Source organism: Streptomyces sp. NPDC101776 (genome assembly GCF_044766845.1).
GTDB lineage: Bacteria > Actinomycetota > Actinomycetes > Streptomycetales > Streptomycetaceae > Streptomyces.
Genome location: NZ_JBIWMV010000002.1, coordinates 508,622 through 566,292, shown reverse-complemented (window position 1 = coordinate 566,292; position 57,671 = coordinate 508,622). Strand labels below are relative to the sequence as shown.

The window sequence follows — 57,671 nt, the reverse complement described above, 5'->3', positions numbered from 1 at the left end:
CGGGCGGCGGACGTCAAGGCGGACGGCCTGAAGGTCTACCACCTCAGCAACGCCGACACGGGCGCCCATGTCTATGTCCTGCGCAACGACGGTACGGAGCAGGTCACGTCGACGCTGCCGACCGCCACCGACGACATCGAGGTCACCGTCCCGGCCCAGGACGCCCGCCTCCTCGTCACCCAACTCGCCCTGGGCGGGCGCAAGTTGAGGTATTCGACCGTCTCCCCGATGATGTCCCTGACCACCGGCCGCCAGGACCTCGCCGTGTTCGCCGGGGCGCGCGGAGAGATGGCCCACGTGGTGCTGGACTGCCCGGAGGAACCGGTGGTGACCCGGCTCGACGACCAGGCCGCCTGGGTGTGGGACCGCGGTCTCCTGCACGTCACCGTCCCGCTCGGCATCGGCGGCCTGACCCGGGTCCTCGTCCAGGCCGGGGGCGTCGACAACCCCCTCCTGCTGATGTTCGCCGACGAGGCCACGTCCGTACGCCTGTGGCCGTACGAGACCGGAGCGGGCACCGCGCTGGTCTACGGCCCGGCGCTGCTGCGCGAGGCCACGATCAGCGGGACGACCGCCCAGCTCACCGGCGACACCATCGGCGAGACCGGCCTCGAGGTGTGGGGCCCGCGCGGCCTCACCGACATGACCTGGAACGGGCGGGCCGTGCCCGCGACCGTCACCACCGCGGGCAGCCTGCGCTCGAACCCGGACGCGCTGCTGCCGGGGGTGCCCGCGGTACCGCTCCCCGCGCTCGACGGCTGGCGCCGGAAGGTGGAGAACCAGGAGGCCGCGGTCGCCTTCGACGACTCCAAGTGGACGGCGGCGAACAGGACTTCGACGTTCAGCACCACGGCCGTACCCACCGGGCAGCCGGTGCTCTTCGCGGACGACTACGGCTTCCACTACGGCGACGTCTGGTACCGGGGCCGCTTCACCACGAGCACCACCGACAGCGCGGAATCGGTGACCCTCGCCTACAGCACCGGCACCCAGGGGCTGCTGATGGCCTGGCTCGACGGGGTGCCGCTGGGCACGCACCGGATGCCGGTACCGACCACCAGCAGTGTGCGGCAGGGCAGTTGGACCGCGAAGGCGACCTTCACCGTCCCGGAGAAGCAGCGCGCGTCCGGCGCGCACGTCCTGTCCGTCCTGGTCCGGCGGATGCAGCACGACCAGGACGGCAAGGCCCTCGACACCCACAAGGTGGCGCGCGGCCTGACCGCGGCGACCTTCAAGGGCGCCTCCCCGAAGGTGAGTTGGCGCATCCAGGGCGCGGCGGCACCGGACCCGGTGCGCGGACCGCAGAACAACGGCGGCCTGTACGGCGAACGCGAGGGCTGGCATCTGCCGGACTTCCCCGACTCCGGCTGGGAGGCCGTCACCCTCCCCCGCGCCGACAAGCGGCAGGGCGTGGCCTGGTACCGGACCACCTTCAAGCTCGCCGTGGACAGCGGTATCGACGCCTCGATCGGCCTGGTCCTCGACGACGACGCGACGCGCGCCTACCGCGTCCAGATCTTCCTGAACGGCTGGAACATGGGCCAGTACATCAACGACGTGGGCCCCCAGCACACCTTCGCCCTGCCGAACGGCATCCTCCGCACCCGGGGCACCAACACCCTCGCGCTGGCCGTCCTGTCCGACGGCACCACACCGGCGGGCCCGAAGGACGTACGCCTGACGCTGCTGGGGAGCGCGGCCGGAGGAGTACCGGTCTCGCCGGTGGCCTCCCCCGGCCGCTGACCACCTCAGGCCAGCCGGATCACGTTCCAGGACAGCGGCTCCAGTACGGCGGTCAGGGTGCCGTCCTGGAGGGCGGTGCCCTCGACCGGGTGCGGGGCCACCCGCTCCGGGTCCGCCAGGGTGTTGCGGGCGTCCGGGTCGGCGTCCGCGAGCGCGCTGTGCTCGACGACCGAGGTCAGGTCCAGGCCGTTCAGGGCGACTTGGAGCGGGAGGGACTCGGTGCGGCTGCGGTTGACGGCGAACACCGTGACCGAGCCGTCCTCGCCGCGCACGGCGGTGGCGTGCAGCAGGTCGGTCTCGCCGTACTGCTTCGTCTCGTGCTTCGGGGAGTCCACGCGGACGTCCAGGACCTGGCCGCGGCCGTACTGGGAAGCCTGGGCGAAGGGGAAGAAGGTCGTCTGCCGCCAGGCCGGGCCGCCCGGTTCGGTCATGATCGGGGCGATGACGTTGACGAGCTGGGCAAGGCAGGCGACGGTGACGCGGTCCGCGTGCCGGAGCAGGGCGATCATGAGCGAGCCGAAGACGACCGCGTCCATGACGCTGTAGCTGTCCTCCAGCAGGCGCGGGGCCTCCGGCCAGTCGGCCGGGTCCGCGTTCTTCGTGTGCTCCTCCCAGTCCGCCGTGTACCAGACGTTCCACTCGTCGAAGGAGAGGTTGATCCTCTTCTTCGACTTGAGGCGGGCGCCCACGTGGTCGGCGGTCGCGACCACGTTGTCGATGAAGGACTCCATGTCGACGGCGGAGGCGATGAAGGAGTCGAGGTCGCCGTCGAGCGGCTGGTAGTAGGCGTGCAGCGAGATGTAGTCGACCAGGTCGTAGGTCTCCTGGAGGACCGTCGCCTCCCACTCGGCGAAGGTCGGCATGGCCTGCGCGGAGGAGCCGCAGGCGACGAGTTCGACGTCGGCGTCGATCTGGCGCATCGCGCGGGCCGTCTCGGCGGCGATCCTGCCGTACTCCTCGGCGGTCTTGTGGCCGGTCTGCCAGGGGCCGTCCATCTCGTTGCCGAGACACCAGACCCTGATGCCGAAGGGGTCCTTGTCGCCGTGCGCGATCCGCTGCTCCGCGAGGGCGGTGCCGGCGGGGTGGTTGGCGTACTCCTGGAGTTCGAGGGCCTCGGCTACGCCCCGGGTGCCGAGGTTGATCGCCATCATCGGCTCCGCCTGGGGGCCGACCTTCTTGAGGAACGCGATGTACTCGGAGAGGCCGAAGCGGTTCGTCTCCGTCGAGCGCCAGGCGAGGTCGAGGCGGCGGGGGCGGTCCTCGGCGGGGCCCACCGAGTCCTCCCACTTGTAGCCGGAGACGAAGTTGCCGCCGGGGTAGCGGATGGCTGTGACGCCGAGTTCGCGGACGAGGTCGAGGACGTCCGTGCGGAGGCCTTCGGCGTCCGCGGTGGGGTGGTCGGGTTCGAAAATGCCGGTGTAGACGCAGCGGCCGAGGTGTTCCACGAACGAGCCGAAGAGGCGGGGGTTGACTTCGCCGATCGTGAAGGCCGGGTCGAGAGTGAAGCGGGCGGTGCTCATGTGCGCCTTTCGGGGGGAGTGGCTTGTGTTTCGTTGGCGAGTGCGGGTGCGCTGTGGCTGGTCGCGCAGTTCCCCGCGCCCCTAAAACAAAAACCTCAGGCGGCCGTGTTGTTCGAAATACCGTATATCGCTCGCATCCTCGAACAAGACCCTAAAAAGTCACCGCGCTCGCGTCAATGGGTTGGCCACTGTGCACGTTTCATTCTCGGGGGCGATTTCCGGACACAGCGGTCGTTCCCGGTCCCACAACGGCCATCGAACGACATGACGTCGGCAGTTGTGGGCGCGTAACCTCGGACCGGCTGTGCAGCGGACGGCGGGAAGGGGGAGCGTACGACGTGGTGACGACCTTCCTCGGCGAGATGTACACGTCGTTCGTGTGGATCCCCACCACGGTCCTCGCCGCCGCCCTCGCGCTGAAGCTGCCGGCGATCATCCGGCTGTGGCGGGACCCGCTGCTGCGGGCGGTCGGGGGGCTGTTGCTGCTCGCCTGCGTGCTGTTCGTGTTCGTGACGCCCTCGGTCATCGGCTGGACCAACCGGGTCACCGGAGTGCCCAACTTCTCGGCGCCGTGGGTGTATTCGCTGCTCATGGCGTTCAGCGGGGCCGGGTTACTGCTCCTGGTGGCCTGGCGCAACGGACTGTCCGACCGTTCGAACGCGACCCGGCGCGCCAGACGCTGGGTCATCTCCGTCCACTCGGGCGTGATCGTGGCGCTGTGGGTGCTGTTCGCCCTCGCCGACGTGCCCGTGGAGCGGGTGCGGGACCTGGACACGTACTACGCGAACACGCCATTCATGCGCGAGGAGATCCTGCTCTATCTGCTCGCGCACACCGCGGCCGTGCTGATCACCGTGCGGCTCATCTGGAACTGGGTGCGCGCGGACGGACTGCACGGCTGGCTGCGCTGGGGACTGATGTTCCTGGGCGCCGGTTACGCAGCGGACCTCGTCTACGATCTCGCCAAACTCACGGCGGTGACGGCCCGTTGGACCGGCCACGACCTCGACGCGCTCAGCACGGACCTCGCCCCGTGCGCGGCCTGCCTCGCCGCCGTCCTGACCGCCGTCGGTTTCATCCTGCCGCACACCGGCCAGTACCTGCACGACCGGCTGCGCGTCCGCCTCGCCCACCACCGCCTGCGGCCGCTCTACGTCCTGATGCGCACCGTCGACGGCGACGGCGTCCCCTTCGTGCTGTGCGCCGCACCCGAACTGCGCCTGACCCGACGGGAGACGTACATCCGCGACGTCCTCCTCCCCCTCGCCCGCCACCTCGACGAGGACCTCCGCACCCGCGCTCAACTCGCCGCCCTCCGGCTCGGCTGCACACCGTCCCGCGCGAAGGCCCTCGCGGCGGCGGTGGCGATCCTGGACGCCGTCGACTCCGCGGGCCTCCCCCCGCGGCACGACACCAGGACCGGCCACCCCGACACCGCCGACCTCCTCCAGGAGATCGGCCCCGTCTCCCGGGCCCTGCGCCACCACGACACGATCGCCGCGATACGCGCGATGGTGCGGGGCGGAGGGACGGGGGCCGGTGCGGCGGAGCGGGCCGGTACCGCCCGCGCCAACCCGGCGGGTGGCTGAGTCGGCGAATGTCCTGGCATATTGCAGCGGTGCGCACGAAGAAGGAGATGCGCCGGTTCGCCGGTACCCTCATCGACCCCATGCGCGTCCCGGTCCCCGCCGATCCCGAGGCCCTGTTCGACGCGCTGGTCGACTCCGTCACGCGCTGGCGGGGGCGTGAGGTCGTGGTCCGCCGCGAGGTGTTCCCGCCGCACACCGCCAGCGGGCTGTGGCTGGAGGGCGACACCTACGACGTCATCGTCATCGACAAACGGGCCGCCGCCTGGCACCAGATCGTCATCTTCTGCCACGAGGTGTGGCACATGCACCAGCGCACCGCCGACCCCTCCCCCACACCCGGCCCGGCCGCCGACGGCAGCCCCCGACCCGTCGCCGCCCGCACCGACTTCAGCCTCGCAGACGAACAAGAGGCGGACAGGTTCGGCATGTTGATGAGCGGACGGCTGCGGCCGTGGCTGGAGGCCGCGGCGGCCGTGGACTCCGCGCACGACCCCGCCGTAGCCGACGACGGGACGCAGGACGGGCTCGCCGGGCGTATCGGAGCCGCCCTCAACTATCGCGGGAACAGACAATGAGCGGCCTGATCAACTACCTGAGCTGCGGCCTGTTGTGGCTGGGCGTGCTCGTGAAGGCCCCGGATCTCCTACGCCACTGGCGCGACCCCTATCTCCGGGTCATCTGTGTGCTCCTCGGCCTGGCCGGGGCCTGCTTCTTCCTCGGGGCGCCGCCCACCGTCGGCGCGATCAACCACTTCAGCGGCGTCACGAACCTGGCCGCCCCGCTGACGTACGCGTCGATCACCGCGTACAGCGCCTCCTCCCAGGTCCTGATCGTCTACTGGCGGGGCGGACCGCACGTCCACCGCACCGCCCGCCGCTGGATCGTGGCGTACACGATCATCCTCATCGGCATCGCCGTGATGTTCGCGCTCGGGCACACCCCGGTGGAGCGCCGCACGGACCTGGACACCTACTACGCGAGGACGCCGTTCATCTCCGAGATGATCGTGCTGTACCTGTCCGGGCACCTCGCCGCCGTCAGTGTCACCACGGTGTCGGCGCTGCGCTGGGCCCGGCAGGTGCGCGGCTGGCTGCGCGCGGGGCTGATCACGCTGGGCGTCGGTTCGCTGTGCGGCGCCGGGTACAGCGTGACCAAGTTCGCGGCGGTGATCGCCAGTTGGTGCGGACAGGACTGGACGAAGCTCGGTACGACGGTCTCGCCGGCCGCCGCCGGACTGGGCGCGGTGCTGATCGTCGTCGGGGTGCTGATCCCGCTCGGCGGCCCCCGGCTGACCCAGTGGTGGCAGGCGAGACGGACCTACGCCCGGCTCGAACCGCTGGAGCACGAGCTGGACGAACTCCTCACCCGCCGTGCGCTACGGCTGCCCCGGCCGCGCTGGTCCTCGCCCGCGACCCGGCTGGTGTGGCGGCAGACCAGCATCCACAACGCGCTCGGCCACCTCGACGCGTTCTTCGACCGGGCCCTGTACGAGCGGACCTCGGAGGCCACGGCGCGCACGACGGGCGACCCGGAGCGGGCCGAGGCAACCGCGTGGGCGGCGGTCGTCGCCGCGGCCGTGGTCGAGGAGCGGAGCCGTGACACCGAGGAAGCGGAACACGCGAGGGATCCGCGCCTCACGCCCGCCGACGGACCGGGCCGGCTCCCCGACCGGGCCCCCGGCACCGCCCTCCTCCCGTACATCGCGGACGCGCTGACCCGGTCCCCGCTCGTCACCGCCGCCCGGGTCCGCACCGGGACGACGGAAGGGAGTTCACGGGCATGAGCCTCATGGTGTATCTCGCCGCCGCCGTCTTCGGACTGTCCTGCACCGTCCTGCTGCGCCGGCCGCTGAGCGTCCCGCGCGACCCGCTGACCGTGTCCACCTGCGCGGCGATCGTCCTCGGCGCCCTGGGCCTGGTCTGCGCCGCGCCGCCGACCCTGAGCGCGGTCAACGGCCTGACCGGCATCCCGAACTTCGGCGCCCCGCTCACCTACGGGATGATCTCCGCGTACAGCTGCTCCCTGCTGATCCTGCTGTTCCAGTGGCGGGGCGGCTCCCCCGCCTGCATCCGCCGCATGGTGCTGCGCGGCATCGCCGCCTACGCCGCGCTGATCGTCACCATCGTCGTACTGTTCGCGCTGGCAGACCCGACCACCGAGCGGCTCACCGACCTCGACACGTACTACGCCAACACGCCCTACATGCGCGAGATGATCGTGCTCTATCTGCTCGGGCACAGCGCGGCCACCCTCGCGATGTGCGCCGTGTGCGTCTCCTGGGCCCGGGAGGTCACCGGCCTGCTGCGGACCGGGCTGCAACTGATCCTGATCGGCACCCTGTTGGACGTGGTCGGCTTCCAGCTCACCAAGTACACGGCGGTGGTGGCCCGTTGGACCGGTCACAACCTCGACTTCCTGTCCACCGGGGTCGCCCCGCCGATGGCCTCGCTGGCCGCCCTGACCTGCTCCGCCGGCTTCGCCCTGCCCCGGCTGCTGCCCACGGCCCACACGCACTGGCGCTACCTCGACGACCTGCGCAGACTGGGCCCGCTGTGGTCGGAGGTCCGCTTCGCGTCCATCGCCCCGAAGCCGCCCAGCGCGCTCTGGCAGCTCCCCCGGATGCGGCTGCACTGGCGGGAAGTGTCCATCCACGACGGCCTGTTGGCGCTCGCCCCGTACTTCGACGACCGGCTGCGCGAACGCACCCGGGACACCGCCCTGCACGAGGGCCGCTCCGCGCACGAGGCCCGGGTGGTCGCCGAGGCCGCGATGGTGGCCGACGCCGCCCGCCGCGCCGCCGCCCGCGAGGAACCCTTCGACACCCCGAGCACCTACCGGCTCTACGCCACGGAGGTCTCCGACACCTGCGGTCTGGTCGAGTTGGCGCGGGCGCTGACCCGGTCCCGGCTCGCCGCGGCCGAACCGCGCGGTACGGTGAAGGCCACCCCCCGTTGAGCCAACCCCTGTTGACCGCTGCCCGGCCCAACACCCTTGCTTCCCGGCCGACTTGAGGAGCCCCATGTCGCGCAGAGCTGTCGTCGTCGGTGCCGGACTGGCCGGCGTACTGGCCGCGGCCGCGTTGTCCGCGCACGCGGACGAGGTGATCGTGCTGGACCGGGACGAGCTGCCCGCCGGGCCGGAGCACCGCAAGGGTCTCCCGCAGGGACGCCACGCGCATCTGCTGATGTCCGGCGGCCTGGCCGCGATGGAGGACCTCGTCCCCGGCGTGAGCGTGCGCGGCCGACTGCTGGACGCGGGCGCCCACGAGATATCCCTCAACTCGGGCATGGTCGCGCTGACCCCGGAGGGCTGGCTGCGCCGCTGGCGGCACCCCGGCCCGCGCATGCTCACGTGCAGCCGCGCCCTGCTGGACTGGGTGGTGCGCGAGGCGGTCCTGGCCGGCACGAAGACGGAGATCCGCAGGGCCCAGGCTCTCCAACTCCTCGGCGACGCCCGGCAGATCACCGGCGTCCGCATCTCGACGGAGACTGGAGAAGCGGACCTCGACGCCGACTTCGTGGTCGACGCGAGCGGCCGAGGCTCCCGGATCACGCACTGGCTGGAAGCGCTGGGCGTGACCGGCGTCGAGGAACGAACGGTCGACTCCGGCCTGGTCAACGCGACCCGTGTCTACCGCCGTCCCGAGGGCGCCGAGCACTTCCCCCTCACGATCCTCCAGGCGAACCCGTACGTGTCCCGGCCGGGCCGCGCGGGGATGGTCCTGCCCATCGAGGGCGACCGCTGGATGGTCAGCCTCGCCGGCACCCGAGGCGCCGAACCGCCCGCCGACCCGGACGGCTTCGCCCAGTACATGCGCGACCTCCCGGACCCCATCCTCGCCCGCCTGGTCTCCGGCGCCGAACCCCTCACCGACGTACACACCAGCCACAGCACGCACAACTCCCGCCGCTACCTGGAAAAGATCCGGGACTGGCCCGAGGGCCTGGTCGTCCTCGGCGACGCCCTCGCCACCTTCAACCCGGCCTACGGACAAGGCATGTCGGTGGCGGCTCTCGGCGCCCGGATCCTCTCCCGCGAACTGGACGAAGAGGGCTTCACCGCCCCTGCCCTCGCCACCAAGGTCCAGCACGGAGTCGCCACCCCGGTGGAGGGCGCCTGGGCGATGGCGGTGGGCCAGGACATCTGGTACCCCGCGACAAAGGGCCCCGCCCCCACGACGGCCGACCGCCTGATCACCGGTTACTCCCGCCGCCTGTTGAAGGCAGCGACCGGTTCCTACCCCGCGGCGGCGGCGTTGGCGAGGGTAACCAGCATGGAGGCAGACGCATCGACCCTGATGCACCCCGGCCCCCTGCTCTCAGCCCTCAACGGCCCACTCCTGCCGCCGCTTTCGGGCCCACCACTGACACCGGCGGAGAGAGAAACACTGGAGGCCTTGGGCAGCGCAGGGGGCTGAACTCCCTTAGGCGCGCGGGGCGGTATCAATTTGCGGGACCGGTGTTTTAGGGCGCGGGGCTGCCGACTTGATCCCTACGCGAGCCGGATCGCTTTTAGGGGCGCGGGGAACTGCGCGCCCAGCCACAACGCACCCGCACCCGAAACTCAACCCTCACCCCCCAAATGCGGCCTGCGCCAACCCCTTCCCCGCCCCCGGCACCACCAACAGCGACCCGGCAACAGGATGCGGCGACGAAAGCCCCACCCGAGCAGTAGTCACGTACAGGTCACTCAAATCCGCGCCCCCGAACGCGCACGCGGTGACAAGCGAAGTCGGCAAGGACACCACCCGCTCCAACTCACCGTCCGGCGTATACCTCCGCACGGCACTCCCACCCCACAACGCCACCCACACACACCCATCGGCATCGACGGTCAGCCCATCAGGAAACCCCGCCCCCGCCTCGACCTCAGCGAAGCGCCTCCGCTTGGACACCCGCCCGTCCGCGTACTCGAACACATCGATCCGCCGCGTAGGAGAGTCGATGTAGTACATGAGCGAGCCGTCCGGACTCCACCCCGTCCCGTTGCTCACCGCCACGTCGTCAAGGATCAGCCGCACAGACCCGTCCCCGGCGACCCGCGACAACGTCCCCCCGCACGCCGCCTCGTCGTACCGCATGGTCCCCACCCACAACGCCCCGTCGGGCGCGACGGCCGCGTCATTGGCCCGCCGCCCGGCAACAGGCTCCCGGTGCAACCACCGGAACTCCCCATCGGGATCGACAAGACCGACCCCGTCCCGGAGATTGAGAACCAGCCCCCCACCCACCCGAGGCTTCGCCGCGCCCACATGCTGATCGGTCACCCGCACCGTACGAACGCCGGACACGGGATCGTACGTATGCACCCGGGACCCGAGGATGTCGATCCAGATCAGCCGCCCGGCCGCCGCGTCCCACGTCGGCCCCTCCCCGAGCGTCGCCTCCGCCCGTACCGCCACCTCGTACGTCATCCCACACTCCGATGTCCGAGCCGCTCCGACAGTTCGGCGGCACCCTTCACGGCGAGCTGCTCCAGTTCGTCCCGGCGCCCGTCGCTCCAGCGGATCATGGGGACGGAGATGGACAGCGCGGCGACGACCTGTCCGGCCCGGTCACGGACCGGCGCGGCCACACACGACACGTCCGGATTCGACTCCCGGCTCTCGACCGCGACCCCCCGCTCCCGGATCTCGGCGAGCGCCTCCCGCAGCGCGCCCGGCTCGACGATGCTGTTCGGTGTCATCGCGACCAGCGACGCCCCGGCCGGGATACGCGCGGACAGCTCCGGCTCGGGAAGCGAGGCCAGCAGCATCTTGCCCACGGAGGTGCAGTGCGCGGGCAGCCGACGGCCCGCCGCCGACACCATGCGCACCGCGTGCGTGGAGTCGACCTTGGCGATGTAGATCACGTCGGTGCCTTCGAGGATGGCCACGTGCACGGTCTCGTCGCAGGTCTCGGCGACGGACCGGGCGACCTGCTGCCCCTCGGCGGCGAGGTCGAGCTGCTCGGCGTACCTGCTCCCGAGCTGGTACGGACGGACTCCGAGCCGGTAGCGTCCGGGTTGACCGGGCACGGGCACGATGTACGACCGGGCGGAGAGCGTGGTGACCAGTTCGTGCACGGTCGTGCGCGGCAGTTGCAGCTTGCGCACGATGTCGGGGGCGGAGAGGGTCCCGTCCCCGTCGAGGAAGAGCTCAAGAATGTCGAGAGCCCGGGTCACGGCAGGTACGAGGCGTCCCACACCGGCCCCCTTCTTAGAGTGGTATCGACTGGCGTGTTCGAAATTTCAACTGACGATCGGGATAACGAACACAGGCTAGCCATAGAGGGTTGCACGGGCAATGGTCGCGTGACCACGCGACTACCGACCGGCCCTGGGATCGCCCAGTTCACCACGCAACCGCCGCGCGCGCAGCACGAGTTCGAGCTCGAACCGGCGGTCCGGATGGTCGATCTCGTCCCCCCACAGTTCCCGGATCTGCCGCAGGCGGTACCGCACGGTCTGCGGATGCACCCCGAGCCGCGCGGCCACCTCCGGCGCCCCGCCGCGCGTCTCCAGCCACGCCAGCAGGGTCTCCGAGAGCCGCCGCCCGTGCGTCGGCCCGCAGTGCTCCAGCGGCGCCAGACACCGCAGCGCGAGATCGTCGATCAGCTCCTCCGGCTGGAGCAGGACCAGCGCCTCGGTGTGCTCGGTGCAGTACAGAACACCCCCGCCCGGCAACAGCCCCCGCTCCATCAGCCCTACGGCGGCCTCGGCCCAGCGCGCCGACTTCACCGCGTCGGCCAACGGCACCGGCGGCCCGATCGCCCCGGCCCAGCCGGTCAGCGCCCGGTGCAGCAGCTCGGGCCGCCCGGCGGCATCCGGTTCGGGGACGACCATGCGGGGCTGCTCGTACTCCATGTCGAGCAGCACCTCCTGCCCCACGGCGGGGGCGACCGCCTCGCGGGCCGGGCGCAGCAGGACACCCACGGAGACCTTGTCGGGCAGCGGCCAGCCGATCCGGGCGGCACGTTCCGCGAGGGCCTCGGCGGGGTCGCCGCGATGGTGCTCGGCGAGGAGGAGTTCCATGAGCCGCCGCTGGAGACGCAGCCGCTCCCCCGCCTGCCGGGCGGCGGCCTCCGCGTACCCGCGCACGGACTGGTCGACCAGCCCGTCCAGATACTCGTAGCCCGCGTCGACGAGCTCGTACATCGCGGGTGGCGGGATCTCCACGCGCTGACCGATCTCGGCCAGCCGGCGCCAGGCGAGCCGTACGCCCATCCGGTAGATCGCCTGGAGTGCGTCGAGGCTGCGGCCGTGCAGGCCCTCACCGCGCCCGAACTCCTGGAAGACGCCCGGCGGTACGGTCGGACGGCCCTCGGCGGTCTCCAGGTGCTGGACGAACACCTCGATGGCGCGGCGAATGCCGACCAGGGCCATGGGTTCGCCCGACTCGTCCTCGACCAGCGGCAGTTGGGGGTGCTCGCGACGGATCTCGCGCAGGATCTCCTCGGCGAGCGCGGGCGCCTCGGCCATGGCGATCGCCGCGAACTCCCGCACCTGGAGGCGCGGTACGTCGTGCCACGCCGAGCGGGCCGTCACGGTCGCCGGGCGGGCCATCGCCGGATGGGCGGCCACGGGGTCAACTCCCTTGGCCCGCTTGCTCGTACGTGACCAGCGGCGTGTTCGGCTGTTCGGGTCCGGCGTCGAGCAGCGCGACGATGCCGAGCGCGGCGCCGACGGCGAGGGCGGCGGCCAGGGCGATGGTGAGCGCGGCGGCGAGCAGTCTGGACATGGCGGGGTCGGCCTCTCTGTCCTGAGGTCCAGGACGCGACTTCCGTCCTGAGGTCCGTGCGCCAGCCCCTGCCCGTCGGCCCAGTGTCGGCAGACATTGACACTCCGTCAAGGGGCGCCTACGGTTCCCGGCCCAAGAGCGGCCCGAACTCCGAAACCAACCCTCACTGGAGTGTCCGGATGCGCCGTACAGCCTCTCCATTTTCCTTGATCCTGCTGGGAATTGGCACGTTTCTGCTGGTCCTGGCGCCGCTGCTGGCGTGGTACGTCGAGCCGCGGGCCGCCGTCACCCCGATCGACATCGACACGACCGCCGTCTACCGGGGCACCGGAAGCTACTTCGACACCGGCGAGTTGCGGACGGTCGACGACCAGCGGATCACCGTGACCCAGCAGGTGCGCGGCGAGGTCGCGGACAGCGAGAGGAGCGGGGCGGCGGTCTGGGACGTCACCACGACCGTCGACACCGACAAGTCCCTGCCGGCCGCCGATCCGCACGACGCGCTGGAGTTCTTCCCCAACCGCTGGGTCACGGACCGTAGAACCAACAAGCCGGTGCACTGCTGCCACGAGAACCCGTACTTCGAGGGCGACGCCTTCCTGAAGTTCCCGTTCGACGTGCGGAAACAGCCCTACCAGTGGTGGGACAACTCCCTTGGCGCGACGGTTACTTTGCGCTACTCCGGGACCAAGAAGGTGCAGGGCTACTCGGGTTACGTCTTCAAGGGCACCGTCCCGCCCACGAAGATCGGCACCCGCCTGGTCCCCGGCAGCCTCGTCGACCAGCCGAAGTCCCCGCAGATACTGGCCGAGGAGTGGTACTCCAACCACGGCATCGAGCTGATCGTCGACCAGCGCACCGGCCGGGTGATCTACGCCCGGACCGGCCCCCGGCGCACCCTCCGCGCCCCCGACCACGCCTACGACGCGGTCCTCCTCCTGGACGCCGACAAGCTCGCCTTCACCACCGCCACGCAGCGGGAACAGGTGAAACTGGCGAAGCGGGAGAGCGGTCAACTGCGCCTGGTGGGGTGGTCGTTGCCGATCGGTGCCGCTGTGGCCGGATTCGTCCTCGCCGTGGTGGGTGGCGCTCTGGTGCTACGCGGCCGTCGGCGCCCGGAATCCACCATCTCGTCCGAGTATCCGCCCACGATGTGACGTGACGTCAGTTCTAACAACCCCGGAAATTGTCATGTGGGTGAGTAGCCGTCGGGAACGGCGGGGCGAAAACTGTCCAACCCACCCCGGGCACAGCCCGCCCACAGAACTCCGCACCGTGTCCCGCCCGTTCCCGCCCCCCACCCCGCAGAACCTCGTAGAACCCAGCAGAGTTCCGCCAGAGTTCCGCACCCTGAGACGAGTTGGAGCACCCATGCCCCAGCACGTGCCCCATCCGCTGCGCGCCGCGTTTCCCCAGGTCGCGCAGCACCCCCCGGCGCCGGTGCCGCAACCTCGCCGGATCGTCTTCCTCGCCCACCGGGACCTCGACAATCCCCAGGCCGGCGGCTCCGAACTCCTCGTGGACAGACTCGCCGACGGCCTGACCCGGCTCGGTCACCAGGTGACCCTGTTGTGCGGGGGCCCGGCCTCGTACCGCGACTACCGCGTGATCTCCGCCGGCGGTGCCTACGGTCACTTTCTGCGGGCCCGCACCGCGTTCGCCCAACAGGTCGGCGACTGCGATCTGTTGGTCGAGGTGTGCAACGGGATGCCGTACTTCGCACCCGTGTGGCATCGCGGGCCGACCCTGTGTCTGGTCAACCATGTCCACACGGATCTGTGGAAGATGCGGTTCGGCGGGCCGATGGCGCCGGCCGCGCGGATCGGCAGACGGCTGGAGCAGTGGGCGTTGACCGGGGCGCAGCGTCGTGGCCTGTTGGTCGCGGTCTCTCCGTCCACCGCGCGGGCGTTGCGGGGGATCGGGGTGGAGCGGTCGCGGATTCGGGTCGTCCACAACGGGGTTGAGGAGCCGGGGCCTCTCGTCGCGCGTTCGGTGGAGCCGTTGTTCGTCGTGGTGGGGCGGCTTGTCGAGTACAAGCGGGTCGAGCTGTTGCTGCGGTTGTGGGAGCGGGTACGTCCCGTGGTTGGCGGGCGGTTGATGGTCGTGGGTGATGGGCCTGAGCGGGAGCGGTTGGAGCGGCTTGCCGGTCCCGGGGTCTCGTTCACCGGGCATGTTTCTGAAGCGCGTAAGCATGAACTTCTCTGTGCTGCCTGGCTGTTGCTGCATCCGTCCGCGTTGGAGGGGTGGGGGCTCGTGGTGACGGAGGCCGCTGCTCGGGAGACTCCTGCGGTTGCGTTCGACGTACCCGGGTTGCGTGACTCTGTTGTCGACGGCGAGACGGGGGTGCTGGCCTGTGGTGAGTCGTCCTTCGCGGCGGCGTGGTGTGCGCTTTCGCTGTCCGCGTATCGCCGTGAGGTGATGGGCAAGGCTGCGCGTGATCTTGCGGGGCGTTATCGGTGGGATCGGACGGTCAGACAGTTTCGATCGGTGGCCGGGGAGGCGGTGAGGGGTTGGGGGGCGTTGTGAGTTGGCTGCGGGTGCGTGGGGGCTGGTCGCGCCCTGCGGCGGAGCCGCATATCGATACAGCCCCGCGCCCCTTGAGAGGCGCGTCACCTCATCGGAGTTTCAAGGACCCGTCCTTCCGTCGATCCCTTGCCCTCTTTCGTGGCTTTCTGCGTGAGCAGGTCGACCCGGAGTTTTGCTACTCACTGCTCGCCCGCGATGCCGCCGATCAGGTCGAGGCCTACGACGGGCCTGTCACCGGCCGCACGGTGGTGGACGTTGGTGGTGGCAATGGGTACTTCACCGAGGAGTTTCGGCGGCGGGGAGCCCACGCTTATCTCTTTGAGCCGGAGGTAAGGGAGTTGGGGCCGAAACCGCCCGACGGGTCCGTCATCGCGGACGGGTATTTGCTCCCTCTCTCCGACGGGGTCGCGGACGTGACCTTCTCCTCCAACGTCCTTGAGCACGTGGCCGATCCGCAGACGTTTCTCAGCGAGTTGGCCCGGGTGACCCGGCCCGGTGGGCTGATCTATGTGTCGTTCACCAACTGGCTGTCCCCGTGGGGCGGTCATGAGTGGGCGCCCTGGCACTACCTCGGCGCCGAACGGGCCCGCGCCCGCTACCAGCGACGTACCGGCAGACCGGCCAAGCACACCCTCGGCGAGAATCTGTTCGCCGTGCACATCGGCGTCACCTTGCGGCAGGTCCGTGCTCGCGACGACGTGACGGTTGTCGCGGCGCGGTCCCGCTACTGGCCCTTCCTCGACCGCGCCGTCGTCAAGGCGCCCGGGATAAGGGAGTTGGCCACCTGGAACCTCCTCCTCATTCTCCGGCGGTGTCCACCATGACGGCGACCACGGTCCAGGTTCCGCCTCCGGCGGCCGATCCCACCAGCACGACCCTTGCCGGTCCCCCGGAGGGGCCGAGGTCATGGCGTTGGCCGCTGGGGTTCTGGGTCGTGGTGTTCGTGCTGTTGCTGGCCGTGCATCCGGGGCGGCAGACCTTCGACACCAAGCTCGGCGTCACGGTGGATCCCGGCCAATTCCTGTCCGACCTGGGTCAGTTGTGGCACGACCGGGGTTCGTTCGGGGGTATCCAGGACCAGTACGCGGGCTACCTCTGGCCGATGCTGCCGTTCTACTGGCCGGCCCACGCCGTGCACCTGCCGGTGTGGCTGGCGGAACGGCTGTGGCTGTCGCTCGTCGTCTCGGTCGCCTTCTGGGGCGCGCTGCGGCTGGCCGAGCGGCTGCGGGTCGGGAGTTCCGCGTCCCGGCTGCTCGCCGCCGTCGCCTACGCGTTGTGGCCGGTGTTCACGATCGTCATAGGGTCCACGTCCGCCGCCGCGCTCCCCGGCGCCTTCCTCCCCTGGGTGCTGCTGCCGCTGACCAACGAGCGGTACGCGGCCCGCGTGGCCGCCCTGCGCTCGGCGCTGATCGTCCCCTTCATGGGCGGGGTCAACGCGGCGGCGACCCTCGCGTCCCTGCTCCCGGTGGGCCTGTATCTGCTCTCCCGGCCGCCCGGGCCACGGCAGCGCAAGCTGCTCGCCTGGTGGGTGCCGGGGGTCGTTCTGGCCACGGCATGGTGGTGGATCCCGCTGCTGATGCTCGGGGTCTACGGCGAGAACTTCCTTCCCTACGTGGAGACTTCGCAGACCACGACGGACACCATGGCGGCGACGGAGGGCCTGCGCGGAGCCGGTGACTGGGTCGCCTATCTGCATCTCGGGGAGGCCTGGATACCGGCCGGCTGGACGGTCGCCTCCTCGGTGATCGTGATCGTCTGCTCGGCACTCGCGGCGGGGCTGGGTCTCGCCGGGCTGGCCCGTCGGGACATGCCGGAGCGGCGCTGGCTGGTGCTGATCGGGGTGTCGGTCGCGCTGATCCTGTTCGCCGGGTACGGCGGCTCGTTCGGGGCGCCCTTCCATGGGGTGGTGCAGGACTGGCTGAACGGCCCGCTCGTCCCCTTCCGCAACATCTACAAGTTCCAGGCGGGCCTGGCCCTCGCGCTCGTCCTGGGTCTGGCCCATCTGGTGGGCGTGGCCGCCGAGTCGCGGGGTGCCCGCCCGGTCCGGGGGCGCCGGCTCGCCCCGCTGATCGCGGTGGTCCTCGTGCTGCCCGGGCTGTCCTGGCCGTATCTCAACGGGTCGATCCTGAACCCGGGTTCGTTCCAGCAGCTCCCCAAGTACTGGCAGACCACGGCCGATTGGCTGCACACGTACTCCCCCGACTCGCGGGCCCTGGTCGTCCCGGCGACCGCGCACGGCATCTACACCTGGGGCTCCCCCATCGACGAGCCCCTCGACGTCCTCGCCGACTCCCGCTGGGCGGAACGTGACTACGTCCCGATGGGCACCCCCGGCAACCGGCGCGCGATGGACGCGGTGGAGCAGGCGCTGGCCGCCGGCGGCGAAGTCCCCGGTCTGGCCGACTACTTGAGTCGAGCGGGGGTCTATTTCGTCGTCGTCCGCAACGACCTGGACCCCGACCAGATCGGCTATGTCCCTACGACCACCGTCAAGCGCACCCTCGAACAGTCCGGCTACCAGCGGGTGACCGGCCTCGGCCCGGTCATGACGGGCGGCCGGATCGCCAATGACACCCCGCTCCAGGTCGAGGGCCTCTACCCGCGCCAACGGGCGGTGGAGATCTACGAGCCGACGAGCAAGGACGTCCCACGCCCCGGCCAGGCAGGTCTGACGCCGGTGGCCGACACGGCGGTGGTCTCCGGCGGGCCGGAGTCCCTGCTGCCCCTCGCGACCGAACTCCGCGGCAGGGCAACGGTGTTGACGGGCGACAACCACCCGGGGCTGGGCTCCCCGCCACTCCGGATCCTCGGCGACGGACTGCGCCGCGCGGACACCCGGTTCGGCCTGGTCGACGCCAACACCTCGTACACGTACACCCCCGACGAACGCAACGCGCCGGACGCGGTCCAGGACGCGGGCAGGAAACCGAAACAGATCCTCCCGACCAAGGGCATCGCCCATCAGACGGTGGCCGAGCTGCGCGGTGCCCGCTCGGTGACGGCCTCCTCCAGCGGCAACTGGCTGTTCTATCTGCCCCAGTTCGACCCGGCGAACGCCTTCGACGGCAACCCGGACACCGCGTGGGCGGAGGGCGCGGCGGGCTCACCGAACGGGCAGTGGCTGCGCATCGGCTTCGCGGGCGGGTCGTACGACATGCCCGGCTCGTTCAAGGTCACCCCGCTCCCGCAGGAGAGCGTGCGGGCTGCGCCGACCGAGGTGAGGGTGGAGACGGCGAAGGGCTCGGCGACCAGCTACCTCCAGCCGAACGGCAGGTCCCAGACGATCAAGTCGCCTTCCGGTGCGACGAGTTGGATGAAGCTGACGATCGTCGACTCGGTGGCCCGCCGTACCGGCCTCACCGGCGCGGGCTTCTCCGAGATCGCCCTGCCGCACGTCCAGGTCACCCGCCTCCTGAAACTCCCCACCGACGCGAGCGCCTCCTCCGACGCGCCGGCCGAGATCATCTCCCTGCACCGCGCGGCCGACCCGACGGGCCTCTCCCCGACCGGCACGGAGGCGGGCCTGCACCGCACGTTCTCGACGTCGGCGGCGGGGACGTACGAGATGAAGGCGACGGCCGTGGCCACCCCCGGAGAGGAGTTGGACAAGCTCCTCTACGAGGTGGCCCCCGCCCAGCAGCACCGCATCACGGCGACGGCGGACTCCACGGCGGCGCTGGGCACGGGCCTCTCCGCCCGCAACCTGACGGACGGCGACCTGACGACGGGCTGGGTCGCGGGCGACCGCCCCACGATCCACCTGACCTGGACCGGCGAACAGGCAGTGGGGGAAGTGGTGTTGGCCCCCGCGGGCGGCCTGTCGACCCGCGCGACCGAGGTCGACATCGCCTCACCCGACGGCTCGACGATCGCCGGCGTGGACGAGAACGGCGTGGCCCGCTTCGACCCGATCACTACGGACCGCCTGGACATCACGATCACGAAGACGGCCCCACTCACCCTCCACAACCCTCTCGCCGACGAGAACCTCCAACTCCCCGTGGGCCTCACCGAGGCCTACATCCCGGCCCTGGACCAGTACCGCACCCCCCAGCCGGACCCGTCCCTCACCTTCACGCTGGCCTGCGGAAAGGGCCCGGTGGTGGCGGTGGACGGCGAGCTGTACCGAACGAGCGTGCAGGGGACGGTACGGGACCTGACGGAACGGCGAGCGGTGGAAGTGACGCTCTGCCAGGAGGGCAGGGCGGACCCGGCATTGGAACTGACGTCGGGCACGCACCGGGTGGAGGCGGGAGACGCCGGCCCCCTGGAACTCACGGACGTGACCCTGACCCGAGGAACGATCACCGAACCCACCCCCGCGTCCCGCCAGTTGACGATCCAGGACTGGCTGGGCGACCGCCGAGAGGTGACGGCGGGATCGGGCGCGGCCTCGTACCTCACGACGTACGAGAACTACAACGACGGCTGGAAAGCCACCCTGAACGGCAAGGAGTTGTCCCCGGTCCGCCTGGACGGCTGGCAACAGGGCTGGCGCATCCCGGCGGGCGCAGGCGGCACGATCAAGCTCAGCTACACCCCGGCGACGACCTACGAGGCCGGCCTCATCGGCAGCGGAGCGGCCCTGGCCGCCCTTCTGGCCCTGGCGATCTGGCGCCGCCGAGAGCCCAATCCCGACGAGTACCAACCACCCCCACCCCTGCCCGGCTTCTGGCTGGGCACGGTGGCGCTGACGCTGGTGGGAGTGGTGATCGCGGGCTGGTTCGCCCTACTGGTCCCGGCGCTGGCCCTGTTGGCCTACCGCCGCCACGCCCTCCTGGTCCCGATCGCGTTCGTGGCGTTGGCGGGCGCGGGGATCACAGCGGCGACGGGAGCGGGCACCCCGGTGGGCGCGGGCGAGGGCGCGTTCAGCCGCACCGCCCAACTCCTCGCGCTGATCGGCTTGTTCGCAGGACTTGTGAGCACACACGAGTGGAGCACCCCTTCAGGGGCGCGGGGAACGGCGCGACCAGCCCCCGCCGGACCCGCAGCCGGCAACAACCGGATCCCCCACGGCGAACCCCCGCTAGGGGCGCGGGGAACTGCGCGACCAGCCCCCACCGGCCCGCACCCAAGGAACTACCCCCAATGACCGCACTCGACCAACCCCGCTCCCCAACCCGCATCCCCTTCCCCACAGTCGACGAAATCGCCCGCCACTGCCACCAATCCACCGAACCGGAAACCGTCCACATCGAGGTCCACCTCCCGGGCCCCGTAAACCCCGAACGCCTCCGCACCGCATTCACCGAGGCCCTGCACCACCACCCTCGCATCCTCATGCGAGAGGCCCCCGGCCCCTGGTACCGCCGCCGCTACGAATGGGAGTTGACCACCACCGCGGACATAGACCCGCTCGCCTTCCCACCCCCCACCCAAGACGCCCTCAAACAGGCCCGCACCCGCTCCCTCACCCACACCCCACCCTTGACCGCATCCCCACCCATCCGCCTGGAAGCCATCCAACTCCCCACCGGAACCGCCCTGATCCTCACCGTCAACCACACCGCACTCGACGGCCCCGCCTGCCTCCGTATCCTCGCCACCGCAGCGGAGCTGTACGGGGGCCACCCCAACACCCCGACCGCCCCACCGACCCGCCCCCCGGACAGCCCCGAACCCCCCACGGAAACCCCCTCCGTATGGACCCCACCCGCCCGAGTAGCCCCCGGCACCCCCGACCCGACCCCCGGAGGGAACGGCCTTCTCCTCACCGAACTCCCCGTCCCCCACCGCCCCAAGGGCTCCCCGTACACGGTGAACGACCAGCTCATGGTCACGACGGCCCTGATGATCGTCCACTGGAACCGCGAACACGGCGCACGCCCCCGCCCGATGCGCATCACGATGCCCGTGGACGACCGCCCCCGAGGCACGGACATGCCGATAGGCAACGGCACGAGACTCGTGGAAGTCACCTTCGCCCCCGAGGAGTTGACCACCGGAGCCGAACCCGACCGCATGGCCGAACTGCTCCACCGCACAGCGATCCGGACCCGCGCCCTCAAGTCCCTCTCCCGTCCCCAACTGGGCCATGGCGCCACCCTGTTGACGGCCCCCGTCGTCCCCGTGACCTGGCGCGGCACCCTCACCCGGGGCCTCCGCAGAGCCGCCGCCCCCTGGACCTCGACCACGCTTCTGAGCAACATCGGCCGTATCCCGTACACCCTGGACTTCGGCAGCGCCGCCGGCCGCGCGCACGCCGTGTGGTTCTCGGCCCCCGCCCGGATGCCCCGCGGCCTCACCGTGACGACCGCCTCCACCGCGGGCAGGCTGCACGTGGCCCTCCGCTGGTCGCGCACCCTCCTCGGCTCCGGCGACGGAGCCCACCTCCGTGACCTGTTCGAGCACTATCTGCACGCGACGGAGGAGCACCCGGCATGACGACCACGAGCCCGCACCACCCCGACCTGCGGGACTTCTACGAGAACCCCGCCGTCCCCGTCGCCTCCGGCCCCTCCCGCACCCTCCGCCAGGCCCGCGTCCTCGCCAAGGCCCTGGGCCCGCCCACCGAACACCCCCGCACGATCCTCGACATCGGCTGTGGCGACGCAACCGCCGCCGCCACGGCCGCGCCCCTCCTCACCGGCCACCGCGTCATCGGCGTCGACTGGTCCCAGGACGCCCTCACCCGCGCCCGCACCCACCTGCCGCACACCGTCCGCGGCGAACTCACCGCGTTGCCGCTGCGCACGGCCGCCGCCGACGCCGTGCTGTTCAGCGAGGTGATCGAGCATCTCGTCGACCCGGACACCGCCCTCGCCGAGATCCGCCGTGTGCTGCGCCCGGGAGGCCATCTCATGCTGTCCACACCGAATTTGGCCGCCTGGTACAACCGCGCCCTGCTCCTCGCCGGCGTCCAACCCGTGTTCTCCGAGGTGAGCCTGCGCGCGATCCACGGCCGCCCGGGCAAGGAGGTCGTAGGGCATCTGCGGCTCTACACCCCGCGTGCGCTGCGGGAGTTCGTGACGGCGGCCGGCTTCACGGTCGTAGGGCTCACCGGCGCTCCCTTCCACGGTGTGCCGCGACCGTTGCGCGCGCTCGACCGACTGGCCTGTGTCAGACCGCAGTTGGCGTCGATCCTGCTGCTGCACGCGCGGAAGACGTAGGGGGCGCGGCCGTGTGGTGGGGAGTGGCCGCGGCCCTGTTGGCGAACGTCCTGTACAGCACCGGCTTCGTCCTGGAGAAGCGGGCGCTCGTGGCCCTGCCCGAGGTGACGGTCCGTCAACCGGTCAGGCTGCTACGGCTGGTGCTCGGCAGCCCGCTGTGGATCGGCGGGTCCCTCGCGCTGGCCTCCGGGTTCGGCGCGCAGCTCGTCGTGTACCGGACGCTGCCGATCGCCGCCGCGCAGGGCATCTTCGTATCGGGCCTGGTGCTGCTCGTGCTGCTGTCCGCGCGGATGCTGGGCGAGGAGACGACCGGCCGCGAGCGGTACGCCCTCGGCGCCATCCTCGTCGCCCTGTTGATGGTCGTGCTGTCGCTGAAGGAGGGCGCGGACCATGTCAGCCGTACCGCGCCCTATCCGCTGATCCTGCTGGTCTGCGTGCCCTCGCTGGCGGCCGGCGTCTGGCTCTACCGCTCCACCGAGCGCAGTGCGGGACACCGGCACCGGCTGCCCACCACGGGCGTCGAATACGGCGTGGCGGTGGGGCTGTTGTACGGGGTCAGCTCGCTCGCCATCAAGGGGGTGTCGAGCTGTCTGACGACAAGTGACCCGGGCGGGGCGGTGGTTGGGCTGCTGCGGTCCCCGTATCCGTATCTCCTGCTCTTCACGGGAGCGTTCGGCCTGGTCATGTCCCAGGCGGCGCTCCAGCGCTGCCGGGCCTCGCTGATCGTGCCGGTGTGCACGACGGTGACGAGTCTGTTCACGGCGGTGCTGGGCACGCTCGCGTTCGGCGAGGCCCTGCCGCACGATCCGGTGCGGCTGGCCCTGCGGATCGGGGGCACGGCCCTGGCGGTCACCGTTCTGCTCACCATGCCGAAGCACGACAACGCGCCTCAACAGCCCGTCGAGGCGAAGGAGTTGACTCCCCCATGAACCCGGACGACCCCCTGCTGAAGATCCTGGCCTGCCCGCTCGACAAGGGCCCGCTGCACCTGCTCCCCACGGACGCCCTCTACAACCCGCGCCTGCGCCGCCGTTACCCGATCGTCGACGGCATCCCGCAGCTCCTGCCCTCCTCCGGAGAGCAAGTGACCGACGAGGCCGAGCACTTGGAACTCCTCGAACGGATGGCGCCATGACCTCCGCGGATTCCGGGCGCATCACTCTCACCGCCCGCCTCGCGCGCCTTCTCCCCGTCCGCCTGGTCGCCGCCGGCGCCCGGGCCGTCTACCCCCGCTTCGAACCCGAACTGGCGCGCCTCGGCGACCTGTTGCCGCCCGACTGCGGCACGGCGGTGGACGTGGGCGGCTGGTACGGCCCCTGGACGCACCGCCTGTGGAGACACGCGCGCCAGGTCGTGACCGTGGAGCCGGTGCCCCACCTGGCGGGACTGCTCGCCGCTGCCGCCCCCGCGCACGCCCGGGTGATCCCGGCCGCCGCCTCCGACCGCCCCGGCACCGCCCGGCTGTGGCTGCCGCCGGACGACGAGGGCGACCGGGGTGTGTCGTCGCTGGTCCGCCGGGACATCCATGCCCGCGCCGTGCACGTCCGCTGCGTCACGCTCGACGGTCTGAACCTCAAGGACGTCGGGTTCATCAAGATCGACGTGGACGGCGGCGAACTGGCCGTCCTGCACGGCGCGACGGGCCTCCTGACCCGCGACCGCCCGGCGCTCTTCGTCGAGCTGGAGTCCCGTATCCAGCCGATCGCGCCCGTGGTGACGTATCTGTCGCTGCTCGGCTACGAGGGCTGGGTCCTGCCGGACACCATCTGGGTGAGACTGTCGGCCTTCCCCTTGGAGGAGCACCAGGCCCGGACCTCGTACGTCGTCTCCCGGGGCCTGCTGCGCCGCGTGCTGCCGTTCGCGCGGGGTCCGCGTTACGTGAACTCGGTCCTGTTCCTGCCGGAGGGCCGCGCCCCCGGCGTAGACGCCGGTGTCGAAGTCAGTGCCGATGCCGATGTCAGTGGCGTGCGCGACGATGGATCGCATGCCCGACGCGAAACGCCCCGCCCGCCCCTTCAGCCCCCTCGACTTCCAACTCGTCCTGCTGCGCCGCATGGCGGACCACAACCCGGACCTGGTCGAGAACGCCCGTCATGAGCTGGGCGTCTCGATCGCCGACATGCGCGAGGCCAACAAGCGTTGGCAGGCGATGCTGCACTCCCCGAGAGGCCGGGCCGCCGCCTCCCGGTACCGCTCGATCCTCGGCACCCCCGAGTCGACCGTGAACCGCCGGATCGGCGACCTGGACTGCGAGGCCCGGCAGTGGCCGGTCCCGCTCTGGCCCGACCTCCGCTTCGAGGTGCTCGCCGCTCCGAACGGCGCCGTATGGAACGAATGGCTGGTCCGCGCCCCGGGTGCCGAAGCCCCGTCGCTCCACACCCTGGACGACCTGGCGCCCTGGTCCTGCACGGTCGACGAGGCGGCCCGCGCCTTCGCCCCCGTCCGCCCCCTGGAGGGCACGGCCCCCACCCGCTGGGGCCTGGCCTTCACGGCCCCGGACGCGCAGGGCGTACGACACCGGTGCGCGGCCGAGTTCACATGGGGCCTGCTGCAGAGAACGGCGGTCAAGGAGTAGCGGCAGCCGCGAGAATCGCGTCGACCACCACCGCCAACGACCCCGGATGCAGATCGAGGAAGAGGTTCGGCTCGACGAGTTCCAGCTCCATCACACACGGCTGCCCGTCCGGCCCGTCCACGAGGTCCACGCGCGCGTACAGCAGCTCGGGCGCGTCCGGTACGGCGGCCAACGCCCGCTCGGCGACGGAGAGTTCGGCCTCGGTCGCGGTCCACGGCTCCAGGTTCGGGTGGGACACCTTGTCGTCGTCGTAGGCCGTACCCCGCGCCAGCACGGCCCCCTTCCGCGAGGCGTGCACATAGCGCCCCCCGAAGAACAGCAGCGCCCGCTCCCCGCTGACGTCCACGTTCGTCAGATACGGCTGCACCATCGCGGTGAGCCCTTCCCCGTGCATGCGCTCCAGTTGTCGTACGGCCGTTTCGTGCTCGTCGGGTGTGTAGCGGGCGGCGAAGCGGGCGCCCGCACCGGAGGTCGGCTTGACGACGTACTCGTGGTCGTCGGGGAGGTCGGCCGGGTCGCCGGGGGCGAGATAGCGGGTCGGTACGACGGGCACGCCGGCCGCCGCGAGGTCGCCGAGATATCGCTTGTCCGTGTTCCACCGCACGACCCGCACCGGATTCGTGAGCCGCGTCACCTTGCCGACCCGCTCCGCCCACGCCACGAACTCGACCGGCCGCCAGCTGTAGTCCCAGGTCGACCGGATGACGACGAGGTCGTAGGCGCCCCAGTCGGCCCCCGCGTCGTCCCACGGCAGTGCGACGGCCTCGGCCCCGGCCGTCCGCAACGCCTCCACCAGCACCGGGAGATCACGGTCCTTGCTGGGCTCGGATCCGGGGTCGTAGGTGGCGAGCGCGATTCGGGGCACGGGAGCCTCCAGCTTCGTACGGCGATAGATCGTTTTTGCAGGGTAACCACGCCCCCCGTGGCCGGGGCAACCGGATTGGCCTTCCCCTTCCCGACGCGGCGAACGGGGCCGGGGGTCCGGACAACGTCGGTCGTGTGGTGGCGGACGTGGTGTAGGAACGGGGGTGTCCCCGATGTCTGGGGATCATTGCCCCCGACGGCTAAGGAGTGCGCCGCGTGTCCACCCTCTTTCCGGCCCTGACGAACCCGGGCGACCAGCCCGCGCTCACGTTCGGCGACCGGTCCCTGACGTACGCGGAGCTGGGCGCGGCGGCGGACGCCCTCGCGGTCCGGTGCCGGGGTGCCGGCCGGGTCGCCGTGTGGGCCACCCCCTCGCTGGAGACGGCGGTCGCGGTCGTGGCGGCGCTGCGGGCCGGGGTGGCCGCGGTGCCGCTCAATCCGAAGTCCGGCGAGAAGGAGCTGGGGCACATCCTGGCGGACAGCGCGCCGACGGTGGTGCTGGCGGCTCCGGGTGACGAACTGCCTGCCGCGCTTGGGGAGTTGGAGCGCGTCGATGTCGATGTGCGCGCGGTGGGGACGGTCGCCGACGACGTCCAGGTGACCGACGAGGACCCCGCCCTCGTCGTCTACACCTCCGGCACCACCGGTCCGCCCAAGGGTGCCGTCATCCCGCGCCGGGCGATCGCCACGACGCTGGACGCGCTCGCCGACGCCTGGCAGTGGACCGGCGACGACGTCCTCGTGCACGGGCTGCCGCTGTTCCATGTGCACGGGCTGGTGCTGGGCATCCTGGGCCCGCTGCGGCGCGGCGGCTCGGTGCGGCACCTGGGCAGGTTCGGCACGGAGGGCGTGACACGGGAGCTGAACGACGGCGCGACCATGATGTTCGGCGTGCCGACGATGTACCACCGCATCGCCGAGACCCTCCCCGACGACCCCGCACTCGCCAAGTCCCTCGGCCGGGCACGGCTGTTGGTCTCCGGCTCGGCCGCGCTGCCGGTCCACGACCACGAGCGGATCACCTCGGCGACCGGGCGCCGCGTCATCGAGCGCTACGGCATGACGGAGACCCTGATGAACACGAGCGTGCGGGCGGACGGTGAGCCGCGCGCCGGGACGGTGGGGGTTCCGCTGCCCGGCGTGGAGCTGCGGCTGGTCGAGGAGGACGGCACGCCCCTCCCCTCGTACGACGGGGAGAGCGTGGGCGAGATCCAGGTGCGCGGGCCGAACCTGTTCACGGAGTACCTCAACCGGCCGGATGCCACGGCCGCCGCGTTCACCGCCGACGGCTGGTTCCGCACCGGCGACATGGCCGTGCGCGACCCCGACGGCTATGTCCGGATCGTCGGCCGCAAGGCAACCGACCTGATCAAGAGCGGGGGTTACAAGATCGGCGCGGGCGAGATCGAGAACGCGCTGCTGGAACACCCCGGGGTGCGTGAGGCGGCGGTCACCGGGGAACCCGACCCCGACCTGGGCGAACGGGTGGTGGCGTGGATCGTGCCGGTGGATCCGGAACTCCTCCCGGAACTAGCCGAGTTGGCCGACCACGTGGCAAGCCGCCTGGCCCCGCACAAGCGCCCCCGCGTCGTCCACCACCTCACCTCACTCCCCCGCAACGACATGGGGAAGATCCTGAAGCGTTCCCTGACCGATGGCTGAGCGCCGCTCCGCCCGCGAGACCCTCGCCCTCGTCGCGGACTCCGCCACCTTCACCGAACTCCCCTACCCGATACGGGAGTCCGGCCCCGACGGCCCCCTCGCCTGGCTGGGCTACGACGCCTCGCGCGCCCGCGCCGCCGACCGCACCGGTGAGTCGGAGTCGGTGATCTGCGGCACGGCGACGGTGTCGGGCACGCGCGCGGTGCTGATCGCCTTCGAGTTCGGCTACCTCGGCGGCTCGCTGGGCGAACGCACCGGGGACCGTCTGGAGGCGGCGTACACGTACGCCCGTGAACACCGGTTGCCGGTCGTGCCGTTGATCGCCACCGGGGGCAGCCGGATGCAGGAGGGCATGATCGCCCTCACCCAACTCCAGCGCGTGGCACGCCAGTCGACGCTCACCAGAGAGGCCGGCCTCCCTCAGATCGCGGTACTGCGCGACCCGACCACGGGCGGCGGCTGGGCCACGCTGGGCGCGGGCGCCGATGTGATCCTGGCCCTGCCCGACGCCCAGGTCGGCTTCGCGGGCTCCCGCGTCCGCCCCCCGGACGCGGACCCGACGGCATACAGCGCCGAGGCCCAGGTGGCAGCGGGCGCGGCCGACGCGATCGTAGAACCGGGAGAGCTGCGGGAGACCCTGGGGAGGTGGCTGCGGCTGCTGACCACGCCGTGGGCGGGGCAGGCACCGGTGCCCGCGGCGCTCGGGGCGAGTGGGCTGTCGGCCACGGGGCGGGAGGGGGTGCCGCCTGCCCTTGGCGAGGCCGATCCAGCGGAGGCGGAAGGAGAGGCCGCGCGGGGCACGCTGTCTGCTCGGCGGGGCGCGTCCGATGCGCCGGTGACCGCACGCGAGGCTGTGCGGGACGCCCGGTCAGCTCAGCACACCCCGGCCGGCCTCCCGGTCACCGGCTGGGAAGCCGTGCAGCGTGCTCGGTCGACCCAACGGCCGCGTGCCGAGCGCTACTTGGACGACTACTTCGCTCACCGGGTCGCGATCAGTGGTGATCGGTGCGGGGGTACCGACGCGGGCATGCTGTGCGGTTTCGGGGAGCGGGAGGGGCGGGCGGTCGCGTATGCCGCGCAGGCGGGGACGGCGACTCGGCCCGCCGGGTATCGGACCGCCGCGCGGCTGATCCGGCTTGCCGACCGGCTCGGGGTGCCGGTGCTGACGCTGGTGGACACCCCAGGTGCGGCGAACGATGCCGAGGCGGAGCGGCAGGGGGCCGGGGCCGCGATCGCGGAGCTGTTCGGCGCGGTGGCGGGCGCCCGTGTTCCGGTGACTACGTTGGTGATCGGCGAGGGCGGTTCCGGGGGTGCGCTGGCGCTGGCCGCGCCGGGCAACACCTGGGCCACGCCGGACAGTTACTTCTCGGTGATCGCCCCGGAGGCGGCCGCCGCGATCCTGAAGCGGCCGAGGGAGGAGACGGAGGCCACGGCCGATCAACTCCGTCTGAGGCCGCAGGACTTGGTTGAGCTGGGGGTGGTCCGGGCGACGTGGTCCGGGTGAGTGACGGGACCTCACCCACTGCCCCTTACTTATTCTTTAACTCGGGCATTGCGGACAAATCCCCCATTCAGCCGCACCCCGCCCGGCCCACCACAAGACGCGCCCGCTCCCCCACCCCCGCACGATGCGAAGGAGGCCCGCCGCCCGGCGAAGCCCGGTCCGCGCTCTCGGGAGAACCTGCCATGACCGTCAGTCTGGAGCAGTTGCGCCGCTGCCATTTCGCCGTCGACCTCGGCGCGGCGCGCACCCGCGTCTACGTCAAGGGTGCCGGGCTCGTCGTCGACCAGCCGTCCGCCGCCGCCGTCAACACCCGGACCGGCGCGCTGATCGCCGTAGGAGAGTTCGCGGAGAAGATGACGGGCCGTACGCCCGACTACATCCGGGTCGTGCGGCCGGTCTCCGGCGGGACCGTCGTCGACATCGAGATGGCGCAGCGCATGCTGCGGCATCTGATCGGCGACAAGGTCCGCCGCGCGCTGCGCCGCAAGCCCCGGCTGCGGGCCGCGGCCTGCACCCCGCACGACGCCGATCCGCTGGCGCAGCGGGCCGCGATCGAGACGCTGGTCGGGCTCGGCGCGCGCCGGGTGGAGCTGGTCGACACGCTGATCGCCGCCGCCGTGGGCTGCGGGCTCCCGGTCGAGCGGCCCGAGGCCACCATGATCATGGTGTGCGGGGCCGCCGCGACCCAGGTCGCCGTGCTCTCCCTCGGCTCGATCGTCACCGCCGAACGCATTCCGGTCGGCGGCGAGGCCGTGGACCACGCGATCGTCCAACACCTGCGCCACGAACACGAGTTGATGCTCCCGAGTCAGTCCGTACGTCCGCTCCAGCTGGCCCTGTCCGGCAACGGTCTCACCCCGCACGGCCCGACCACCACCGAGATCCACGGGCGGGACGTGGCAAGCGGCCTCGCGCGTTCCGTACGGGTCGACACCGCGGCCGTACGGGACGCGATCGAGACCCCGCTGACCGCCGTGCTCGACGGCATCGGCCGGGTGCTGCGCAACTGCCCGCCCGACCTGGTGGCCGACCTCGCGGACCGCGGCATCATGATGGTCGGCGGCAGCGCCCTGCTCCCCGGCTTCGACCAGATGCTGCGCGCGGCGACCGGGATGCCGGTGCACATCGCGGAGCGGCCGGACGTGTGCGCCGTACAGGGCCTGGGTTACATGCTGGAGGGCAAGATCGAGCCGCTGGTCCTGGACCCGCTGGCGAGCGCCTGAGCCCGGACCCGGCCGGCCCGCGGGCCGGCGTCCCCGCTCTCTCCCGGCTCCTCGAAGCCGTCCTGAGCGTCGGTTCCGAGCTCGAACTGCGCACCACGCTCCAGCACATCGTGGACGGCGCCGCCGAGTTGACCGGCGCGCGGTACGCGGCGCTCGGCACGACGGACCCCGGGCAGGACGGCCTCACCGAGATCAGTACCGGCGGGGCCGAGCCGCCGCCCACGGACGTGCTCAGCGTGCCGATCCACGTCCACGACGAGGTCTTCGGCCACCTCCACCTCGCCGCGAAGCAGGGCGACGCCCCCTTCACCGCGGAACCCTTCACCACCGAGGACGAGCAACTCCTGCACGTTCTCGCCGCCCAGGCCGGCATCGCGATCGGCAACGCCCGCCTGTACGAGACAGCCCGGCAGCGCGAACGCTGGATCGAGGGCGCGGCGGCCGTCACCACCGCGCTGCTCACCGGCGAGAGTGTGGCCGACGCGCTGGTGACGGTCGCGGAGGGCGCGCGGGCCCTCGCCGACGCCGCAGCAGGCGTCATCCTCCAGCCCACCCCGGCCGGCGGCATGGAGATCGTCACCGCGTCCGCCCACGAGGACCCGGGCGACATCGTCGGTACGACCATCGAGCCCGGCAGCCCCGTCCTCGTCCAACTCCTGGGCGGCGAACCGGTGTTCATCGACGACTCGGCGACCGACCCACGCATGACGACGCATGTACGGCACCGGTTCGGCCCCAGCATGATGCTCCCGCTCCAGGCGGAGGGCCGTCTCATCGGCACCCTCGCCCTCCCCCGCCTACCGGGCGACCGCCCCTACACGGCCGTAGAACGGCTGCTGGCAACGCAGTTCGCGTCCCAGGCCGCCCTCGCCCTGGTCCTGGCCGACGCCCAGCACGGCCGCGAACGTCTCGCGGTCTACGAGGACCGGGACCGTATCGCCCGCGATCTGCACGACCTGGTGGTCCAACGGCTGTTCGCCACCGGCATGTTGCTGGAGTCGACGCAACGCAGGGGTGGTCCGGCCGATCCGGCCCACGAGGTCCTCGGCCGCGCCGTCGACGAACTCCAGTCGACGATCCAGGAGGTCCGCACGGCGATCTTCGCCCTGCAACAACCACCGGCGGAAGTTCCAACGGGCCTGCGCGGCCAGGTACTTCGGGAGGCGGCGGCCACCCTCGCGTTCCAGCCCTCGGCCCGCTTCAAGGGCCCGGTGGACACCCTCGTCCCCGACCGGGTGGCGACCCGGCTCCTCACCGCCCTGCGCCGCGCCCTGGCCACCGCGTCCCGTCACCCCGACGTCTCCCGCCTGGAGATCACGGTCGACGTGACGACACCGCTGCCGGACGGCCGGGACGCCGTACGCCTGAGGGTGTACGACGGCGCGGGCACGACGGTGAGTTGGCGGTCGCCCCTGTGAGAGGCGGCCGCTCGCGTCAGTGGGGCAGGCGGTCAGGAAGGCAGGCGGTCAGTAGGGCAGGATCCGCCCCGACGGCGTCCTGCGGTCGATGGTGTCGTCGCGGGGCGCGGCGGGCCGGCGAATCACGCGAACACGGATCTGTCGGTTCATGGCGCCCTCCCGAGGCTCATATCTCCTATGCCCCTCTCCTATGCCCCACACTCTTCCTCGCGACGTTCAAGAAAATCTTCCTGGTCACGGCGGCCTCGTACGGTGGGTGCCATGACCACGTTCACGCTTCTGCATCCCGGCGCCATGGGCGCGAGAGTCGGCGGCCAGGCCACCCGTACGGGCGCCCGGGTGCTGTACGTCCCCACCGGCCGCAGCGCCGCCAGTCTCCAACGGGCCCGGGAGGCGGGCCTGGAGCCGGCCGAGTCCCTCGAATCGGCCCTGGCCGTAAGCGACTTCGTGCTGTCGGTCTGCCCGCCGCACGCGGCGGAGGACGTGGCGCACGAGGTCCTCGCGCACCCCTTCCGGGGCGTGTACGTCGAGGCCAACGCGATCAGCCCGGACCGGGCGAGGCGTATCGCGGCGGTGTGCGCGGAGCGCGGTGTGCTGATGCTGGACGGCTCGGTCGTCGGCGGCCCACCGGGACCGGGCAGTACGCCGCGCCTGTATCTGAGCGGCGACGGCAAGCAAGTCGCCCGCGTGGCAGGGGTGTTCGAGGACACGTGGGTGGTGGCCCGCCCGCTCGACACGGAGAGCGACGCCGGTACGGGTGCCGGTGCGAGTGCTGGGATCAGCGCCGGGATCGGTGCCGCGTCGGCGTTGAAGATGGCGTACGCCTCGTACCAGAAGTCGGCCCGTGTCCTGGCCGCCGTATCGCACGCCCTTGCCGCGCACCACGGCGTGGCGGCCGAACTCGCGCGTGAGGCGGGCTCGTTGACGTCCAACATCCTCGCCGAGACCGATCAGCTGTCCAGCGTCGCGGCGCGGGCCTGGCGCTGGGCACCGGAGTTGGAGGAGATCGCGGCCACCCTGGACACGGCGGGACTGCCGCCGGAGCTGGCCCGGGGCGCGGCGAGTGTGCTGCGCCGGTGGGACGGCGACAAGGACCGCTTCGACCTGCCGTTGGAGGAGGTGCTGGGGCACCTCCGGACGGAGGGGTGACTCAGGGCCCGAAGGAGGCCGACGCGGAGGGCCCTATGCCGCGCAACTCCTCTACGGTTCCGCCGAGTCGGGCCCGGAAACCCTCCAGCAGCTCCGGCCGCGCGCTGACGACCCAACGGGTGCCGACGAGGTACTTGCCGCCGTAGACGGCAGCGGTGTCGAGCCAGGTCACCTTGTACCGCTCCTCGGGGAACGTGGTGATCCGGTAGTCGCCCTGCTTCGTGCTGCACAGCCCCTCGCGCAGCTCCGCCGCCTCGATCCGGATCTCGGCGGTGCAGCCCGTCAGGCCGGCGATCACCTCGACCTTCGCCGGCGCGACGACTCCGGCCTCGGGAGCGGCGGTCACGGCCGCCACCCGCTTCCGCTCCGCCGCGCTCTCGCCCTCACCCCCACCGCAGGCCACGGCGAGCGGGAGCAGGGCGAGCGCGGCGCCTCGACGGAGGCGGGCGGTGTGTCCTCGGGAGGGTTGTCGTGTCTGTGTGCGGGGGGTCATGTCAGGGGGTACGGAGGTGTCGCGGCAACCGTTCACCGTGTTGCCGCCACCATGAGGATCATGACGCACCACACCTCGGCCACCGCGACGGACACCGGCGCCGCGATCCTCGAAGCCCTGCTCACCGACGGGGGAACGGCCGATCCCCATCCACTGTTCGAGCGGGCCCGGGCGCTCGGGCCCGTCCTGCCCGCCGGGGACGGACTTCTGCTGGTGACCGGTTACCGGGAGGCGGAACGGCTGGCGCGCGACCGGGCGTTCGGGATCCTGTCCGGGGAGGCGCGCGAGTCGCCCGACTCCGCCGAGCACATCTCGCGGCGGATCGTCGCCGCCTCCCTCCTGGAGACCGACCCGCCCCACCACACCCGTCTCCGGTCCCTGATCACCTCGTTCTTCGGGGCCCGCAGGATCTCCTCCTTCGAACCGCGGATCGCGGCGGCGGTGGACGACCTGCTCGACGGGATGCCGGGCCACGCGGGCCCCTCCGGCACCGTCGACTTCATGGAGGCCTTCGCCTCCCGGCTGCCGATGGAGGTGATCGGCGAGCTGATGGGCGTACCGAAGGAGGACCGGCTGAGGTTCCGCGCCGCCGCGTCCGCCCTCACCCTCACGCTGGAACTCGCCCCGCCCGCCGACGCGGTGGCGGCGGCCGACATCTCGGTGGCCGAACTCGTCGACTGCTTCGCGGACTTGGCCGCCCGGCGCCGCGTGGATCCGCGCGACGACCTGGTGAGCGCGCTGGCCTCGGCGGCGGACGGAACGGACGCCCGCCTCAGCGAGCACGAGATGCTGTCCATGTGCGTGCTGCTGCTCGTGGCCGGCTTCGACACCACGGTCAATCTGCTCGGCAACGCCGTCGCCCTGGCCTTCCAACACCCCCTGGCGGCAGGCGAGTTGCGCACCGGCCGGCTTCCCCCGCCCGCGTTCACCGACGAGGTGCTACGGCTCGAATCCCCCGTCCAGTACGCGGCTCGGGTACCGCTCTGCGAAGGGCTCGACGCCGGCGGGGTGCCCGCGCCGCTCGGCACGATCGCCCTGGTGTTCCTCGGGGCCGCCAACCGTGACCCGAGGCAGTACGACCGGCCGACGGAGTTCGACCCGCTGCGCACCGGTCCGCAGCCGCTGGCCTTCGGCGGCGGCGCCCACTTCTGTCCCGGTGCCCCGCTCGCCAGGCTGGAAGCCAACATCGCGCTGCCCGCGCTGCTGCGGCGCTTCCCCCGGCTGCGCCCCGCCGGAGAGCCCGTCAGGAGGCGCGGACTCATGATGCGCGGTCACGAACAACTGCCCGTGACCCTCGGCTGACATTCGCACCGGCGTTCCCCGCCTCCCCCGTTACGGGTATGCAATGCCGCCCAAATCATACTCAAACAGACAGAAAACAGAGAGTGCGATTGAGGGGATAGTTAAGCTGCAATGCGCAAATACATCACATATCGATGCATTTCTTTTCTCTTTCCCTTTCTCTTTCCATCCTTTCCCTCCCCTGTCCCACCGGCTCCCCACCGCCGGACGAGAGGCACCTCCCGTGAAGTTCCTGCACCATGAACGCGCCACCCTCGAAGCCCTGTTGCCGGGGCTGGACGCGGCCCTGGCGCGCCGTCCGCTGGCCGAGCTGGAGAGCGCGCCGAGCCCCGCCATCGCCGAGTTCCGCGCGGCAGGCGGGCCCGCCCTGCTGGTGCCCACCGAGAACGCGGGCATCGGCGCCGGTCCCCTCCAGGCCGTACGGGTGCAGCGTGCCGTCGGATCGCGCTGTCCCTCGCTCGCGGTGGCGACGACCATGCACCACTTCTCGATCGCGGGACTCGTCCAGGCCGCCCGCTACGGGAGTGGCACGGAGGGTCTGCTGCTCGAAGCCATCGCGAAGGAAGGGCTGTTGCTCGCCTCCGGCTTCGCCGAGGGCAACACCGGACAGAACATCCTGGCGCCCCACATCACCGCCCGCCGCACGGACCGCGGAAGCATCCTGCTGAACGGCAGCAAGATGCCGTGCAGTCTGTCCCGTTCGATGGACCTGCTGACCGCCTCGGTCATGATGACGGACGACGACGGTGTCGACCGGCTCGCCGTCGCCCTCGTCCCCGTCGGCTCACCGGGACTTGAGGTACGGCCGTTCTGGAGCTCCCCGGTCCTCGCGGGCGCCGAGAGCGACCAGGTCGTGCTCACCGACGTCGAACTCGACCCCGAGATGGTGGTGTTCACCCAGGTCACCGCCGACGCCGTCCCCGACGAGCTGAACATCGCGGGCTTCCTCTGGTTTGAACTCCTGCTGACCGCCGGGTACATCGGGATCGCCAGCGCCCTTGTGGAGCGGGTCCTCGACAAGGCGGGCGGCCCGCAGGACCCGACGCCCTTCCTGGTCGACATCGAGGCGGCGATGCTCGGCGTCGAGTCGGTCGCCCGGGCCATGGACACCGAGGCCTGGAACGACGCGCTGCTGGTCGACGCCCTGTCGGCCCGGTACGCGGCACAGGACGCCATCGCCCGCACCGGCACGGCCTGCCAGGCGGCGCTCGGCGGCATGGCGTTCATCACCGCGCCCGACAGCACGTATCTCGCGTCCGCCGCCACAGGTCTCACCTTCCACCCGCCGTCCCGGGCCCGCATGGGCGCCCCCCTGCGGGACTTCCTGAACGGCGCGCCCTTGCGTATCGGCTGAGCACGGTGCCGACAACGAACCGGAGCGGGTGGACCGACGAACAGAAGCGGGTGGCCCATGAAGCGTGAAGGTGCCGGTGTTGGTGTTGGTGCCGGTAGGGGTGTCGCCCGCCGCGTCGACGTGCTGCGCTCGATCGACTTCCTGCCACGGTCGGTCTGGCGCGAACTGGCCCCGCCGGACGACCCGATGTGGTCCCGCGCCGTCTTCGAGGCCATGGAGAGCGGTGCCATCGGCCCCGACGGCTATGCCTACCTGGTGGTCCGCAGCGGCCCGCGCACCGAGGCCGTACTGCCGCTGTCCCTCTTCCGGAATCTGCGCCTGGACGACGTCGTCGGCCCCGACGGGCGCCAACTCCTCACCCCCGTACGGAAGATGGCTCCCCGCCTGCTGCGCGTACCGATGCTCTTCTGCGGCAACTTCCTCGGCCAGGGGCACGTCCTCACCGCCGGGCCGCTCACCGACGAGGTCGGCCGGGTGCTGGTCGACGCGGTGCTCCGGTTCGCGCGGACCGAGCGCCTCGGCACCGTGGTCTTCAAGGACTTCGCCCCGGCCGGCCTCAACCCGCTGCGTGGCGCGCTCAGTTCGGCGGGATTCTTCCCCGCGCGAAGCATGCCCGACACCGAACTCACCCTGTCGGCGGCCACGTTCGACAAATACATCGAGCAACTCCCGGCCAAACCACGGCGCAACGCGCGCAGCAACCTCCGTAAATTCGCCGCCCACCCGGGGCTGCGGATGGAGACCGTTGAGGACTTCCGGCCGCTCGTGCCGCAGATGCTCGGCCTCTACCGGCAGGTCATGGAGCGGGCGGACCAGCGGCTCGACGTCCTCGACGCCGGTTTCCTCACCGCCCTCGCGGCCTCCCCCGGACCGGACCGCCGGCTCGTGGCCTGTTTCGACGGCGAGCGTCTGGTCGCCTTCCTGCTCTGCCTGTTCAGCGGCTCCGGCGCCACCGGGGCGCGGATCGGCCTCGACTACCCGCTCGCGCACGACGCCCGCCTCTACCACAACGTGCACTACGCGGCGATCCGCCTGGCGCTCGACGCGGGCTGCCGGCACATCCGCTTCGCGCAGACCGCGTACACCCCCAAGGTCGAGCTGGGCTGCCGGCTGGTCGAGCAGTCGTACGCGATGACCCATCTCCGTCCGCTGCCGCGCGCGTTGCTGCGCCGGCTGCTGCCCGCGGCCCTCGCGGCGGCGCGGACCCAGGCGCTCGGCCCGCATCTGCCCGCGCGGGCCACCGCCCGTCCCCCGAACCGCGCCGACCCAAAAGCTTGCCCCGAGTCCGACCCCAGGCCCGACCAAGAACCCGCCCAAGAATCCGACCAGAAAGGTGCCGCCTCCCCATGCCCCGAGTAGAGGTCGAACTCCCCATCGCCGTACCGCCGGAGGCCGCGTGGGCCGCCGTCGTGGACGTGGAGTCCTTCGCCGCGTGTATGGACAGCGTGGACTCCGTCACGATCACCCGGCAGACCGACGACCGTCACCGGACGAGCGCCTGGGCGGTACGGCTGAAGGGTTCCGTGCTCCAGTGGACCGAGGACGAGGTCATCGACCCGGTCGCCCGCCGCTTCGACTTCCGCCAAGTCACCGGTGATCTGGGCGAGTTCGTGGGCCACTGGGCCGTACGACCCGCGCCCGGCGGGCACAGCACGGTCTCCCTGGACGTCACGTTCGACATCGGCATCCCGCTCCTGGCCGACCTGCTCAACCCGGTCGCGGCGGACGCCCTGCGGGAGAACGCCGCCCAGATGCTGTCCTCGCTGGAGCGCCGACTGCTGGCCGAAGAGGAGCAAGGGCCGGGGGACGTAGACCGGTTGACGGTTCTTCCGCCCACCCGGGAAGCCGAAGAGGAGCACGACCGCGTATGACCACCGCATTCGGCGCCCCCGTCCCGTCCGACACCTTCGATCTGATCCGGCGCCACCTCTCTCCCCGGCTCGCCCTCACCGGTTCGTTCGCGGGCCGGGGCGCCACCGAGATCTCCGCCGACGGCTGCCGGGTGACGCTGTCCGACGGGCGTACGGCGCTCGACTTCGGTTCGTACGCCGTCACCCTGCTCGGCCACCGGCACCCGGACGTGCTCGCCGCCGTACGCGGGCAGCTCGACGCGATGCCCACCTCGACCCGCAGCCTCGCCAACCCAACCGCCGCCCGTGCGGCGGCACATCTCGCGGAGTACTTCCAACAGGCCCTGCCCAAGGTGTACTTCGGGCTCAACGGCGCCGACGCGGTCGAGGTCGCCGTCAAACTCGCGCGCCTCGCCACCGGACGAAGCAGGGTCGTGGCGGTGGACGGCGGCTTCCACGGCAAGTCCCTCGGCGCGCTGGCGCTCACCCACAGTCCGCTGTTCCGGCGGGGTCTGCTGGGCACGGAGGTCGACGTCGTGCACGTCCCGGCCGACGACCCCGGCGCCGTGCTGCGCGAGGTCCGGGGCGGCGAGGTCGCCGCGGTCGTCTTCGAACCCGTCCAGGGGGAGAACGGCGCGAACGTCCTGTCCGTCGACGTCCTGCGCCAGTGGTGCGCGGACGCGGCACGCCACGGCACGTTCACCGTCTCCGACGAGATCCAGTGCGGGCTGCGCAGATGCGGGGAGCGTTCCGTCGCCCTCGCGGCCGGTCTGCCCGTCGACGCGGTCCTGGTCGGCAAGCCGCTCGGCGGAGGGGTCGTACCGCTGTCGGCGCTGGTCTGCTCCGAGGAGTTGTACGCCCCGCTGAGCGCCGATCCCTTCCTCCACTCGGCGACCTTCGGGGGCCATCCGCTGAGCTGCGCGGCGCTGCCCGCCGCGCTCACCGCGATCGAGGGCGCGGCCGGACACGGCGCGCGACTCGCCGCCGCACTGGACCGCGCACTGGTCGAACTCGCCGACAAGCACGGTGAGTCGATCGCCGAGATCCGCGGTACGGGCCTGCTGCGCGGTATCGACTTCAGCTCACCCGGAGTGGCCGGCTCGGTGGTGGTCGAACTCGCCGGCGCGGGACTGCTGGTGTCGCCGTGCCTGGGCCGCCCGGGCACCGTACGGCTGCTCCCGCCGCTGGTCAGCACCGAGGCGGACCTCGCGGAGGCGGCCGACATCCTCGACACGGCGATCGGCGTGGCGGCACGGAGCGCCGCGTGACCGGCCGTACCTCCACACCGGCCGTACCCCCGCAGAAGAGAGAAGGGCACACATGGACCTGAACACACCGATCGACCCGAGCACACCGATCGACCGGGGCGGCACGGAGACCGCCGCCCAACCGGCGCTCAGTCGGGCGGAGTTGTCCCTCACCGTCCGGACGGCCGTGTCGGAAGTCCTCGGCACGGAGGTGGACGACATCAGCGAGACGACCGACCTCGGCAACGACTTCGGCATCGACAGCCTGGAGTTGATGGATGTCGGCGCCCGGCTGGAGAACGCCTTACGGGCCAAGATCCCCGTCTCCGACCTCGTGGAGGCCAGGACCGTGGGCGACGCCGTGGACCTGCTGGTGCGGCGGCTGGGGAGGCCCGTATGAACGGCACTGCCTCTTCTTCGGGTCCTTCCAAGCGGATCCGGGTCGTCGTCACCGGCCTTGGGGTCAAGTCGCCCGCGGGCAACGACGTCGAGGCGGCGTACTCGCGGCTGTTGGCCGCCGAGTCGACAGCCGCCGTAGCGAAGCACCTGGTGGAGGCGGAGCGTGAGGTCGCCGTCGAAATGGCGTGCCTGGTACCCGAGTTCGACATCGAGGCGTACATCACGCGGCGCGAGCGGCGTCAACTCGACCGGGCGGCGGAGCTGTTGCTCTGTGCCTCCGTGGACGCGGTGTCCGACGCGGGCGAGTCGGCCCTGGCCGACCTTCCGTCCTCGCGGGTGGGTGTGCAGGTCGGCACGGGGATGGGCGGCCTGGGGACGATGGAGGGCACGACCTTCGACTACGGCGCGCACCCGATGACGATGCCGGTGCACACCGTCCCCAGGACCATGGCGAACTCGCCGGCCTGCCGGGTGGCGATGCGCTACAACTTCCGTGGCAACTGCGCGACTTACGCCACCGCCTGCGCGAGCGGCACCACCGCGATCGGCGAGGCCGCGCGCCGTATCCGGTACGGCGAACTGGACGCCGCGGTGGCGGGCGGCGTCGACACACCCGTCACGACCACCATCGTGGGCGCCTTCGCCAAGATGCGGGCCCTGTCTCGACGGAGTGAGGAACCGGACCGGGCCAGCCGCCCCTTCGACACCGACCGCGACGGCTTCGTCATGGGCGAGGGCGCCGCCGTACTCGTCCTGGAGCGGCGGGACCTGGCCCTCGCGCGGGGCGCCAGGATCTACGGCGAGATCACCGGCTACGCGGCCAACTGCGACGCGTTCCACATCGCGGCACCGGACCCCGAGGCGGCCACGGCGGCCGAGTGCATGCGCCTCGCCCTCGCGGACGCCGGGCTCGCGCCGGCCGACATCGGGCACATCAGCGCGCACGGCACGTCGACGGTGCTCAACGACCGGGCGGAGGCGACCGCGATCCATCAGTGCTTCGCGGGACAGTCGCCGCCGCTGACGGCCGCCAAGGGCGTGAGCGGCCATCTCATCGGCGGATCGGGCGCGTTGGAGGCGCTGCTGGGTCTGCTGTGCGCCGACCGGGGTGTCGTTCCGGCGATCGCGAACACGCTCGGCAGCCCGGAGGCCGAGCTCGTGGACGTGGTGATCGGCAGGCGCCGCACGATCGCGCGCGGTCCGGTGCTCTCCAACTCCTTCGGTTTCGGGGGGCAGAACGCGTGCCTGGTGCTGGTGCCGCCGGGGTGACCCGCCGCCGGTCCCTCCTCTCTCCCTCCCCCGACTCACGGAACGGTCAACACCATGCGAACCCTTGTCACCGGCGCCACCGGTGTGGTGGGCACCGAAGTCGTCGACCGACTGCGCGCGGATCCCGGCTGCCCCGGGTCACTGACCCGGGTGGCCCGGCGGGCGTCGGACGCGGCGGTGACGACCTGGAACATCGGGAGCGAGCCGCCACCGCCGGACCTGTCCGGGCACTGGGACGTGATCGTGCACACCGCCGCCTCCACCCGCTGGACGATGAGCAGGGCGGAGGCGGAGGCGGCCAACGTGGACCCGCTGCGGGCGGTGCTCGCGCTGGCCGACCGGGACACCCACGTCGTTCAGGTGTCGACGGCGTACGTGGGGGGAGTGCGGGCCCAAGAGGACCTGCGGGGACCGGAGTTCGAGGGATACCGCAACGGCTACGAGTGGTCGAAGGCCGCCTGCGAGTCGGTGGCACGCGAGGAGCACGGCGGGCCGCTGACGATCGTCCGGCCGCCGCTGATCGTGGGCCGGCGGGACGACGGGCGGATCGCCCGTTTCTCCGGGCCGTACACGATCATCCACGCCCTGGTCTCCGGCCTGGCCGCGGTCGTCGTCGGCGACCCGGACGGTTACGCGGAGATCAGCCCGGTGGACGATGTGGCGGAGGCCGTCGCCTCGGCGGTGCTCGCCAGTCCCCCGGCCCCGGCCGCTCCACGCGTCGAGGTGATCGCGGGCGGGGTCGGCAGCCTGCGCCTCTCCTCGATGATCGAGATCGCCTGCCGGACCCTCAACGAGTTCCGCGCACAGCACGGCGCGGCCCCCGTCGAACAGCCGCCGTTCGTCCCGACGAACACCTGGAACCGCTTCTTCCTGCCGCTCGCGGATCAGTACCTGTCGCCGTTCCAGCACCGGGCGGTCCAGCTGCTGGCCATGTTCCAGAGCTACACGAGCATGTCGTCACCCTTCGAACCGACGCGAACTGTCCATGATCCGGGGGCGGTTCTGGAAACGGCGGTACGTCACTGGGCCGCGCGGAAACCTCGGCTGGCGTTGGCCCGGCCGAATCCTTGGACTCTGCTGGCGGTGTGAGGGAGGGACGCGCGGGGCCGGGGTTCCCGTGCGTCTCCTCCGGGGTGCCCGAAGTGGGTCCGGAAACCGTCAGGCGCCCGCGAAACCGGCGAGCGCGAGACAACCCGCGACCGGGTCGCGTCGTATCCCCGAAGGCCGAGCTTCTCGGAAAGCCGACGCGCTTGGGCGGCGAGTTGATCCAGTTGCTCCAACTCCGAGGACACGTTGACGAGTTCGGCGACCGGGCAGCCAAGTTGCCCGGCGTGCTCCTCGCGCGCCTCGCCCGACCGTCGCAGTTCTCTCTCGGCTCTCGCGATGTGCGCGCGATCCTGTCGTACGCGCGACAGGCGGTCGACCGCCACCTCGACGTCCATGGCCGCCGTGGGCACGTTGGGCACGGCCTCGGGCACCGTGCGCAGTGCGGGCAGGGCGGCGGACTCGGTCGCCTTGTGGTTCGTGCCCTTCGATCGGGCCGAACCGGTGCGTACGACGCTGCCGGGAACCGGCTTCTCGCAGCGGTGCCGGTCCTTGGCGCACCACTCCCTGATCAAGGTGACCACGATCGGTGGCTCTCCTACGGCATCCGCTTGCGCCACAAGTGCACGGCTATCCACATCCGCAACTCATAGAGTTGTCACATGAATGACGACCTCGACGTTGCCATCGGCCGCCTCGACACATGGCTGGAGGGCAACGCGCCCGCGGACCATGCCGCCCTGAACCCGCCGGCGACGCAGGAGGACATCGATGCCATCGCCGACCGTCGGTTCCTTCTGCACCCCGATCTGGTGGCGTGGCTGAAACGCCACGACGGGGTCGCGGCCACGAAAGGTCACAACGGCCCCGGCGTCATTCTCCCCGAGGGGTTCGTCCTGCACACCGCCGCGGGAATGCGTGCCGGTCAACGAGCTCTGGAAGAAGCGATATCCGAATGGGTCGACGAGAACGAGTCGGAAGACCCGGACCTGCGGGACATCTATGACGGGGTGTATGGATACCTGTTCCATGTCCGATGGGTTCCGATTGCCACGGACCTGACCGGAGGCAAGCTCATCGTCGACCACCGTGACGGGGACCGGTTCGGAAACGTGCTCTACGGTCTGCAAGCCGGGGACAACGAGGGCCCGGTGAAGGTGTGGGACAGCCTGTCCCACATGTTCCGAGATCTCCTCGCCGCCCTGACCGAGGGGACGGAAATTCGTCTGCCCGACTATGCGGCTCCGCTGACACCACGTCTCGTCGGCGGCGACGGCCAAGCCTTCGTACGGTGGGAGTAGTGCGGGGCGGCGGTCCGAAACGTGGATATGTCGGGCCGCCGCCCTGGCGAGTGGGTCAGGAACTACGGGGTGACCACGCAGATCTCATCGGGGCGGCAGCCCTCCACCGACGGTGCCTTGATGTAGAAGGCGTCATCGTCAGCCATGCGCGCCAGCGTGTAGAAGGCTGAGAGGCCCCGACCCGCGGCCTCGTTCTGTGCCGCCGACATCGAAGCCCGGCCGCACACTTCGTTCCACGTGGGCGGCGGATATCCGTCATCCGGATAGAGGCGCCACTTCCCGTCGCTGTCACTTTTCTGCGCGTACAGCTGGACGCACTCGTCTCCGTTGGTTATGGACTGACCCCCGCTCTCCTTCGTCGCAGCGAACGGAAACTCGTCACACTGTCGGCCGTCGGGACTGTTTGTCGTCGCTTCGGGCGTGGCCTTGATGTTGGGCGTGAACGAGTTGGGGCACACCTTCCGCCTGTTCGCCTCCCGCACTGTCTGGTCCCTCTCCCGATGGAGGGGCGTCTTGTATTCCTCACTGCCCGGGTGTGACGGCAACTCCTCGCGCAACAGCCAGTAGTAGGCGGCGGCAGCGGGGTACTTCGCGGTATTCATGGTGAACGTCGGAATGTGCCTGTAGAAGATACAGCCGGTTGAATTCGGGACCGATACCCCGTTGTCACACCGGACCTGATCGAACAGGGATATCTCTGGTGTGTCGACCGGAACGAGGCCCTGCCATTCGGGGCTGTCGGCCTTGAAACTCAGGAACACCCCGCGATCGAATGCCTGAGAGGTACCGGCTGTCGGCGCGGTCCACGTGTTCGCCTTGGTCGCACTGGCCCAGTGGCGGTCAAGCAGACCGGTCCATGTCGCGTCGCTCCAGTTCGTGGTGTACGTGGCATCACAGTCGGGGGTACAAGGGGTATCCCAGTAGTCCAGTGACACGGCGCCGAGAGCGACATCCATGTCAACGGGGACGATCGACATGCGTTCCGTGAACGTGGCCGTGTTCACCGTCTTGGTTTCGACGAACACGTTGAACGCCGCGGAAGCGGTCTCCACGACTCCGTCGGGATCTTTCTTCGTCCAGTGGACCAGCGTGGTGAACGCCAGGCAGCCCTCACGGCGTTCGATCGTGTAGGTCTGCGCCAGACCCACCTGAGCGCACCATGGGACCAGGGTTCCGGGGGGAGCGCCTGCGGCAGCGGACACTCGCGCCGTCGCCGACGGCTTGGCCAGCGGCTCGAAAGTGACGCACTGGCGGCCCTGACCATTTTTCAGGCCCTCAGAGCACGAGTCGTCCCCGGTGCGCGAGCCGAACAACGGATTGGGCACCACACCGGGAGGAGCGGGCTGCTCCTGCTGGTCGTCGTCGACGAAGTCGACGTCCGTCGCGTTGAGGTCCGGGTCGGGTAGTTCCAGACCTGCGATCCTGCCGCCCGGCACGTTGAAATCGCCGGGAACGAAGGCGACCGCGCTCCACGCTATGTCCTTGTCCGCGGTTCCGTCGCTGGTGGTGTTTGAAAGTCTCACCTCGGGCGTCATGCCGTTGAAGCGGAAAGCGCCGAGGGAAACCCACTTGTTGGACTCGTTCGCGGACTGATCGACCGTCACCTTCTGGGTGCCCAGGGCGGTATCGACCTCGTAGACGGCCTTCTTGGCCTGCGCTCCCGTGTCCGGGATGTTCACGTAGACCATGGCCTGTTTCTTGTCGAGAGGCCCGCTCAGCTTCCATGACCCGTTGACGGTCATCTTGCCGCCCTCGCCCCCCAGTTGATCGGGGCTGCGTTCATGGGCGTACCAGAAGTGGCCGTCGTAGCCGCCGCCGATCTGGTGCAGGTCGGCTTTGGCGTCGTACTGGCCCAGGCCCGGTCCGGTGGCGTTCGGGTCGGGGTTGAAGGTGAACTGGAACGAGCCGTCCGTCGCGGTCGTTCCGCAGTCGCTCCAGGTGTCGGTGCCCGCGGGGACGGACTCGACGACCTTGGCGCCCGAGGGTGCTCCCGAGCAGACGGGGGTGCCGTACTGGAGGCGGGTGCCGCGGCCGGGTTCGTTGATCGGGGTCACGTATTTGATGTTCTCGATGCCGCAACTGGCGGAGCAGTCGGACTTCCAGGTGGTGTTGGCCTCGTGCCACCAGTACTGGGTGTAGCAGCCGGCTGTGGGGCAGTCGGGCGGGCTGGCCGTGTCGCAGTTGTTCTTGGTGTTGCAGAACGCGTCGAGTGGCGGGGTGGCGTGGGCCCGGCGGTATTTTCCGCTGGCCGGGTCGATGACGGTCCCGTTGGTGCCGTTCCAGGAGGCGGGGCGGAAGCCGGCGGAGGAGAAGCCGGACTCGCCCGGCCAGTCCTGGCGGCCGGAGGTGGCGTAGGAGTGGCCGGTGTCCTGGGACCAGGCGGCCCAGCCCATCACCTTTTCCTCGTAGGGCCAGTTCTGGGGGTGAGCGGCGTCCTTGTTGGCCAGCGGGTCGAGGTCGGTGTTCATGAACGCGAGCCGGGACGCGGGGTAGACGGGGTTGGCGGGGTTGTTGTACCAGCCGAGGCCCCAGTTGCCGTTGGTGCCCGCGTCGGCCTTGGTGTTGAAGCCGAGGTTGTAGTTCCACACGGCGGTGAACCAGTTCTCGGGTTTGGCCGGGTCGTCGTTGTTCACGGCGATCGTCTGGCCGGACTCGTGCACCTCGTTCCACTTGTCGGCGAGGATGTAGAGCGAGGCGGCGATGTTGGTGGCGTAGTCGACGGCGATCGCCCGCTGCGTGGCGACCGGGAGGGAGGTCTCGCCCTCCTTCTCGTGTCCGGCCAGCCGCATGCCGTCGGTGACCTGCCCGACGCCGTAGCCGCAGTCGGACTTGTCCCAGCGGATGGTCCAGAAGTCGTTGAGGGTGCCGCCGGTCTGATGGCCGTAGAAGCCGTCGACGGCCGCGAGCGGGTTGCCCATCTGGCCGGGGATGGCTCCGGATTCGGCCTGCCACAGGTTGGACTCCTGGGCGAGGATGCCCAGTTGGACCTGTGCGGGGATGTTTCCGCCGCCGGTCAGCGGGGGTTTGGGGAACAGGCCCTGCGGGTCGATGGTGGAGATCCCGGTCTGTGAGCGCCAGCCGCCCTGCGCGATCAGGTTGGAGCGCAGCTTTCCCTGGACGGCCATGTCCACGGCCCATTCGACCTGGTTGGGGGTGGGCTGGAGGGCCTGGGTGGCGACGTCGTTGCGGGGTACGGAGCACCAACGGTCGGTGTCGACGGGGTCGTTGGCCCTGGAGTCGGCGGCCGTGGTCGCCGGGCCCGTCGTCGATGTCTGCGGCTTCGGGGAACCCGTCAGCGTCGGCGACGGTTTACCGCCCGCGGTGGTGCCGGGCTCGGCGGCCTTCTGGCTGGTGTGCCGGCCCGTGCCCGGCACTGCGGCGTTGATGGTCAGGGCGTGGTTGGTGCGGCCCGTGGTCGTCTGGGCCGCCGGTTGCTTGGTCGCGGTGCCGGTGAAGCCGCGGCCGGCGTTCTTGATGGTGGCGATGCCCGACTGCACCGCCGGTGAGACGACCGGGTCGACGGCCAGGCGGCCACGGGTGGAGAGGTCCGCGTCGGGGGAGACGGCCAGCGCCTTGATGCCGCCGGCCTCAAAACCCTTGCTGTGGTTGGCGTTTCCGGTGAGATAGACGGTGCCGTCGGTGCCCTGGCGCAGGTTCATCGCGGTGAGCTTGCCGCTCGCTACGGTGGTTTTCCTGCCGTGCGCGTACGTCTGCACGGTGGCGTCGGTGTTGCCGGTGCGGTCGATGTAGCCGACCGTGCCGTCATCGGCCACGCGGATGCCGTACGGGGCGTGTCGCGTGGCGGCGAGCTTGGTCGTCCTGCCCTTGCGGTCGACGTGGACGAGCCGGTTTCCGGCTGCGGCGATCACGCCGTCCTTGGTGGGGACGGCCGAGGTGATCTCACCCTCGGCGGTGGTGTCGGCGACCGTGGCGCCTGTGGTGTTCACCGTGACCAGACGGGTTTTGGTGTCGCGCAGCGCGGTGAAGACGGCGGTGTGCGTGACCGGGCTGCAGGTGGGGTCGAAGTAGGCCAGGGACGCGGTGAACGGCAGTTTTACGACGCTTCCGTCGTCCAGGTTCACGATCGCGGTGAACGCGCCGCCCATCATCAGATCGGGCTTGTTGGCGAAGGTGCGGGGAGCGTAGACGACGGCCGCGTGCTGGTCGTCCATGACACAGCTGTTGCCGATCCAGGTGTCGGCCGGGAGTTGAGGCTCGCTCAGGACGGCAGCCGTCCTCCAGGCGTATCCGTCCTTGCTGTCGGCGACCAGGAGATGAAAGCCGTCGCTGTCGGCCGCCGCGGTCACGGCCCGGTCGGCGGAGGTCTTCCAGCCCTTCCCGAGAACGGTGTCGCGATCCTTCAGCGGGACCGCCGACGTGGACTTCTCCTCAGAGGCGACGGCCGGTTTCTGTGTCGATTTCTTGGGCGTGTTCGGTATCGCCGCTTGTGCGGTGTTCATGGTGAAGGTGGAAGCGATCAACGCGGTTGCTGCGGTGACAACGAGTGCGGATGACTGTCTCCTCCTTCTTCCCCGTGATGGATAGCGCATGATGTCGCGGTCACCTTCCAGTGAATGGTCGGTCGGCCGAATCGCGCGCGCCTTCAATGGGTTTCCGGCGCGTCGATGTGGCTCTTCGGCTGCTGCGTAATGGGGCCGAGATGCGGCCCGCCCACGGTGTCGGCCTGGCTCCTGACGCCGTGGGCGAGCACGCTTTCGATGCGGAACGTGTTTGAGGCGGAACGTGTTTGAGCCGGCCCGGTCGACACCGTCACCGACGCTGACATCGATGTCGTCATTGACGAGGCTGTCGGATCCCGGATGCTCGACACCGGGAATTCCGCCATCCTCGGTTCCGGAAATGCGCCCGCCGGTCAGAAATGCCAGGGCGAGGGCGAGGATGATATTCCCCGGGCGAAGACAGGTCCGCGGGATCGAACGTGCGGCGGTCGCGTCAGTCGCACGTGCCGACACTGAGGTAGTTGTCGACGTCGACCTTGCCGCTCGCCTCCTCCATGTAGGAGTACGCCCGGCCGCAGTAGCCCTTGTTCTGATAGACGGGACCGGCGTACGAGGAATAGGCGCCGAAGTCCTGCGTGTCCGCGGTGGCGGTGTAGTTGTCGGCCAGCCGGACGCCCATGTACCGGGTGGAGCCGAGGTCGTTGAAGAACACGGCGCAGATGGGGCGGTCGTAGAGGTGGTTGGTCCCGCTGTAGGTGTTGTTCCACCAGGTGTAGGCGGTGCCGTAGGTCCCGTAGCGGGCGGCGCCGGTGGAGACGGTGTAGCCCGCGCCGCACACGTTCGCGGCCGCGGCCGCCGCGACGGCGTTCGACTCCAGGATCTCCTTCGTGCCCGCAGGCGCGTTGGCCGCCATGGCCAGGCCCTCGGCCTGTCCGCCCGCGAACTGCACTGTCCCTACTGGTGTGTTCGCGCCAGACTCGGCCGCCGAGGCGTACGGCGCGACCGTCATGACGCCGAGCACGGCCGTAGCGGCAACACACACACGTAATACAGTCCTCAATTTTACTCCTCAAGTTAGACATGACCATGTCATGTCGATGTCGGTTCCGTCAGGCAGAGCATCAGGACGGGAAGCGGGCGGCCCATGCGGCGCGCGAAACGCGCGTTCGAGCTCACCGGAATTTCGCGAGGCCGTACAGAATTCTCCTGCACATTTGACTCTGCAAGCCTCTTATAATCCCCCCGCGGGCGCACCATAATTCAGACTTGAAAGCCCAGAATTGGAAGCCGGACACGCCACACGGCACCGATACGGACGGCGACACCGATGTGTCACCAGTCCCGGGTCAGAGATTATCCCCCTCCGTTGAGCACTCGATGCCCACAACCGCGAGGAAGGTCCGGATTCAAGAACACCGGACTACACGTGCCCCCACGCCTCACGGTCAACAGGAGCTTATATCAGGCCCAGCGGCCACGAAAGGAGTTTCTGGACCACAGAGGCCCGATTTACTGGGCGATACCGTCACGGACAGTTCCACACCACGCCTGTTTTCTTTCTATTTAAGACACCTTTATCCTGTTTGTCGACTTTCTTGTGGGCTGTCGGATTCCATTAGGAGAATCTCAGCCACTCACATGCATGCTCGCCGGTCGGCCGGCGCATTCCAAGCCTGGATTGAGGGCGGCTGACCCGTTGGCCAGCGGATTATCGAGGTGTTGCATGATCAGGTCGACACCAGTTCTGGGCTTGTGATTTTCAGCCGAATCAGGGACCGGGCCGAGCTCGAATGTCTCTGCCTCGGCGCGAGCGGAAAGTAACCGATTCGAGAATGTGGCCTTGCTCATACGACCGAGCTCGAATCCACCGGTGAATGAACCTCTTTCATCCCGAGTATCCGCAGATCAGTAGGGTGTGGGCGGCAGCGGCGATGCGTTCGACGCCGCTGGTTGAGCGGCGGGCTCGGCGGAGGGGGCGCCAGGTCTTCAGTTGGGCGAGGACAGGTTCGCCGGGGCACGGAGTGGGGCGTGGACCTCGCGGACCGCGTCGGAGCCGACCGCGCCCTCGATCAACTCGTCAGCTCAGTGGTCACCGCGGTCTCCGGCAACCCACGACTGCTGCGCCGTACCCGTCGGCAGATCCGCAGCGTTGCGATCCGCCACGACATCGACGACCCGCGACTGCCCTGGGCCACCCACCCGCTGCCCGAGGATTCCCTGGAACCGCTCGCCGAGTGGTCCCGGGCCTCAGACCGGCTGGCTGGCCGACTGCGGAAGGCTTCCTCCGGGCGAGGAGACCATCGGCAGCCTGGCAGGCATCCTTACCGAGGCCGACTCCCAAGGCTTCGACACCGTCCTGGACCACGGGCGGCGCAACCACAACGCGTGGGTGCTCTTCCGGGAACGGATCGGCAGCTCGACCGGGACGAGCTCCAGAGAACTTCCTGGACGAGCACGGCAGCGACCTGCGTGCGCCCGAGATCGAAGCCCTCCTCGGCCAACAGCGACGACCCGATTTCAGGAGCGCCCCGCGGCAGCACAGCCACGCGACCAGTCCTCCGCCCCACAAGCACGTCAGAAACAGGGGCGTCGGACCATGGACGACCCACAGGTATCCCGTTCCGATCCTTGTGTCCGACCTGCGTCCAGAACGCTGCCCGGATGGCCACGCACACCTGATTCACGGACCCTCTCCCCAGCTGAGGGGAGGGTCTCGACACCATGCGCAGCGGATTTTCTTTCCGACGAGATGGTGATCGAACACCAACAGCAACCGCATTTCCGTGCCCCTGCCCGGCCTCCCCGGCGTTGTTGGCTGTTCTGCTTCGACGACACCGAAGTTCTGGACCAGACCGGCCAGGAAACCCTTTCCGTGCTGTCAGTGGTCTCTGTTAGCTTCAGGCGCTCGCGTGATCCACGAGCATCAAGTACTCACAGGGGAGGGCCACTTGACCAGGTTCGCAGGGACAGGCAGACGTAGACGCACGGTGGTGGGGAGCTGTGCGGCGGCACTGTTGGTCACGGCTGCCGGGACGGCGTACGCGGTGGACAACCTGCCGCCGAACCAGCCGCTCGTCCAAGACCTCCAGTCGGGTGGCAAGGCATGCGCGACCGGTGACGACACGCCATACGTTTCGGCGCCGCCCAGGCTCAGTGCGGTGCTGTACGACCCGGAAGAGGACAACCAGCCCTCCGAATCCAGCCCGGTCAGTGGCGAGTTCGAAGCCTGGTGGACGGACGCGGCCGGAGTGAAACAGCAGCGGACCTACACCACCATCGTTCTTACCTCGGGGCAGCGCCAGTACTGGACGATGCCGAACGACATCCCGGCGAACACCGTCGTCTCCTGGCATGTCCGCGCGAACGACGGCAAGGCGACCTCCCCGTGGAGCGACGAGGGCGACGGCTCGGTCTGCTCGTTCGTGTACGACGACGTGAGCCCGGAGAAGGCGACGATCACCTCTCCCGAATACCCCAACCCGGAGGACGTGTTCTGGGTGGACGGAGTGGGCGTCTACGGCCACTTCACCATGGACTCGCCTTCCGACGACGTGGTGTCGTACACGTACGGCTTCACGGGCGGCCCCTACGGCACGGTCTCCGCGGAACGGCCGGGCGCGCCCGTGACCATTCCGTACCTGCCGCTCTCCGCGGGACCCAAGTCGCTGACGGTCCGCGCGATCGACCGGTCGGGCCGAAGCAGCGGGGAGTCGCACTACGACTTCAACGTGCAGGCCGGCCGTGCTCCCGTCGCTCGCTGGAAGCTGGACGACCCGGCGGACTCCCACTCGGCCGCCGCCGAGACCGGCGCCCCCGCCCGTGCCGGGACCGGCGTGACCTTCGGCGGCCCGGCGCCCACAGGCACCACGGCCACCGCCACGGTCGCCCTCGACGGCAGCGACCAAGGCTTTCTCACCCCGGACGCCCCGGCGGCCGACCTCCGTAAGACCTTCGCGGTGAGCGCGTGGGTACGGCCCGCCGAAACCGACCGGAACATGACCGTCGTCAGCCAGGATGCCGACGGGGCGCCCGGCTTCGACCTCGGGCTGCGCAGCCAGGACTCCGGGCCCGCCTGGTCGTTCACGATCGACGGCGCGCAGGTGTCCGGCGGCGCCCCCGAGACCGGCGAGTGGGCCCATCTGCTGGGGCTGTACGACGCCGAGACCGGAAAGGCGCGGCTGTACGTCAACGGCCACGAGGCCGGGACCGCGGCCGACGCGACTCCCGCCGAGGCGGCCGGCGCCTTCCAGATCGGGCGCGCCCTCGGTGCTGCCGGCTATGGGGACCAGTGGCACGGGGACATCGGTGACGTACAGGTTCACGACCGGGTCGTGGTGCCGGACGAGGTAGCCGAACTGGCCTTCCGCAAGCCGAAGTTGCACGGCCACTGGTCGCTGGAGAACGCGACGGACGGGGTGAGCCCCGAGCAGTCGGACGGCGCGCCGCTGCGGCTCGGCACGGGGGCTTCGATCTACCGGGGCTCCGACGACTCCTGCATCCCGGACATCGACCCGGACTGCACCTACGTACCGCCGCCACTCGTCGGTGACGGGCATCTGCTGCTGGACGGCGAGAGCGGGTACGCCGCTGCCGACGGGCCCGTCGTGGACACCGGGGACAGTTTCACTCTCGGCGTCGTCGTACGCCTCGCGGACTCCGAGCCCGCTCACCCGATGGCCGTACTCTCGCAGGCAGGCGAGCACACCGACGCCTTCGAAGTGCGCTACGAGCCGTCCACGCACACCTGGCAACTCGTGATGCCGGAGAAGGACGAGGCCGGAGCCCCCGAGAAGGTGGTGTCCCAGATCGTGGGCGCGGACGGAGGCCAGGGCCAAGGCCATCGCCTCGCCGTGGTCTACGACGACGCCACCGACACGATCAAGCTCTACCTCGACGGGTACACCAACGCCCAGGCGACCGCGAGCCTCACCGACGGCTGGCACAGCACAGGTGCCCTCCAGATCGGCAGGGCCAGGTCCGACGACGGCTGGGGCGAGTACCTGCACGGCGCCGTGGACGAGGTACAGGCCTACTCCGGCGCACTGAGGGACGGCGACGTCCTTGGCCTGGGGCACGGTACGGATCCTTGTCTGTGCTGAGACGTCATCCACTTGTCGATCACGGGGCCTGCCTGGTCGAACAGAGTTCCTGATCGAGTGAGCACGTGAGGGCCGACGCATGACAGCAGGGCCTCTTGGCAGTTCGGGGTTGCGCACCAAACCGATCACCAGGAGGCCCTGTTGCCGCAGTCCTTCGCGTCCGCGTGTGTGGAGTCCAACTCGGCGTCCCTGTCGTGTGACTGCCTCGCGCACAGGTCCGGCAACGTGGCGGACCGGCCGGACCGAATACCGAGGGCTCCGGCATGACGGGGGCGGAGTGGCGGGTGGTGCGGCCGTTGTCGCCGGTTCGGTTCCGGCCTGGCTGTTGGCCGGCAGCGTCTCGTAGTCACGCACCAGGTGACGCGGCTCCTCCACCTCGCCGAGACGACCTCCAGCCCCAGGACTGCGGCCAGTTGCCGGCAGCGCACGCCCTCCCGGCCGGCTTCCGACTCCAGCACCGCCACGATCCGCCGGTGATCCGGCGCAAGGACCGACGCCGCCAAGCCATCCACCCGCCGCGCCACCCATACTCGCGCCGCGGGAAGTCACGGCCCGCCACCGGCGCCTGTGGGCACTCGACGAGGCCCGCGAACCGGTGGCCGTGGGCGCTCCGGACATCGGCCTACTGCTGGACAAGCGCGTAGAACGCCCCCACGAGCGCGGGCGCGGCGACCGACGACCGACGACCGGGGCACACGGGTGACCGTCAAGGGAGAACACCGCAGTGCGGGCCCCCGTCGACCTCCTGGTGGCCGCAGCCGCGGAAGAGGCGGGACTCACCCTCCCCCACTACGACCGCGGCTTCGAAACCATCGCCCGCACGACAGGGCGGCCGGTCCGCACGATCGACCTCGGGCAGTAAAGCGCGCGCGGCACCGACGAGCACCGAGCTTCTGACCGACCCGGGCCGCCTGACGGTCAGTCCGCAGTGGCACGGGCCGTCTCCCGACACCCGAGATCACCGGGCAGCACTTCCGGATCCTCGCGTCCAGCCGGCGTCCAGAATTCGACGCCCAGACGCGAACTCACGAGCGGCGGATTCAGCCCCATGGGCCAACACCCTGAATCCGCACCCCAGATGAGACGTTTCCGCAGTTCACAGGAGTGCATGGTGGGGCGGGTGGGACTCGAACCCACGGCCGACGGATTATGAGTCCGCTGCTCTAACCGGCTGAGCTACCGCCCCATTACGGCGCGTCGCGCACATTTGTACGCGCCGTCTGCCGCAGCATAGCCGCTCATACGATCTCCTGCTTCGGATGGTCGACTTCGCACGACCATGAGGACTGCGGCCTGCGCCGGGCGGTTCCGGGGGACATGAAAAAGGACCCCATCGGGGTCCTCGTCCACTCGCCAAGTGCTGGCTCTCCCGACTGGACTCGAACCAGTAACCTGCCGGTTAACAGCCGGCTGCTCTGCCAATTGAGCTACGGAAGATCGAAGCTCCCCCGACTGGACTCGAACCAGTAACCTGCCGGTTAACAGCCGGCTGCTCTGCCAATTGAGCTACAGGGGAATGCCTCGTTCGCATCGAACGTACCTTCCTGGGTATTCGCCAGGGGGCGTGTGCTCGCTGCGACACATACATTAGCGCAAGCAGGGGGGTGCTCCGCCAATCGGTTCCCCCGGCAGCGATGCCGCGCCGGAGACCTGTGCAAGGGACCTACGCAAGGGAAGGGTGGCCGTCATGCGCTACAAGCTCACGTTCGTCGTCGGACTGGCTCTGGGTTACGTGCTGGGCACGCGGGCCGGACGCGAACGCTACGAGCAGCTGAAGAAGTCGGCGCGCCAGGTCGCGCAGAACCCGGCGGTCCGCAACACCGCCGAGACCGCGGCACAGCAGGGCCGCCAGTTCGCGGGCAAGGCGTACCACGCGGTCGGTGACAAGGTCGGCGACCGGGTCCCGGACTCGGTGGCCCAGCGCGTACGGTCCCTGCGTGAGCGCAACGCGAACGGCACGGGCGAGGACGACTGGGGCACCAGCAACACCTAGGGAGTCGCGACCCGGCGCGGTGACCTCCCGCCGTACGGCAGAATTTCTGTCATGGGGATAGTCGCCGGGTTGGACAGTTCGCCCGATTTCACTCGTATCGTCGTCTGTGACACGGACACGGGGTCCGTGCTCAGGCAGGGATATGCGCCGCATCCGGTCGAAACCGAGACCGAGGGCGGCGGGCGGCCCTCCGATGTCGATCCACAGGCCTGGCTGCTGTCGCTGGGCGAGGCGGCCGGCGGGGGGCTGCTCGAAGGTGTGCAGGCCATCGGCGTGTCCGCGCAGCAGAACGCGGTCGTGCCGCTGGACTCGCAGGGCAACACCGTGCGGCCCGCGATGGTCGGCGGTGACAAGCGGGCGCAGGTCGCGGCGGCCGATCTGATCGACGCGCTCGGCGGGCGTGAGGCGTGGGCGCAGGCGGTGGGTTCCGTACCGCAGGCCGCGCAGCCCGTCACCAAGCTCCGCTGGCTGAACAAGACCGAGCCGGACAACGCGCGGCGGACCGCGGTCCTGATGCAGGCTCACGACTGGCTCGTGTGGCAGCTCCTCGGGCGGCCGGTACGGCAGACCACCGATCGCGGTGGGGCTTCCGGGACCGGGTACTGGTCCGCCGCCAGTGGCGGCTACCGGCCCGATCTCGTCGAGCTGGCCCTCGGTCACCAGGCCATGCTGCCCGAGGTGATCGGGCCGTCCGACGCGGCCGGTACGACCCCGGAGGGGCTGCTGATCTCCGCCGGCACCGGCGAGACCATGGCCGCCGCCTTCGGGCTCGGCATCGGGTTCGGGGACGCGGTCGTCTCGCTCGGCGCCTCCGGGTCCGTGATGGCCGTACACCATGAGGCGCTCGTCGATCAGAGCGGGATGATCACCTCGCTGGCCGACGCGACCGGGATGCATCTGCCGGTCGTCACCACGCTCAATGCCGTACGGACGCTGCGCGGCGCCGCCGAGCTGCTCGGGCTGTCCGATCTGGAGAGTCTGTCCGAGCTGGCGATGAAGTCGACGCCGGGAGCGCACGGGCTGGTGTTCCTGCCCTATCTGGAGGGTGAGCGGACGCCCAATCTGCCGCACACCGCCGGGACGCTGGCCGGGCTGCGGCGGGAGTCGATGAAGGCGGAGCATCTGGCGCGGGCCGCCTTCGAGGGCATGCTGTGCGGGCTCGCCGACGCGCTGGACGTGCTGCGCGGGCGGGGCGTGGCGGTGCGCCGGCTCTTCCTGCTCGGGTCGGCCGCCGAGCTGCCCGCCGTACAGGCCGCGGCGCCCGCGCTGTTCGGGACGCAGATCGTCGTGCCGCAGCCCGCCGACTACGCCGCGATCGGCGCCGCCCGGCAGGCCGCCTGGGCGCTCGGGGTCTCCCAGGGCACCCTCGACCCGCGCACTCCCCCGCCCTGGCAGGGACCGGTCGCCCAGGTCTTCGAGCCGGGCGACGACCTGGCCGTAGGACAGGCGGTGCGTCAGCAGTACGTGTCCGTACGGGAACAGACCCATCCGGGCGCGTTCCGCTCGTAAGAGTTCACGCGTTCCGCTCTTAAGGGTTCATAAGGGCACCAAGGGCACTGCTGTTGGCTTAATCAGTTGAGGTAACGCGGGTGGAGTGTTCGACGATGGGGGCGAGGGGCACACACACCCGCCCGCCCCTCACCGCCGATCCGAGAGACGTAGCGTGCTCATACGACTTCTGCGGACCTATCTCAGGCCCTACAGGAAACCCATCGCCCTGCTGGTGCTGCTGCAGTTCCTGCAGACCTGCGCCACCCTCTACCTGCCCACCCTGAACGCGCACATCATCGACAACGGTGTGGTGAAGGGGGACACCGGTTACATCCTGTCGTTCGGCGCCCTGATGATCGGGATCTCGCTGGTCCAGGTCGTGTGCAACACGGGTGCCGTCTACTTCGGCGCGCGCACCGCGGCTGCCGTCGGCCGGGACATCCGGGGTGCCATCTTCGACCGGGTGCAGTCGTTCTCGGCCCGCGAGGTCGGCCACTTCGGCGCGCCCTCGCTGATCACCCGTACGACCAATGACGTCCAGCAGGTCCAGATGCTGGCCCTGATGACGTTCACCCTGCTGGTGTCGGCGCCGATCATGTGCGTCGGCGGGATCATCCTGGCGCTCGGTCTGGACGTGCCGCTGTCCGGGGTGCTCATCGCGGTGGTGCCGACGCTGACCATCTGCGTGACGATCATCGTGCGGCGGCTGCGGCCGCTGTTCCGGGCGATGCAGGTGCGTCTCGACGCGGTGAACCGGGTGCTGCGCGAGCAGATCACCGGCAACCGCGTGATCCGTGCCTTCGTCCGGGACGAGTACGAGAAGGACCGGTTCCGGAAGGCCAACGGCGATCTCACCGAGATGCAGCTGAAGACCGGCAACCTGCTCGCGCTGATGTTCCCGGTGGTCATGACCACGGTGAACCTGTCGTCGATCGCGGTCGTGTGGTTCGGCGCGCACCGGATCGACAGCGGCGGGATGCAGATCGGCGATCTGACCGCGTTCCTCGCCTATCTCATGCAGATCGTGATGTCCGTGATGATGGCCACCTTCATGTTCATGATGGTGCCGCGCGCGGAGGTCTGCGCCGAGCGCATCGAGGAGGTCCTCGACACCGAGTCCAGTGTCGTGCCGCCGGTGGCTCCCGTCTTCGAGCTGCGCCGGCACGGCCATCTGGAGGTCCGCGGGGTCGGCTTCTGTTACCCGGGCGCCGAGGAACCCGTACTGAAGTCCATCGACCTGGTGGCCCGTCCGGGCGAGACGACGGCCGTGATCGGCTCGACCGGCAGCGGAAAGTCCACCCTTCTGAGTCTGGTCCCGCGCCTGGTTGACGCGACCGACGGCGAGGTCCTCGTCGACGGAGTCGACGTGTCGACCATCGACCCGGTGCTGCTCGCCAAGACGGTCGGCCTGGTCCCGCAGAAGCCGTACCTCTTCGCGGGCACGGTGGCGACCAACCTTCGCTACGGCAATCCCGACGCGACGGACGAGGAGTTGTGGCACGCGCTGGAGGTGGCGCAGGCCAAGGGCTTCGTCGAGGAGCTGGAGAACGGGCTGGACTCCCCCATCGCGCAGGGCGGCACGAATGTCTCCGGCGGTCAGCGGCAGCGGCTCGCGATCGCCCGGACACTCGTGCAGCGGCCGGAGATCTACCTCTTCGACGACTCCTTCTCCGCCCTCGACTACGCGACCGACGCGGCGCTGCGGGCGGCGCTCTCGCGGGAGACCGCCGAGGCGACCGTGGTGATCGTGGCGCAGCGGGTGGCGACCAT

46 protein-coding genes and 3 tRNA genes (2 of these 49 running past the window's edge) are annotated in these 57,671 nt (G+C 70.4%); 35 read left to right on the top strand and 14 right to left on the bottom strand.

What is annotated here, in order from left to right; genetic code table 11:
* On the top strand, window positions 1-1,743 hold the 3' portion of the coding sequence (locus ACIRRY_RS08300; protein ID WP_403969199.1) for a beta-galactosidase. 1,233 nt of this gene lie to the left of the window's left edge; only the last 1,743 of its 2,976 coding nucleotides appear in the window; its start codon lies beyond the left edge, outside the window; its stop codon occupies window positions 1,741-1,743.
* A gap of 5 nt (window positions 1,744-1,748) precedes the next feature.
* Here the strand turns inward: ACIRRY_RS08300 and ACIRRY_RS08295 are convergent, their stop codons facing one another.
* Window positions 1,749-3,263, bottom strand: a complete 1,515-nt coding sequence (locus ACIRRY_RS08295) for an alpha-N-arabinofuranosidase (RefSeq protein WP_403969197.1) — start codon at window positions 3,261-3,263, stop codon at window positions 1,749-1,751.
* Between the two features lie 362 nt (window positions 3,264-3,625).
* Here ACIRRY_RS08295 and ACIRRY_RS08290 point away from each other — a divergent pair, with 362 nt between their 5' ends.
* The 5 genes from ACIRRY_RS08290 (at window position 3,626) to ACIRRY_RS08270 (ending at window position 9,269) form a co-directional block, all read left to right on the top strand.
* The gene (locus ACIRRY_RS08290) at window positions 3,626-4,852 is read left to right on the top strand and encodes a DUF6545 domain-containing protein (protein WP_403970855.1); all 1,227 of its coding nucleotides are present in this window, start codon (window positions 3,626-3,628) and stop codon (window positions 4,850-4,852) included.
* A 29-nt stretch (window positions 4,853-4,881) separates the two neighbouring features.
* Window positions 4,882-5,427 carry a toxin gene (locus ACIRRY_RS08285; protein WP_403969195.1) on the top strand — a complete coding sequence of 182 codons (546 nt, stop codon included), beginning with the start codon at window positions 4,882-4,884 and terminating at the stop codon, window positions 5,425-5,427.
* Window positions 5,424-6,635 carry an MAB_1171c family putative transporter gene (locus ACIRRY_RS08280; protein ID WP_403969193.1) on the top strand — a complete coding sequence of 404 codons (1,212 nt, stop codon included), beginning with the start codon at window positions 5,424-5,426 and terminating at the stop codon, window positions 6,633-6,635. Before ACIRRY_RS08285 ends, ACIRRY_RS08280 begins: the two co-directional genes overlap by 4 nt.
* On the top strand, window positions 6,632-7,807 hold the full coding sequence (locus ACIRRY_RS08275; protein ID WP_403969192.1) for an MAB_1171c family putative transporter: 1,176 nt from the start codon (window positions 6,632-6,634) through the stop codon (window positions 7,805-7,807). The genes ACIRRY_RS08280 and ACIRRY_RS08275 overlap by 4 nt, the downstream gene beginning before the upstream one ends.
* A gap of 64 nt (window positions 7,808-7,871) precedes the next feature.
* Window positions 7,872-9,269 carry an NAD(P)/FAD-dependent oxidoreductase gene (locus ACIRRY_RS08270; protein WP_403969190.1) on the top strand — a complete coding sequence of 466 codons (1,398 nt, stop codon included), beginning with the start codon at window positions 7,872-7,874 and terminating at the stop codon, window positions 9,267-9,269.
* A gap of 153 nt (window positions 9,270-9,422) precedes the next feature.
* Here ACIRRY_RS08270 and ACIRRY_RS08265 read toward each other — a convergent pair whose 3' ends face one another.
* The 4 genes from ACIRRY_RS08265 to ACIRRY_RS08250 form a co-directional block, all read right to left on the bottom strand.
* Window positions 9,423-10,265 (bottom strand): SMP-30/gluconolactonase/LRE family protein, encoded by an 843-nt coding sequence (locus tag ACIRRY_RS08265; RefSeq protein WP_403969188.1) that lies wholly within the window; start codon window positions 10,263-10,265, stop codon window positions 9,423-9,425.
* Window positions 10,262-11,035 (bottom strand): IclR family transcriptional regulator, encoded by a 774-nt coding sequence (locus ACIRRY_RS08260; RefSeq protein ID WP_403969186.1) that lies wholly within the window; start codon window positions 11,033-11,035, stop codon window positions 10,262-10,264. Before ACIRRY_RS08260 ends, ACIRRY_RS08265 begins: the two co-directional genes overlap by 4 nt.
* Before the next feature lie 120 nt (window positions 11,036-11,155).
* On the bottom strand, window positions 11,156-12,394 hold the full coding sequence (locus ACIRRY_RS08255) for a helix-turn-helix domain-containing protein (RefSeq protein ID WP_403970853.1): 1,239 nt from the start codon (window positions 12,392-12,394) through the stop codon (window positions 11,156-11,158).
* A gap of 22 nt (window positions 12,395-12,416) precedes the next feature.
* The gene (locus tag ACIRRY_RS08250) at window positions 12,417-12,569 is read right to left on the bottom strand and encodes a hypothetical protein (RefSeq protein WP_403969184.1); all 153 of its coding nucleotides are present in this window, start codon (window positions 12,567-12,569) and stop codon (window positions 12,417-12,419) included.
* A gap of 179 nt (window positions 12,570-12,748) precedes the next feature.
* Here ACIRRY_RS08250 and ACIRRY_RS08245 point away from each other — a divergent pair, with 179 nt between their 5' ends.
* The 10 genes from ACIRRY_RS08245 (at window position 12,749) to ACIRRY_RS08200 (ending at window position 24,779) form a co-directional block, all read left to right on the top strand.
* The gene (locus ACIRRY_RS08245; RefSeq protein ID WP_403969182.1) at window positions 12,749-13,726 is read left to right on the top strand and encodes a DUF3068 domain-containing protein; all 978 of its coding nucleotides are present in this window, start codon (window positions 12,749-12,751) and stop codon (window positions 13,724-13,726) included.
* 214 nt (window positions 13,727-13,940) lie between these two features.
* A complete protein-coding gene (locus ACIRRY_RS08240) occupies window positions 13,941-15,095 on the top strand; it encodes a glycosyltransferase family 4 protein (RefSeq protein WP_403969181.1) in 1,155 nt (384 codons plus the stop codon).
* A gap of 50 nt (window positions 15,096-15,145) precedes the next feature.
* A complete protein-coding gene (locus tag ACIRRY_RS08235) occupies window positions 15,146-15,919 on the top strand; it encodes a class I SAM-dependent methyltransferase (protein WP_403970851.1) in 774 nt (257 codons plus the stop codon).
* Window positions 15,916-20,187, top strand: a complete 4,272-nt coding sequence (locus tag ACIRRY_RS08230; protein ID WP_403970849.1) for an alpha-(1->3)-arabinofuranosyltransferase family protein — start codon at window positions 15,916-15,918, stop codon at window positions 20,185-20,187. Before ACIRRY_RS08235 ends, ACIRRY_RS08230 begins: the two co-directional genes overlap by 4 nt.
* Window positions 20,184-21,479, top strand: coding sequence for a condensation protein (locus ACIRRY_RS08225; protein WP_403969179.1), 1,296 nt, complete (start codon window positions 20,184-20,186; stop codon window positions 21,477-21,479). Before ACIRRY_RS08230 ends, ACIRRY_RS08225 begins: the two co-directional genes overlap by 4 nt.
* Window positions 21,476-22,204: a class I SAM-dependent methyltransferase gene (locus ACIRRY_RS08220; RefSeq protein WP_403969178.1), complete on the top strand. Its 729-nt coding sequence runs from the start codon at window positions 21,476-21,478 to the stop codon at window positions 22,202-22,204. The genes ACIRRY_RS08225 and ACIRRY_RS08220 overlap by 4 nt, the downstream gene beginning before the upstream one ends.
* A 23-nt stretch (window positions 22,205-22,227) precedes the next feature.
* Window positions 22,228-23,133 (top strand): hypothetical protein, encoded by a 906-nt coding sequence (locus ACIRRY_RS08215; RefSeq protein WP_403970847.1) that lies wholly within the window; start codon window positions 22,228-22,230, stop codon window positions 23,131-23,133.
* Entirely contained in the window at window positions 23,130-23,339 is a 210-nt protein-coding gene (locus ACIRRY_RS08210) for a Trm112 family protein (protein ID WP_403969176.1), read from the top strand. The genes ACIRRY_RS08215 and ACIRRY_RS08210 overlap by 4 nt, the downstream gene beginning before the upstream one ends.
* Window positions 23,336-24,301, top strand: a complete 966-nt coding sequence (locus ACIRRY_RS08205; RefSeq protein ID WP_403969175.1) for an FkbM family methyltransferase — start codon at window positions 23,336-23,338, stop codon at window positions 24,299-24,301. The genes ACIRRY_RS08210 and ACIRRY_RS08205 overlap by 4 nt, the downstream gene beginning before the upstream one ends.
* Window positions 24,189-24,779, top strand: a complete 591-nt coding sequence (locus ACIRRY_RS08200) for a hypothetical protein (RefSeq protein WP_403969173.1) — start codon at window positions 24,189-24,191, stop codon at window positions 24,777-24,779. Before ACIRRY_RS08205 ends, ACIRRY_RS08200 begins: the two co-directional genes overlap by 113 nt.
* Here the strand turns inward: ACIRRY_RS08200 and ACIRRY_RS08195 are convergent.
* On the bottom strand, window positions 24,769-25,644 hold the full coding sequence (locus tag ACIRRY_RS08195) for a RimK family alpha-L-glutamate ligase (RefSeq protein ID WP_403969171.1): 876 nt from the start codon (window positions 25,642-25,644) through the stop codon (window positions 24,769-24,771). The two genes, ACIRRY_RS08200 and ACIRRY_RS08195, sit on opposite strands and share 11 nt — an antisense overlap.
* Window positions 25,645-25,859: 215 nt before the next feature.
* On the opposite strand from ACIRRY_RS08195, the gene ACIRRY_RS08190 reads away from it, so the two are divergent.
* From ACIRRY_RS08190 to ACIRRY_RS08170, 5 genes are all read left to right on the top strand, one after another.
* Window positions 25,860-27,305, top strand: coding sequence for an acyl-CoA synthetase (locus tag ACIRRY_RS08190; RefSeq protein WP_403969170.1), 1,446 nt, complete (start codon window positions 25,860-25,862; stop codon window positions 27,303-27,305).
* The gene (locus ACIRRY_RS08185; RefSeq protein ID WP_403969169.1) at window positions 27,298-28,809 is read left to right on the top strand and encodes a carboxyl transferase domain-containing protein; all 1,512 of its coding nucleotides are present in this window, start codon (window positions 27,298-27,300) and stop codon (window positions 28,807-28,809) included. The genes ACIRRY_RS08190 and ACIRRY_RS08185 overlap by 8 nt, the downstream gene beginning before the upstream one ends.
* Before the next feature lie 182 nt (window positions 28,810-28,991).
* The gene (locus ACIRRY_RS08180) at window positions 28,992-30,032 is read left to right on the top strand and encodes a rod shape-determining protein (protein ID WP_403969167.1); all 1,041 of its coding nucleotides are present in this window, start codon (window positions 28,992-28,994) and stop codon (window positions 30,030-30,032) included.
* On the top strand, window positions 30,029-31,450 hold the full coding sequence (locus ACIRRY_RS08175; protein WP_403970845.1) for a GAF domain-containing protein: 1,422 nt from the start codon (window positions 30,029-30,031) through the stop codon (window positions 31,448-31,450). The genes ACIRRY_RS08180 and ACIRRY_RS08175 overlap by 4 nt, the downstream gene beginning before the upstream one ends.
* Before the next feature lie 261 nt (window positions 31,451-31,711).
* Window positions 31,712-32,599: a DUF1932 domain-containing protein gene (locus ACIRRY_RS08170; RefSeq protein WP_403969165.1), complete on the top strand. Its 888-nt coding sequence runs from the start codon at window positions 31,712-31,714 to the stop codon at window positions 32,597-32,599.
* A 1-nt stretch (window position 32,600) separates the two neighbouring features.
* Here the strand turns inward: ACIRRY_RS08170 and ACIRRY_RS08165 are convergent, their stop codons facing one another.
* Window positions 32,601-33,092, bottom strand: coding sequence for a hypothetical protein (locus ACIRRY_RS08165; RefSeq protein ID WP_403969164.1), 492 nt, complete (start codon window positions 33,090-33,092; stop codon window positions 32,601-32,603).
* Window positions 33,093-33,152: 60 nt separating this feature from the next.
* On the opposite strand from ACIRRY_RS08165, the gene ACIRRY_RS08160 reads away from it, so the two are divergent.
* The 8 genes from ACIRRY_RS08160 to ACIRRY_RS08125 all read left to right on the top strand — a co-directional run bounded on the left by ACIRRY_RS08160 (window position 33,153) and on the right by ACIRRY_RS08125 (window position 41,602).
* Entirely contained in the window at window positions 33,153-34,394 is a 1,242-nt protein-coding gene (locus ACIRRY_RS08160) for a cytochrome P450 (protein ID WP_403969162.1), read from the top strand.
* Window positions 34,395-34,617: 223 nt separating this feature from the next.
* Complete coding sequence (locus ACIRRY_RS08155; RefSeq protein ID WP_403969160.1) at window positions 34,618-35,748, top strand: acyl-CoA dehydrogenase; 1,131 nt, start codon at window positions 34,618-34,620, stop codon at window positions 35,746-35,748.
* Window positions 35,749-35,805: 57 nt separating this feature from the next.
* Window positions 35,806-37,107, top strand: coding sequence for a GNAT family N-acetyltransferase (locus ACIRRY_RS08150; protein ID WP_403969159.1), 1,302 nt, complete (start codon window positions 35,806-35,808; stop codon window positions 37,105-37,107).
* The gene (locus tag ACIRRY_RS08145) at window positions 37,095-37,619 is read left to right on the top strand and encodes a type II toxin-antitoxin system RatA family toxin (RefSeq protein ID WP_403969157.1); all 525 of its coding nucleotides are present in this window, start codon (window positions 37,095-37,097) and stop codon (window positions 37,617-37,619) included. The genes ACIRRY_RS08150 and ACIRRY_RS08145 overlap by 13 nt, the downstream gene beginning before the upstream one ends.
* On the top strand, window positions 37,616-38,866 hold the full coding sequence (locus ACIRRY_RS08140) for an aspartate aminotransferase family protein (protein ID WP_403969155.1): 1,251 nt from the start codon (window positions 37,616-37,618) through the stop codon (window positions 38,864-38,866). The genes ACIRRY_RS08145 and ACIRRY_RS08140 overlap by 4 nt, the downstream gene beginning before the upstream one ends.
* Before the next feature lie 52 nt (window positions 38,867-38,918).
* Window positions 38,919-39,245, top strand: coding sequence for an acyl carrier protein (locus ACIRRY_RS08135; RefSeq protein ID WP_403969153.1), 327 nt, complete (start codon window positions 38,919-38,921; stop codon window positions 39,243-39,245).
* Window positions 39,242-40,513 (top strand): beta-ketoacyl-[acyl-carrier-protein] synthase family protein, encoded by a 1,272-nt coding sequence (locus tag ACIRRY_RS08130; protein WP_403969152.1) that lies wholly within the window; start codon window positions 39,242-39,244, stop codon window positions 40,511-40,513. Before ACIRRY_RS08135 ends, ACIRRY_RS08130 begins: the two co-directional genes overlap by 4 nt.
* A 54-nt stretch (window positions 40,514-40,567) precedes the next feature.
* On the top strand, window positions 40,568-41,602 hold the full coding sequence (locus ACIRRY_RS08125) for an SDR family oxidoreductase (protein WP_403969150.1): 1,035 nt from the start codon (window positions 40,568-40,570) through the stop codon (window positions 41,600-41,602).
* Here ACIRRY_RS08125 and ACIRRY_RS08120 read toward each other — a convergent pair.
* Entirely contained in the window at window positions 41,533-42,141 is a 609-nt protein-coding gene (locus tag ACIRRY_RS08120) for a hypothetical protein (protein WP_403969148.1), read from the bottom strand. The two genes, ACIRRY_RS08125 and ACIRRY_RS08120, sit on opposite strands and share 70 nt — an antisense overlap.
* 78 nt (window positions 42,142-42,219) lie before the next feature.
* On the opposite strand from ACIRRY_RS08120, the gene ACIRRY_RS08115 reads away from it, so the two are divergent.
* Window positions 42,220-42,858, top strand: coding sequence for an SMI1/KNR4 family protein (locus tag ACIRRY_RS08115; RefSeq protein WP_403969146.1), 639 nt, complete (start codon window positions 42,220-42,222; stop codon window positions 42,856-42,858).
* Between the two features lie 62 nt (window positions 42,859-42,920).
* Here the strand turns inward: ACIRRY_RS08115 and ACIRRY_RS08110 are convergent, their stop codons facing one another.
* From ACIRRY_RS08110 to ACIRRY_RS08100, 3 genes are all read right to left on the bottom strand, one after another.
* A complete protein-coding gene (locus ACIRRY_RS08110) occupies window positions 42,921-47,318 on the bottom strand; it encodes a Tat pathway signal protein (RefSeq protein ID WP_403969144.1) in 4,398 nt (1,465 codons plus the stop codon).
* Window positions 47,319-47,461: 143 nt separating this feature from the next.
* Window positions 47,462-47,704 (bottom strand): hypothetical protein, encoded by a 243-nt coding sequence (locus ACIRRY_RS08105; protein WP_403969142.1) that lies wholly within the window; start codon window positions 47,702-47,704, stop codon window positions 47,462-47,464.
* A gap of 107 nt (window positions 47,705-47,811) precedes the next feature.
* Window positions 47,812-48,360: a hypothetical protein gene (locus tag ACIRRY_RS08100; RefSeq protein ID WP_403969140.1), complete on the bottom strand. Its 549-nt coding sequence runs from the start codon at window positions 48,358-48,360 to the stop codon at window positions 47,812-47,814.
* A 1,945-nt stretch (window positions 48,361-50,305) separates the two neighbouring features.
* Between ACIRRY_RS08100 and ACIRRY_RS08095 the strand changes: the two genes are divergently transcribed.
* The gene (locus ACIRRY_RS08095) at window positions 50,306-52,417 is read left to right on the top strand and encodes a LamG-like jellyroll fold domain-containing protein (protein WP_403970843.1); all 2,112 of its coding nucleotides are present in this window, start codon (window positions 50,306-50,308) and stop codon (window positions 52,415-52,417) included.
* Window positions 52,418-53,141: 724 nt separating this feature from the next.
* Entirely contained in the window at window positions 53,142-53,279 is a 138-nt protein-coding gene (locus tag ACIRRY_RS08090) for a hypothetical protein (protein WP_403969138.1), read from the top strand.
* Between the two features lie 247 nt (window positions 53,280-53,526).
* Here the strand turns inward: ACIRRY_RS08090 and ACIRRY_RS08085 are convergent.
* The 3 genes from ACIRRY_RS08085 to ACIRRY_RS08075 all read right to left on the bottom strand — a co-directional run bounded on the left by ACIRRY_RS08085 (window position 53,527) and on the right by ACIRRY_RS08075 (window position 53,933).
* Window positions 53,527-53,603 (bottom strand) — tRNA-Ile (locus ACIRRY_RS08085).
* A 175-nt stretch (window positions 53,604-53,778) separates the two neighbouring features.
* Window positions 53,779-53,854, bottom strand: a tRNA-Asn gene (locus ACIRRY_RS08080).
* Between the two features lie 6 nt (window positions 53,855-53,860).
* A tRNA-Asn gene (locus ACIRRY_RS08075) sits at window positions 53,861-53,933 on the bottom strand.
* A gap of 171 nt (window positions 53,934-54,104) precedes the next feature.
* On the opposite strand from ACIRRY_RS08075, the gene ACIRRY_RS08070 reads away from it, so the two are divergent.
* From ACIRRY_RS08070 to ACIRRY_RS08060, 3 genes are all read left to right on the top strand, one after another.
* Window positions 54,105-54,410: a YtxH domain-containing protein gene (locus tag ACIRRY_RS08070; RefSeq protein WP_403969137.1), complete on the top strand. Its 306-nt coding sequence runs from the start codon at window positions 54,105-54,107 to the stop codon at window positions 54,408-54,410.
* 51 nt (window positions 54,411-54,461) lie between these two features.
* Window positions 54,462-55,919, top strand: coding sequence for an FGGY-family carbohydrate kinase (locus ACIRRY_RS08065; protein WP_403969135.1), 1,458 nt, complete (start codon window positions 54,462-54,464; stop codon window positions 55,917-55,919).
* A 154-nt stretch (window positions 55,920-56,073) separates the two neighbouring features.
* A protein-coding gene (locus ACIRRY_RS08060; protein WP_403969133.1) for an ABC transporter ATP-binding protein crosses the window boundary here: on the top strand, window positions 56,074-57,671 show its 5' portion. The gene runs 136 nt beyond the window's last position; only the first 1,598 of its 1,734 coding nucleotides appear in the window; its start codon is at window positions 56,074-56,076; its stop codon lies beyond the right edge, outside the window.

Coding starts and splice junctions, on each gene's coding strand:
- ACIRRY_RS08295 (WP_403969197.1), bottom strand. CDS start 3,263: ATGAGCACCGCCCGCTTCACTCTCGACCCGGCCTTCACGATCGGCGAA.
- ACIRRY_RS08290 (WP_403970855.1), top strand. CDS start 3,626: ATGTACACGTCGTTCGTGTGGATCCCCACCACGGTCCTCGCCGCCGCC.
- ACIRRY_RS08280 (WP_403969193.1), top strand. CDS start 5,424: ATGAGCGGCCTGATCAACTACCTGAGCTGCGGCCTGTTGTGGCTGGGC.
- ACIRRY_RS08275 (WP_403969192.1), top strand. CDS start 6,632: ATGAGCCTCATGGTGTATCTCGCCGCCGCCGTCTTCGGACTGTCCTGC.
- ACIRRY_RS08270 (WP_403969190.1), top strand. CDS start 7,872: ATGTCGCGCAGAGCTGTCGTCGTCGGTGCCGGACTGGCCGGCGTACTG.
- ACIRRY_RS08265 (WP_403969188.1), bottom strand. CDS start 10,265: ATGACGTACGAGGTGGCGGTACGGGCGGAGGCGACGCTCGGGGAGGGG.
- ACIRRY_RS08255 (WP_403970853.1), bottom strand. CDS start 12,394: ATGGCCCGCCCGGCGACCGTGACGGCCCGCTCGGCGTGGCACGACGTA.
- ACIRRY_RS08250 (WP_403969184.1), bottom strand. CDS start 12,569: ATGTCCAGACTGCTCGCCGCCGCGCTCACCATCGCCCTGGCCGCCGCC.
- ACIRRY_RS08245 (WP_403969182.1), top strand. CDS start 12,749: ATGCGCCGTACAGCCTCTCCATTTTCCTTGATCCTGCTGGGAATTGGC.
- ACIRRY_RS08240 (WP_403969181.1), top strand. CDS start 13,941: ATGCCCCAGCACGTGCCCCATCCGCTGCGCGCCGCGTTTCCCCAGGTC.
- ACIRRY_RS08230 (WP_403970849.1), top strand. CDS start 15,916: ATGACGGCGACCACGGTCCAGGTTCCGCCTCCGGCGGCCGATCCCACC.
- ACIRRY_RS08225 (WP_403969179.1), top strand. CDS start 20,184: ATGACCGCACTCGACCAACCCCGCTCCCCAACCCGCATCCCCTTCCCC.
- ACIRRY_RS08220 (WP_403969178.1), top strand. CDS start 21,476: ATGACGACCACGAGCCCGCACCACCCCGACCTGCGGGACTTCTACGAG.
- ACIRRY_RS08210 (WP_403969176.1), top strand. CDS start 23,130: ATGAACCCGGACGACCCCCTGCTGAAGATCCTGGCCTGCCCGCTCGAC.
- ACIRRY_RS08205 (WP_403969175.1), top strand. CDS start 23,336: ATGACCTCCGCGGATTCCGGGCGCATCACTCTCACCGCCCGCCTCGCG.
- ACIRRY_RS08200 (WP_403969173.1), top strand. CDS start 24,189: ATGCCCGACGCGAAACGCCCCGCCCGCCCCTTCAGCCCCCTCGACTTC.
- ACIRRY_RS08185 (WP_403969169.1), top strand. CDS start 27,298: ATGGCTGAGCGCCGCTCCGCCCGCGAGACCCTCGCCCTCGTCGCGGAC.
- ACIRRY_RS08180 (WP_403969167.1), top strand. CDS start 28,992: ATGACCGTCAGTCTGGAGCAGTTGCGCCGCTGCCATTTCGCCGTCGAC.
- ACIRRY_RS08170 (WP_403969165.1), top strand. CDS start 31,712: ATGACCACGTTCACGCTTCTGCATCCCGGCGCCATGGGCGCGAGAGTC.
- ACIRRY_RS08165 (WP_403969164.1), bottom strand. CDS start 33,092: ATGACCCCCCGCACACAGACACGACAACCCTCCCGAGGACACACCGCC.
- ACIRRY_RS08160 (WP_403969162.1), top strand. CDS start 33,153: ATGACGCACCACACCTCGGCCACCGCGACGGACACCGGCGCCGCGATC.
- ACIRRY_RS08150 (WP_403969159.1), top strand. CDS start 35,806: ATGAAGCGTGAAGGTGCCGGTGTTGGTGTTGGTGCCGGTAGGGGTGTC.
- ACIRRY_RS08145 (WP_403969157.1), top strand. CDS start 37,095: ATGCCCCGAGTAGAGGTCGAACTCCCCATCGCCGTACCGCCGGAGGCC.
- ACIRRY_RS08140 (WP_403969155.1), top strand. CDS start 37,616: ATGACCACCGCATTCGGCGCCCCCGTCCCGTCCGACACCTTCGATCTG.
- ACIRRY_RS08135 (WP_403969153.1), top strand. CDS start 38,919: ATGGACCTGAACACACCGATCGACCCGAGCACACCGATCGACCGGGGC.
- ACIRRY_RS08130 (WP_403969152.1), top strand. CDS start 39,242: ATGAACGGCACTGCCTCTTCTTCGGGTCCTTCCAAGCGGATCCGGGTC.
- ACIRRY_RS08125 (WP_403969150.1), top strand. CDS start 40,568: ATGCGAACCCTTGTCACCGGCGCCACCGGTGTGGTGGGCACCGAAGTC.
- ACIRRY_RS08115 (WP_403969146.1), top strand. CDS start 42,220: ATGAATGACGACCTCGACGTTGCCATCGGCCGCCTCGACACATGGCTG.
- ACIRRY_RS08110 (WP_403969144.1), bottom strand. CDS start 47,318: ATGAACACCGCACAAGCGGCGATACCGAACACGCCCAAGAAATCGACA.
- ACIRRY_RS08105 (WP_403969142.1), bottom strand. CDS start 47,704: ATGGCGGAATTCCCGGTGTCGAGCATCCGGGATCCGACAGCCTCGTCA.
- ACIRRY_RS08070 (WP_403969137.1), top strand. CDS start 54,105: ATGCGCTACAAGCTCACGTTCGTCGTCGGACTGGCTCTGGGTTACGTG.
- ACIRRY_RS08065 (WP_403969135.1), top strand. CDS start 54,462: ATGGGGATAGTCGCCGGGTTGGACAGTTCGCCCGATTTCACTCGTATC.